Annotated in this window: 61 protein-coding genes and 1 tRNA gene (2 of these 62 cut by a window edge); 24 read left to right on the plus strand and 38 right to left on the minus strand. The window is 72.4% G+C overall.

Annotated elements, in window-relative coordinates; all coding sequences use genetic code 11:
* Together ACTMTB_RS19185 and ACTMTB_RS19190 are read left to right on the plus strand one after the other, a co-directional pair.
* On the plus strand, positions 1 to 445 hold the 3' portion of the coding sequence (locus ACTMTB_RS19185; RefSeq protein ID WP_441147391.1) for an acyl-CoA desaturase. Its footprint begins 512 nt before the window's first position; 445 of the gene's 957 nt are visible here — the last part of the coding sequence; its start codon lies off the left edge, out of view; its stop codon occupies positions 443 to 445.
* Between the two features lie 117 nt (positions 446 to 562).
* Positions 563 to 1,240, plus strand: coding sequence for a TetR family transcriptional regulator (locus ACTMTB_RS19190; protein ID WP_441147647.1), 678 nt, complete (start codon positions 563 to 565; stop codon positions 1,238 to 1,240).
* A gap of 12 nt (positions 1,241 to 1,252) precedes the next feature.
* Here the strand turns inward: ACTMTB_RS19190 and ACTMTB_RS19195 are convergent, their stop codons facing one another.
* From ACTMTB_RS19195 to ACTMTB_RS19225, 7 genes are all read right to left on the minus strand, one after another.
* Positions 1,253 to 1,729, minus strand: coding sequence for a DUF4383 domain-containing protein (locus ACTMTB_RS19195; RefSeq protein WP_357608260.1), 477 nt, complete (start codon positions 1,727 to 1,729; stop codon positions 1,253 to 1,255).
* Between the two features lie 240 nt (positions 1,730 to 1,969).
* Positions 1,970 to 2,425, minus strand: a complete 456-nt coding sequence (locus tag ACTMTB_RS19200) for a DUF4383 domain-containing protein (RefSeq protein ID WP_441147393.1) — start codon at positions 2,423 to 2,425, stop codon at positions 1,970 to 1,972.
* 115 nt (positions 2,426 to 2,540) lie between these two features.
* Positions 2,541 to 4,343, minus strand: coding sequence for an ABC-F family ATP-binding cassette domain-containing protein (locus tag ACTMTB_RS19205; RefSeq protein WP_441147395.1), 1,803 nt, complete (start codon positions 4,341 to 4,343; stop codon positions 2,541 to 2,543).
* 311 nt (positions 4,344 to 4,654) lie between these two features.
* A complete protein-coding gene (locus ACTMTB_RS19210) occupies positions 4,655 to 5,608 on the minus strand; it encodes a 4-(cytidine 5'-diphospho)-2-C-methyl-D-erythritol kinase (RefSeq protein ID WP_441147397.1) in 954 nt (317 codons plus the stop codon).
* Positions 5,605 to 5,745: a hypothetical protein gene (locus tag ACTMTB_RS19215; protein ID WP_441147399.1), complete on the minus strand. Its 141-nt coding sequence runs from the start codon at positions 5,743 to 5,745 to the stop codon at positions 5,605 to 5,607. Before ACTMTB_RS19215 ends, ACTMTB_RS19210 begins: the two co-directional genes overlap by 4 nt.
* Positions 5,746 to 5,754: 9 nt before the next feature.
* Positions 5,755 to 6,624, minus strand: coding sequence for a 16S rRNA (adenine(1518)-N(6)/adenine(1519)-N(6))-dimethyltransferase RsmA (gene rsmA / locus ACTMTB_RS19220; protein ID WP_441147401.1), 870 nt, complete (start codon positions 6,622 to 6,624; stop codon positions 5,755 to 5,757).
* 32 nt (positions 6,625 to 6,656) lie between these two features.
* A complete protein-coding gene (locus ACTMTB_RS19225) occupies positions 6,657 to 7,619 on the minus strand; it encodes a TatD family hydrolase (protein WP_441147403.1) in 963 nt (320 codons plus the stop codon).
* 82 nt (positions 7,620 to 7,701) lie between these two features.
* On the opposite strand from ACTMTB_RS19225, the gene ACTMTB_RS19230 reads away from it, so the two are divergent.
* Together ACTMTB_RS19230 and ACTMTB_RS19235 are read left to right on the plus strand one after the other, a co-directional pair.
* Positions 7,702 to 8,928 carry a hypothetical protein gene (locus ACTMTB_RS19230; protein WP_441147405.1) on the plus strand — a complete coding sequence of 409 codons (1,227 nt, stop codon included), beginning with the start codon at positions 7,702 to 7,704 and terminating at the stop codon, positions 8,926 to 8,928.
* 72 nt (positions 8,929 to 9,000) lie between these two features.
* The gene (locus ACTMTB_RS19235) at positions 9,001 to 9,852 is read left to right on the plus strand and encodes an alpha/beta fold hydrolase (RefSeq protein ID WP_441147407.1); all 852 of its coding nucleotides are present in this window, start codon (positions 9,001 to 9,003) and stop codon (positions 9,850 to 9,852) included.
* A gap of 68 nt (positions 9,853 to 9,920) precedes the next feature.
* On the opposite strand, the gene metG is transcribed toward ACTMTB_RS19235, so the two are convergent.
* Positions 9,921 to 11,723 carry a methionine--tRNA ligase gene (gene metG, locus ACTMTB_RS19240; RefSeq protein ID WP_441147409.1) on the minus strand — a complete coding sequence of 601 codons (1,803 nt, stop codon included), beginning with the start codon at positions 11,721 to 11,723 and terminating at the stop codon, positions 9,921 to 9,923.
* A gap of 161 nt (positions 11,724 to 11,884) precedes the next feature.
* Here metG and ACTMTB_RS19245 point away from each other — a divergent pair, with 161 nt between their 5' ends.
* Positions 11,885 to 12,766 carry a hypothetical protein gene (locus ACTMTB_RS19245; RefSeq protein ID WP_441147411.1) on the plus strand — a complete coding sequence of 294 codons (882 nt, stop codon included), beginning with the start codon at positions 11,885 to 11,887 and terminating at the stop codon, positions 12,764 to 12,766.
* A 13-nt stretch (positions 12,767 to 12,779) separates the two neighbouring features.
* On the opposite strand, the gene rsmI is transcribed toward ACTMTB_RS19245, so the two are convergent.
* On the minus strand, positions 12,780 to 13,619 hold the full coding sequence (gene rsmI / locus ACTMTB_RS19250) for a 16S rRNA (cytidine(1402)-2'-O)-methyltransferase (protein WP_247657197.1): 840 nt from the start codon (positions 13,617 to 13,619) through the stop codon (positions 12,780 to 12,782).
* 92 nt (positions 13,620 to 13,711) lie between these two features.
* Here rsmI and ACTMTB_RS19255 point away from each other — a divergent pair, with 92 nt between their 5' ends.
* The 3 genes from ACTMTB_RS19255 (at position 13,712) to ACTMTB_RS19265 (ending at position 17,923) form a co-directional block, all read left to right on the plus strand.
* Entirely contained in the window at positions 13,712 to 15,382 is a 1,671-nt protein-coding gene (locus tag ACTMTB_RS19255; protein ID WP_441147413.1) for a dolichyl-phosphate-mannose--protein mannosyltransferase, read from the plus strand.
* 497 nt (positions 15,383 to 15,879) lie between these two features.
* Positions 15,880 to 17,151 (plus strand): VWA domain-containing protein, encoded by a 1,272-nt coding sequence (locus ACTMTB_RS19260; protein ID WP_441147415.1) that lies wholly within the window; start codon positions 15,880 to 15,882, stop codon positions 17,149 to 17,151.
* Between the two features lies 1 nt (position 17,152).
* Positions 17,153 to 17,923: a peptidase gene (locus ACTMTB_RS19265; protein ID WP_441147417.1), complete on the plus strand. Its 771-nt coding sequence runs from the start codon at positions 17,153 to 17,155 to the stop codon at positions 17,921 to 17,923.
* 40 nt (positions 17,924 to 17,963) lie between these two features.
* Here ACTMTB_RS19265 and ACTMTB_RS19270 read toward each other — a convergent pair whose 3' ends face one another.
* Positions 17,964 to 18,182 carry a hypothetical protein gene (locus ACTMTB_RS19270; protein WP_441147419.1) on the minus strand — a complete coding sequence of 73 codons (219 nt, stop codon included), beginning with the start codon at positions 18,180 to 18,182 and terminating at the stop codon, positions 17,964 to 17,966.
* A gap of 312 nt (positions 18,183 to 18,494) precedes the next feature.
* Here ACTMTB_RS19270 and ACTMTB_RS19275 point away from each other — a divergent pair, with 312 nt between their 5' ends.
* From ACTMTB_RS19275 to ACTMTB_RS19290, 4 genes are all read left to right on the plus strand, one after another.
* Positions 18,495 to 19,148, plus strand: a complete 654-nt coding sequence (locus ACTMTB_RS19275) for a 4'-phosphopantetheinyl transferase family protein (RefSeq protein WP_441147421.1) — start codon at positions 18,495 to 18,497, stop codon at positions 19,146 to 19,148.
* Between the two features lie 115 nt (positions 19,149 to 19,263).
* Positions 19,264 to 20,289, plus strand: a complete 1,026-nt coding sequence (locus tag ACTMTB_RS19280) for a DUF4352 domain-containing protein (RefSeq protein ID WP_441147423.1) — start codon at positions 19,264 to 19,266, stop codon at positions 20,287 to 20,289.
* Positions 20,290 to 20,473: 184 nt separating this feature from the next.
* Complete coding sequence (locus ACTMTB_RS19285; protein ID WP_210775062.1) at positions 20,474 to 20,668, plus strand: general stress protein CsbD; 195 nt, start codon at positions 20,474 to 20,476, stop codon at positions 20,666 to 20,668.
* Positions 20,669 to 20,693: 25 nt separating this feature from the next.
* The gene (locus ACTMTB_RS19290; protein ID WP_441147425.1) at positions 20,694 to 21,575 is read left to right on the plus strand and encodes a redoxin; all 882 of its coding nucleotides are present in this window, start codon (positions 20,694 to 20,696) and stop codon (positions 21,573 to 21,575) included.
* Positions 21,576 to 21,588: 13 nt separating this feature from the next.
* On the opposite strand, the gene ACTMTB_RS19295 is transcribed toward ACTMTB_RS19290, so the two are convergent.
* Together ACTMTB_RS19295 and ACTMTB_RS19300 are read right to left on the minus strand one after the other, a co-directional pair.
* Complete coding sequence (locus ACTMTB_RS19295; protein ID WP_441147427.1) at positions 21,589 to 22,209, minus strand: VOC family protein; 621 nt, start codon at positions 22,207 to 22,209, stop codon at positions 21,589 to 21,591.
* 221 nt (positions 22,210 to 22,430) lie between these two features.
* Positions 22,431 to 22,775, minus strand: a complete 345-nt coding sequence (locus tag ACTMTB_RS19300; protein WP_109801669.1) for a VOC family protein — start codon at positions 22,773 to 22,775, stop codon at positions 22,431 to 22,433.
* 204 nt (positions 22,776 to 22,979) lie between these two features.
* Here ACTMTB_RS19300 and ACTMTB_RS19305 point away from each other — a divergent pair, with 204 nt between their 5' ends.
* On the plus strand, positions 22,980 to 23,588 hold the full coding sequence (locus tag ACTMTB_RS19305; protein WP_441147430.1) for a hypothetical protein: 609 nt from the start codon (positions 22,980 to 22,982) through the stop codon (positions 23,586 to 23,588).
* Between the two features lie 4 nt (positions 23,589 to 23,592).
* Here ACTMTB_RS19305 and ACTMTB_RS19310 read toward each other — a convergent pair whose 3' ends face one another.
* Positions 23,593 to 24,384: a hypothetical protein gene (locus ACTMTB_RS19310; RefSeq protein WP_441147432.1), complete on the minus strand. Its 792-nt coding sequence runs from the start codon at positions 24,382 to 24,384 to the stop codon at positions 23,593 to 23,595.
* A gap of 218 nt (positions 24,385 to 24,602) precedes the next feature.
* Between ACTMTB_RS19310 and ACTMTB_RS19315 the strand changes: the two genes are divergently transcribed.
* Positions 24,603 to 25,163 (plus strand): RNA polymerase sigma factor, encoded by a 561-nt coding sequence (locus tag ACTMTB_RS19315; protein ID WP_441147434.1) that lies wholly within the window; start codon positions 24,603 to 24,605, stop codon positions 25,161 to 25,163.
* A complete protein-coding gene (locus ACTMTB_RS19320; RefSeq protein WP_441147436.1) occupies positions 25,148 to 25,918 on the plus strand; it encodes a hypothetical protein in 771 nt (256 codons plus the stop codon). Before ACTMTB_RS19315 ends, ACTMTB_RS19320 begins: the two co-directional genes overlap by 16 nt.
* A gap of 56 nt (positions 25,919 to 25,974) precedes the next feature.
* Here ACTMTB_RS19320 and ACTMTB_RS19325 read toward each other — a convergent pair whose 3' ends face one another.
* The 3 genes from ACTMTB_RS19325 to ACTMTB_RS19335 form a co-directional block, all read right to left on the minus strand.
* Complete coding sequence (locus tag ACTMTB_RS19325) at positions 25,975 to 26,451, minus strand: DUF4279 domain-containing protein (protein WP_441147438.1); 477 nt, start codon at positions 26,449 to 26,451, stop codon at positions 25,975 to 25,977.
* 274 nt (positions 26,452 to 26,725) lie between these two features.
* The gene (locus ACTMTB_RS19330; protein ID WP_441147440.1) at positions 26,726 to 26,899 is read right to left on the minus strand and encodes a hypothetical protein; all 174 of its coding nucleotides are present in this window, start codon (positions 26,897 to 26,899) and stop codon (positions 26,726 to 26,728) included.
* Complete coding sequence (locus ACTMTB_RS19335) at positions 26,896 to 27,114, minus strand: flavin reductase (RefSeq protein ID WP_441147442.1); 219 nt, start codon at positions 27,112 to 27,114, stop codon at positions 26,896 to 26,898. The genes ACTMTB_RS19330 and ACTMTB_RS19335 overlap by 4 nt, the downstream gene beginning before the upstream one ends.
* Before the next feature lie 415 nt (positions 27,115 to 27,529).
* Here ACTMTB_RS19335 and ACTMTB_RS19340 point away from each other — a divergent pair, with 415 nt between their 5' ends.
* Positions 27,530 to 27,769: a winged helix-turn-helix domain-containing protein gene (locus tag ACTMTB_RS19340; RefSeq protein ID WP_441147443.1), complete on the plus strand. Its 240-nt coding sequence runs from the start codon at positions 27,530 to 27,532 to the stop codon at positions 27,767 to 27,769.
* Between the two features lie 189 nt (positions 27,770 to 27,958).
* Positions 27,959 to 28,279: a hypothetical protein gene (locus ACTMTB_RS19345; protein WP_441147445.1), complete on the plus strand. Its 321-nt coding sequence runs from the start codon at positions 27,959 to 27,961 to the stop codon at positions 28,277 to 28,279.
* Positions 28,280 to 28,837: 558 nt separating this feature from the next.
* Here the strand turns inward: ACTMTB_RS19345 and ACTMTB_RS19350 are convergent.
* The 3 genes from ACTMTB_RS19350 to ACTMTB_RS19360 all read right to left on the minus strand — a co-directional run bounded on the left by ACTMTB_RS19350 (position 28,838) and on the right by ACTMTB_RS19360 (position 31,362).
* The gene (locus tag ACTMTB_RS19350) at positions 28,838 to 29,206 is read right to left on the minus strand and encodes a hypothetical protein (RefSeq protein WP_441147447.1); all 369 of its coding nucleotides are present in this window, start codon (positions 29,204 to 29,206) and stop codon (positions 28,838 to 28,840) included.
* Positions 29,207 to 29,437: 231 nt separating this feature from the next.
* Positions 29,438 to 30,661 carry an exonuclease domain-containing protein gene (locus ACTMTB_RS19355; RefSeq protein ID WP_441147449.1) on the minus strand — a complete coding sequence of 408 codons (1,224 nt, stop codon included), beginning with the start codon at positions 30,659 to 30,661 and terminating at the stop codon, positions 29,438 to 29,440.
* A gap of 8 nt (positions 30,662 to 30,669) precedes the next feature.
* Positions 30,670 to 31,362 (minus strand): DUF6218 family protein, encoded by a 693-nt coding sequence (locus tag ACTMTB_RS19360; RefSeq protein WP_441147451.1) that lies wholly within the window; start codon positions 31,360 to 31,362, stop codon positions 30,670 to 30,672.
* A 725-nt stretch (positions 31,363 to 32,087) separates the two neighbouring features.
* Here ACTMTB_RS19360 and ACTMTB_RS19365 point away from each other — a divergent pair.
* On the plus strand, positions 32,088 to 33,080 hold the full coding sequence (locus ACTMTB_RS19365; RefSeq protein ID WP_441147650.1) for a DUF5131 family protein: 993 nt from the start codon (positions 32,088 to 32,090) through the stop codon (positions 33,078 to 33,080).
* 1 nt (position 33,081) lies between these two features.
* On the opposite strand, the gene tcmP is transcribed toward ACTMTB_RS19365, so the two are convergent.
* From tcmP to ACTMTB_RS19400, 7 genes are all read right to left on the minus strand, one after another.
* Entirely contained in the window at positions 33,082 to 34,059 is a 978-nt protein-coding gene (gene tcmP, locus ACTMTB_RS19370; protein ID WP_441147453.1) for a three-Cys-motif partner protein TcmP, read from the minus strand.
* 172 nt (positions 34,060 to 34,231) lie between these two features.
* Positions 34,232 to 34,305, minus strand: a tRNA-Ala gene (locus ACTMTB_RS19375).
* Between the two features lie 222 nt (positions 34,306 to 34,527).
* Positions 34,528 to 35,328, minus strand: a complete 801-nt coding sequence (gene sepX, locus ACTMTB_RS19380; RefSeq protein WP_441147454.1) for a divisome protein SepX/GlpR — start codon at positions 35,326 to 35,328, stop codon at positions 34,528 to 34,530.
* 177 nt (positions 35,329 to 35,505) lie between these two features.
* The gene (locus ACTMTB_RS19385) at positions 35,506 to 36,156 is read right to left on the minus strand and encodes a GNAT family N-acetyltransferase (RefSeq protein ID WP_441147456.1); all 651 of its coding nucleotides are present in this window, start codon (positions 36,154 to 36,156) and stop codon (positions 35,506 to 35,508) included.
* Positions 36,153 to 37,448 (minus strand): molybdopterin molybdotransferase MoeA, encoded by a 1,296-nt coding sequence (locus tag ACTMTB_RS19390; protein WP_154939801.1) that lies wholly within the window; start codon positions 37,446 to 37,448, stop codon positions 36,153 to 36,155. The genes ACTMTB_RS19385 and ACTMTB_RS19390 overlap by 4 nt, the downstream gene beginning before the upstream one ends.
* A complete protein-coding gene (locus ACTMTB_RS19395) occupies positions 37,445 to 38,398 on the minus strand; it encodes a UTP--glucose-1-phosphate uridylyltransferase (RefSeq protein WP_179802988.1) in 954 nt (317 codons plus the stop codon). The genes ACTMTB_RS19390 and ACTMTB_RS19395 overlap by 4 nt, the downstream gene beginning before the upstream one ends.
* A gap of 9 nt (positions 38,399 to 38,407) precedes the next feature.
* The gene (locus ACTMTB_RS19400; protein WP_441147459.1) at positions 38,408 to 40,597 is read right to left on the minus strand and encodes a diguanylate cyclase; all 2,190 of its coding nucleotides are present in this window, start codon (positions 40,595 to 40,597) and stop codon (positions 38,408 to 38,410) included.
* 84 nt (positions 40,598 to 40,681) lie between these two features.
* Here ACTMTB_RS19400 and ACTMTB_RS19405 point away from each other — a divergent pair, with 84 nt between their 5' ends.
* The 3 genes from ACTMTB_RS19405 (at position 40,682) to ACTMTB_RS19415 (ending at position 42,986) form a co-directional block, all read left to right on the plus strand.
* Positions 40,682 to 41,338 (plus strand): 5-formyltetrahydrofolate cyclo-ligase, encoded by a 657-nt coding sequence (locus tag ACTMTB_RS19405; protein ID WP_441147461.1) that lies wholly within the window; start codon positions 40,682 to 40,684, stop codon positions 41,336 to 41,338.
* Between the two features lie 61 nt (positions 41,339 to 41,399).
* Complete coding sequence (locus ACTMTB_RS19410; RefSeq protein WP_441147466.1) at positions 41,400 to 41,756, plus strand: FmdB family zinc ribbon protein; 357 nt, start codon at positions 41,400 to 41,402, stop codon at positions 41,754 to 41,756.
* A gap of 966 nt (positions 41,757 to 42,722) precedes the next feature.
* The gene (locus ACTMTB_RS19415; protein WP_441147468.1) at positions 42,723 to 42,986 is read left to right on the plus strand and encodes a hypothetical protein; all 264 of its coding nucleotides are present in this window, start codon (positions 42,723 to 42,725) and stop codon (positions 42,984 to 42,986) included.
* An 80-nt stretch (positions 42,987 to 43,066) separates the two neighbouring features.
* On the opposite strand, the gene ACTMTB_RS19420 is transcribed toward ACTMTB_RS19415, so the two are convergent.
* Positions 43,067 to 43,246: a hypothetical protein gene (locus ACTMTB_RS19420; RefSeq protein WP_247657189.1), complete on the minus strand. Its 180-nt coding sequence runs from the start codon at positions 43,244 to 43,246 to the stop codon at positions 43,067 to 43,069.
* A 228-nt stretch (positions 43,247 to 43,474) separates the two neighbouring features.
* Between ACTMTB_RS19420 and ACTMTB_RS19425 the strand changes: the two genes are divergently transcribed.
* Positions 43,475 to 44,026, plus strand: a complete 552-nt coding sequence (locus tag ACTMTB_RS19425) for a hypothetical protein (protein WP_441147470.1) — start codon at positions 43,475 to 43,477, stop codon at positions 44,024 to 44,026.
* Positions 44,027 to 44,039: 13 nt separating this feature from the next.
* Here the strand turns inward: ACTMTB_RS19425 and ACTMTB_RS19430 are convergent, their stop codons facing one another.
* Positions 44,040 to 44,522, minus strand: coding sequence for a DUF2231 domain-containing protein (locus ACTMTB_RS19430; protein WP_441147472.1), 483 nt, complete (start codon positions 44,520 to 44,522; stop codon positions 44,040 to 44,042).
* Between the two features lie 195 nt (positions 44,523 to 44,717).
* On the opposite strand from ACTMTB_RS19430, the gene ACTMTB_RS19435 reads away from it, so the two are divergent.
* Positions 44,718 to 45,146 (plus strand): Fur family transcriptional regulator, encoded by a 429-nt coding sequence (locus ACTMTB_RS19435; RefSeq protein ID WP_210775045.1) that lies wholly within the window; start codon positions 44,718 to 44,720, stop codon positions 45,144 to 45,146.
* A gap of 100 nt (positions 45,147 to 45,246) precedes the next feature.
* The gene (locus ACTMTB_RS19440) at positions 45,247 to 46,104 is read left to right on the plus strand and encodes an oxygenase MpaB family protein (RefSeq protein WP_441147474.1); all 858 of its coding nucleotides are present in this window, start codon (positions 45,247 to 45,249) and stop codon (positions 46,102 to 46,104) included.
* 13 nt (positions 46,105 to 46,117) lie between these two features.
* On the opposite strand, the gene ACTMTB_RS19445 is transcribed toward ACTMTB_RS19440, so the two are convergent.
* From ACTMTB_RS19445 to ACTMTB_RS19490, 10 genes are all read right to left on the minus strand, one after another.
* On the minus strand, positions 46,118 to 46,981 hold the full coding sequence (locus ACTMTB_RS19445; RefSeq protein ID WP_441147652.1) for a RecB family exonuclease: 864 nt from the start codon (positions 46,979 to 46,981) through the stop codon (positions 46,118 to 46,120).
* 148 nt (positions 46,982 to 47,129) lie between these two features.
* On the minus strand, positions 47,130 to 47,744 hold the full coding sequence (locus ACTMTB_RS19450) for a MarC family protein (protein ID WP_441147476.1): 615 nt from the start codon (positions 47,742 to 47,744) through the stop codon (positions 47,130 to 47,132).
* Between the two features lie 40 nt (positions 47,745 to 47,784).
* Positions 47,785 to 48,648 (minus strand): PHP domain-containing protein, encoded by an 864-nt coding sequence (locus tag ACTMTB_RS19455; RefSeq protein ID WP_441147654.1) that lies wholly within the window; start codon positions 48,646 to 48,648, stop codon positions 47,785 to 47,787.
* 26 nt (positions 48,649 to 48,674) lie between these two features.
* Positions 48,675 to 49,877, minus strand: coding sequence for a hypothetical protein (locus ACTMTB_RS19460; RefSeq protein ID WP_441147478.1), 1,203 nt, complete (start codon positions 49,875 to 49,877; stop codon positions 48,675 to 48,677).
* 50 nt (positions 49,878 to 49,927) lie between these two features.
* On the minus strand, positions 49,928 to 50,701 hold the full coding sequence (locus tag ACTMTB_RS19465; RefSeq protein ID WP_441147480.1) for a SigE family RNA polymerase sigma factor: 774 nt from the start codon (positions 50,699 to 50,701) through the stop codon (positions 49,928 to 49,930).
* 103 nt (positions 50,702 to 50,804) lie between these two features.
* Complete coding sequence (locus ACTMTB_RS19470) at positions 50,805 to 51,686, minus strand: PH domain-containing protein (RefSeq protein ID WP_280839223.1); 882 nt, start codon at positions 51,684 to 51,686, stop codon at positions 50,805 to 50,807.
* A 6-nt stretch (positions 51,687 to 51,692) separates the two neighbouring features.
* Entirely contained in the window at positions 51,693 to 51,851 is a 159-nt protein-coding gene (locus ACTMTB_RS19475; protein ID WP_170285364.1) for a hypothetical protein, read from the minus strand.
* 117 nt (positions 51,852 to 51,968) lie between these two features.
* Complete coding sequence (locus tag ACTMTB_RS19480; protein ID WP_441147483.1) at positions 51,969 to 52,670, minus strand: DUF6758 family protein; 702 nt, start codon at positions 52,668 to 52,670, stop codon at positions 51,969 to 51,971.
* A 74-nt stretch (positions 52,671 to 52,744) separates the two neighbouring features.
* Positions 52,745 to 53,368, minus strand: coding sequence for a TrmH family RNA methyltransferase (locus tag ACTMTB_RS19485; RefSeq protein ID WP_280839222.1), 624 nt, complete (start codon positions 53,366 to 53,368; stop codon positions 52,745 to 52,747).
* 49 nt (positions 53,369 to 53,417) lie between these two features.
* Positions 53,418 to 53,828 carry the 3' portion of a hypothetical protein gene (locus tag ACTMTB_RS19490; protein WP_441147485.1) on the minus strand. Its footprint extends 78 nt past the window's final position, so 411 of the gene's 489 nt are visible here — the last part of the coding sequence; its start codon lies off the right edge, out of view — the gene reads right to left on this strand; the stop codon is at positions 53,418 to 53,420.

Genomic DNA, 53,828 nt, shown 5'->3' on the forward strand with positions numbered 1-53,828 from the left:
CCGGCGGGTGGACCGGCTCTTCCCGCTGCTGGTGGTGGTCTCGGTGCTGGGGCCGGCGGTGATGGGCGGCCTGGCCACCTGGTCCTGGTCCGGGGCGTGGACGGCGCTCTTCTGGGGCGGTCTGGTCCGCATCGCGTTGCTGCACCACGTGACCTGGTCGATCAACTCGGTCTGCCACGTCTACGGCGAGCGGCCGTTCGCCGTGCGGCAGGGCGACCGGGCATCGAACTTCTGGCCGCTGGCGCTGCTGTCGTTCGGCGAGAGCTGGCACAACCTGCACCACGCCGACCCGACGAGCGCGCGGCACGGCGTGCTGCGCGGCCAGGTGGACATCTCCGCCCGGGTGATCTGGCTGTTGGAGAAGGCCGGCGCGGCGCAGGACGTCCGCTGGCCGAAACCGGAGCGGATCGCCGCCAAGCTGGTGAAGCCGGCCGCACGGCGCTGAAACCGGGCGATGCCCGCGGAGGTTACCTGGCAGTATGGCCGGGTGACCGAGGTAGACGGGCACGGCGGCAGGAACATCCCACGACAGGGCGTCACCGAGCGCCGGCGAGGTGACGAGATGGCGGACGAGGCCACCGACGGACGGCGGCGGGCGGCGGGCGCGCCGGCCGCGAAGCCCACCTCCCGGGTACGCATGTCCGCGGCGCAGCGGCGGGAGCAACTGATCTCGATCGGCCGGCAGATCTTCGCCGAGCGCGGTTTCGACGCCACCTCCATCGAGGAGGTGGCGTCGCGGGCCAAGGTGTCCAAGCCGGTGATCTACGAGCACTTCGGCGGCAAGGAGGGCCTCTACGCGGTGGTGGTCGACCGCGAGGTGCGGGCCCTGCTGGACCGGATCGCCACGGCGTTGACCGCCGGGCACCCGCGCGAGCTGCTGGAGCAGGCGGCGCTGGCGCTGCTCACCTACATCGAGGAGGAGACCAGCGGGTTCCGGGTGCTGGTCCGGGAGTCGCCGCTGATGGCGGCGACGGGGAACTTCAGCAGCGTGATGAACGACGTCGGGCACCAGGTGGAGCACATCCTGGCGGCCGAGTTCTCCACCCGGGGGTACGACCCGAAGCTGGCCGAGCTCTACTCGCAGGCCCTGGTCGGGATGGTGGCGTTGACGGGCCGCTGGTGGCTGGAGGTGCGCAAGCCGCGCAAGGAGACGGTGGCGGCGCACCTGGTGAACCTGTCCTGGAACGGGCTGTCCCACCTGGAGGCGAAGCCGGGTCTGATCACCCGCAAGCGGGCCTGACCGCCGGCCGGTTCAGCGGGCGCCGGCCTCGGAGATCGGGTGTTGCCGGCGGCGGCGTTCCTCTTCGGCGTGCTCGTCCGTGCCGACCTTGTCGTAGAGGCCGGTGGCGAGCAGCAGCAGGCCGAAGAGCATCGACACGATCACCGTGGACATGGAGAAGTTCAGGAAGTTCGCGGTGGTCTGCAGGACGGACATCATGGCGAGACTGGTGACCATGAAGACCGCGCCGGCGGTCAGGTTCATGTAGTGCCCGAGGTTGCTGCGCCGGGACGCCCCGATCATCAGCACGATCCCGAAGACCACGGAGACCAGCGAGAACGCCAGGTTGGTACGAAGCCCGAGCGCCCAGTTGGGGCCCCGGTCGAAGAGCGGCTGCCCCCAGGTCTCGAAGACGCCCCAGACGCCGAAGACCAGGATGTAGAGCCCGACCAGCCCGGCGAAGACCCGGTACAGCGGGCGAGCCGGATGGTTCACCGGAAAGTGCGCCATTGACCCCTCCGTCCGAGAAGACCTCTTTCCGGAGAATTGTCCCTCAGGTCGGACTCCGCCGTCCGGCGAACAGCCGGCCGGGCACCGGGCCAACGAAAGATCCCGCCCCGCCCGGGAGCAAGCCACGGACGAAGCGGGACCACGGACGGTTGTCGCCGGAGCCCGACCCGCGCAGGGATCAAGCCTGACCGCCCGGAGCGGGTCGGGCTCCGGCGACAACCCGAAGCGCAACCACCAGGATCAGAGGACGAGCCGGGCCTTCTCGAAGGCTTCCTTCTCCTCGTCGGTGCCGACCTTGCCGTACATGCCGGCCATCAGCAGGACCAGGCTGAGCGTCAGCACCACGATCACGGTGAGAATGCTGAAGTTGCCGATGTTGGCGTCGGTCTGCAGGAACGCCAGCTCGGCCAGGCCGAGCACCATCAGGCCGTAGGCCAGGAACTGGTTGATCGCCACGTCGAGGTTGCGGCCGATCACGGTGCCGGCCAGCACGAGGATCCCGAGCAGGATGCTCAGCAGCGAGAATCCGAGGTTCGTCCCCTGACCCAGGACCTTGGTGTCATCCTGGGCGAAGAGGTCGTTGCCGGCGCTCGCGATGACGCCGAGCACACCGAAGACCACCAGGTACAGACCAACGAGCCCGCCGATCGCCCGGTAGATCGGCCGCGCGGGGTGGTTGACGGGGGTATGGGCCATGTCTGAGTCTCCAACGCCGTGGGGATGAGAGAGGTCGACGACGATTGTCCCGCACGCCGGGATGTGACGCCGCACACGGCCCCCGTCTCCTGGCGGGACGGACGCGCGGCGGCGGTCAGACCGGCGGGATCTCGTCGGCCAGGGTGAGCCAGGTCTCCTCGGTCCGCTCCCGCTCGGCGCGCACCTCCTTGAGCTGCGCGTCGAGTTCGGCGACCTTGGCGTAGTCGGTGGCGTGCGCGGCGAGCTGGTCGAGCAGCCCGGTCTCCTTCTGATCCAGCTTGGCGATCTGCCGTTCCAGCCGGCTCAACTCCTTGCGGGCCTGCCGGGCCTCGGCGGCGGACATGCCGGTCGGGGCCGCGGCGCCCGGGGCGGCCGTGGGAGCCGCCGGGAGCCGCGCCGGCTCGGCACCGCCGGCCCGCGACAGGTACTCGTCGACCCCGCCGGGCAGGTGCACCAGCCGGCCGTCGCCGAACATCCCGTACGCGACGTCGGTGACCCGCTCGATCAGGTAGCGGTCGTGGCTGGCCACGATGATCGTCCCGGGCCAGGAGTCGAGCAGGTCCTCCAGCGCGGCCAGGGTGTCGGTGTCCAGGTCGTTGGTGGGCTCGTCGAACAGGAGCACGTTGGGCTCGCCGGCGAGCAGCCGGAGCATCTGCAACCGGCGGCGCTCCCCGCCGGAGAGGTCGCTGACCGGCGTCCAGAGCCGCCGGTCGTCGAAGCCGAAGATCTCGGCGAGCTGGGCGGCCGAGATCTCCCGGTCGCCGAACTGCACCCGGCGGGCGATCTCCTCGACGGCTTCCAGGACGCGCAGGTGGCCCGGGAGTTCGGCCAGTTCCTGGGACAGGAACGCGGGCCGGACGGTGGAGCCGGTGTGGAACCGGCCGCCGTCGGGCCGGGTGAGGCCGGCGAGCAGCCGCAGCAGGGTGGTCTTGCCGGCGCCGTTGCGGCCGAGGATGGCGATCCGGTCACCGGGGCCGACCTGCCAGGTGGTGTCGTGCAGGATCTCCTTCGGGCCGGCGTTCAGGCGGACGTGTTCCAGGTCGTACACCTGCTTGCCGAGCCGGGCGGTGGCGAGCCGTTGCAGCGACATGGTGTCGCGCGGCGGCGGGACGTCGGCGATGAGCGCGTTGGCCGCGTCGATCCGGAACCGCGGCTTGGAGGTACGGGCGGGCGGGCCGCGGCGCAGCCAGGCGATCTCCTTGCGGAGCAGGTTCTGCCGGCGGGCCTCGGTGGCCGCGGCGACCCGCTCCCGCTCGACGCGGGCGAGGGTCCAGGCGGCGAAGCCGCCCTCGTAGGCGCGGACGGCCTGGTCGCCGACCTCCCAGGTCGTGGTGCAGACCGCGTCCAGGAACCACCGGTCGTGGGTGACCACGACCAGCGCGCCCTTGCGGCCGACCAGGTACTTCGCCAACCAGTCGACCCCGCCGACGTCGAGGTGGTTGGTGGGCTCGTCGAGGATCAGCAGGTCCGATTCGCGGACCAGCAGCGCGGCCAGCGCGACCCGGCGCCGCTCGCCGCCGGACATCGGGCCGACGGGCTGGTCGAGGCCGAGGTGCGGCATGCCGAGGCCGTCGAGGATGGCCCGGACGCCGGCGTCGCCGGCCCACTCGTGCTCGGCGCCCATGCTCTGGCCGAGCCAGGCGGTGCCGAGCACCACGTCCCGGACGGTGGCCTCGGGGGCGAGGGTGAGGCTCTGCGGCAGCCAGAGGACCCGCAGGTCGCGGCGGTGGGTGACCCGGCCGTCGTCCGGTTCCTCCTGCTTGGTGAGCAGCCGCAGCAGGGTGGACTTGCCGGCGCCGTTGAGGCCGACCACGCCGATCCGGTCGGCGTCGTCGAGGCCGAGCGAGACGTCGGTGAGCAGCGGCCCGGCAGCGCCGTACCCCTTGGACACCCGGTCCAGGTTGACGATGTTGGCCACGACCTCACCTCCCATGATCAAGGCGTCCCGGTGCCGGCTGGCACCTGGGGACGCCTGACCTCCAAGGGTACGCGGACCGCCCGGCCGCCCGCCCCGCGCGGCTCGGGCCGGCACGCTGCCCTGCACAGGGGTCCCCTCGGCCGCCCCGGCCCGGCGCCCACGATCAACTCCGGGTCGCCGGAACGGGGGTGTCCCCGTCACCCGGACACCCCCGTGTTGCCGACCTGGAGTCGATCTTGCGTGCGCAACGCGCCGTGGCGCTCGCCGGGCGAGGCCGGCGCCCGAGGCGTCGGGGGCGCGGGGCGCGCCGGTCAGGTGATGCGGGCTCCGGCGACCGGCCCGTGGGCGACCCGGGCCTCCCGGCACACCTCGGCCGCCTCCAGATCGCCGGCGATCCGCTCGGCGTGGGCGGCGTCGGTGGCGAGGAAGACGCAGGTGGGGCCGGAGCCGGAGACGATGCCGGCCAGCGCGCCGGCCGCCTCGCCGGCCTTGAGGGTGTCGGCCAGCGACGGGCGCATCGCCAGCGCGGCGTCCTGGAGGTCGTTGCCGAGGGTGGCGGCGAGCACCCGGGGGTCGCGCTGGCGCAGCGCGGCGAGCAGCGCGTCGGTGCTGCCCAGCGGCTCACCGGCGCTGCCGGCGTCGCGGAGCCGGTCCAGCTCCCGGTAGGCCGCCGGGGTGGACAGGCCGCCGTCGGCGATGGCGACCACCCAGTGCCAGGAGGTGGGGCGGGCCAGCACCGGGCTGACCGCCTCGCCCCGGCCGGTGCCCAGCGCGGTGCCGCCGTGGATCAGGAAGGGCACGTCCGAACCGAGGTCGACGGCGATGCCGGCCAGCTCGTCGCGGGACAGCCCGGTGCCCCAGAGCGCGTCGCAGGCGACCAGCGCCGCGGCCGCGTCGGCGCTGCCGCCGGCCAGGCCACCGGCGAGCGGGATCTGCTTGCGCAGGTGCAGCCGGGCGTGCGGCATCACCCCGGCGTACCCGGCGAGGGCGTGGGCGGCCCGGATCACCAGGTTGGTGTCGTCCAGGGCCAGCTCGCCGGCGCCCTCGCCCTCCATGGTCAGGGTGAGCGTGTCGCCCCGGCGGGCGGTGAGCTCGTCGTGGATGGAGATGGCGTGGTAGACGGTGTTCAGCTCGTGGTAGCCGTCGCGGCGCAACGGCCCCACCCCGAGGTGCAGGTTGACCTTCGCCGGCACCCGGACGCGGACCGGTCCGCTGGCGCCGCGCCGCTGCTGCTCGTCGTCGTCCGGTCGCCAGGCCTCGGTCACGGGGCGAGTTCCCGCCGGCGCGGGCGGATGTCGAACGGCTTCTCCACGATCAGCTCCTCGGCGGAGTCGGCGGCCGGCTCGCGGCGGCCGTCAACCAGGTCGTACGCGTACACGTGCGGCGTGCCCCCGGCGGACACGGCGCCAGCCTACTGCGCGGCGGGCGCGGCGGCCGGAGCCGACGCGGCGATGGCGGCGAACTGCTCCACGGTGAGTGACTCCCCGCGCGCGCCGGGGTCGACGCCGGCCGCCGTGAGCGCCGCGGCGGCCCGGTCGGCGCCGCCGGCCCAGCCGGCCAGCGCGGCGCGCAGAGTCTTGCGGCGCTGCGCGAACGCGGCGTCCACCACGGCGAAGACGCGTTCCCGGGGGACGTCGGCGCGGGGCGGTTCGCGGCGGGTGAAGGCGACCAGGCCGGAGTCGACGTTGGGCACCGGCCAGAACACGTTCGGTGGCACCTTGCCGGCGGCGCGGGCCCGGGAGTACCAGGCCAGCTTCACCGACGGGATGCCATACACCTTGGAGCCGGGACCGGCGACTAGCCGGTCGGCGACCTCCTTCTGCACCATCACCAGGCCCTGCCGCAGGGTGGGCAGCTCGGCCAGCAGGTGCAGCACCACCGGCACCGCGACGTTGTAGGGCAGGTTCGCCACCAGCGCGGTCGGGGCCGGCTCGGCCAGGTCGGCGGCGCGGACCCGCAGCGCGTCGGCGTGGTGCACGGTGAGCCGGGCGGCGTCCGGGCCGGCGTGCCGGGCGGCGGTCTCCGGCAGCGCGCCGGCCAGCGTCCGGTCGATCTCCACGGCGTGCACGTGGGCGGCGACCGGCAGCAGGGCCAGGGTGAGCGAGCCGAGCCCCGGCCCGACCTCCAGCGCCACGTCGTCCGGGGCCAGCCCGGCGGCGGTGACGATCCGGCGGACCGTGTTCGGGTCGTGCACGAAGTTCTGGCCGAGCTTCTTGGTGGGGGCGACGCCCAGCCGGGCGGCCAGTTCCCGGATCTCCGCCGGGCCGAGGAGTCCGGTCACGCCCCGTAGCGTATCGGCGGGACCGGGCCCGCTCACCACGGGCCGAAGACCCGGTCGCCGGTGGCGGAGATGGCGGCGCAGAGTTCGTCGAGGTCCGCGCCGGTGGTATCGGCCAGGAACCGGACCGTCAGCGGAATCAGGTACGACGCGTTCGGCCGCCCCCGGTGCGGCATCGGGGTCAGGTACGGCGCGTCGGTCTCCACCAGGAGCTGGTCGAGCGGGGTGAGCGCGGCGGCCTCGCGCAGCGTACCGGCGCTGCCGAAGGTGACGGTGCCGGCGAAGCTGAGCAGGTAGCCCCGGCGGACGCACTCGGCGGCGAACTCGGCGTCGCCGGAGAAGCAGTGCAGCACCACGGTGTCCGGCGCGCCCTCGTCGTCGAGGACGCGCAGCACGTCGGCGTGCGCGTCCCGGTCGTGGATCACCAGGGCCTTGCCGTACCGCTTGGCGATGGCGATGTGCGCCCGGAAGCTCCCCTCCTGCGCGGCCCGCCCCTCGTCGCCGGTACGGAAGAAGTCCAGCCCGGTCTCGCCGACGCCCCGGACCCGGTCCCGGGCGGCGAGCGCCTCGATCTCGCGCAGCGCCTCGTCGAGGTCGGCCAGCCGGGGCGCCTCGTTCGGGTGCAGCGCGACGGTGGCGAGCACCGCCGGGTACTTCTCGGCGACGCCGGCGCCCCAGCGCGAGGAGTCCACGTCGACGCCGACCTGGACCAGCCGGTCCACGCCGACGGCGGCGGCCACCTCGATCGCGGCGGCGACCGGGTCGTCGGCGGGACCGCCGCCGCCGTCCTCGTCGTGCTCGCGACTGCGGGGCTCGCAACCCCGGCTCACTCCTCGCGCTCGCGGAGGCACCCCCGCCTCGCTGACCGTGATGTCCAGGTGGGTGTGGCTGTCGAGCACGGGGCGGGGCAACGCCTCCGGCGCGGGCGGGAACTCCCCGGCCCGGCGGGCGGCCCGCTGCTTGCGGGTTTCGGTCGGCTCACTCATCGCGGCCAGCATCACACACCGCCACCGGGCCATGTCTCCGGGACGCCATAGACTGTTCACCGGCCTGGCATCAACCGCGATTACCGTCTGCAGGATGACCGTCACCCGTCAGGCCAGCGACACCGGGTTGCGTGTCGTCCACGAAGGCACGACGTACCCGGCGGAGGAGATCGCCCGGGGCGCGGCGTACGAGCTGTTCCGCGCCGACGAGGCACCCGGTTTCGAGTGGGCGCCCCGGCCCGGCTCGGCGCTGCCGTGGCGCAGGTTCGTCCACGTGACCGAGATCGGTGCGGTGCAGGGGGCGGCGGAGCCGGCCGAGGAGCCGGAGGCGCCGCTGCTGGTGCCGCTGCACCGGGAGCGCGGCTGGGCGTATGTGCACCAGCTCAGCCAGCAGCCGACGGCGGCCGGGGACCCGACGCTCACCACCGTCCGCGCCTCGGCGGTGGTGCGGCGCGGCACCCGGATGGTGAAGGTGCTCTCCGCCCAGCAGCTCGCCGGCTACGTGCGGGGTTGGCTGCCGCACGGCTTCTGCTACCGGGAGCACGACGTGGCGCACCTGCGTACGCCGGCGGCGCTGGCGGTGCTGCGCGGCGATGGCGCGGGCGGCGGCGACGACGTGGCGTACGTGCTGCGCTGGCGGGCGGCCGACCCGGTCGACTACGACGTGCCGGTCGGCCCGGCGCACCGGGGGCTGCTGGCGCTGCCGCCCCGGGACCGGCTCGGCCCGCCGGTGCTGGGCACCGGCTTCGTGCCGAGCAACGCGCAGCTGATCCCGGAGTTCGTCACCCGGGACTGCGCCGACCTGCCGCTGCCGGCGAACGCCACCCTGCTCGCGTACACCGCGGAGGGGGTGGAGGTGGTGCTCTACAGCTACCAGGCGGAGCAGCGCGCCTGGCTGCGGATGGTCGGCCCGCAGTGGCGGCACCTGCTCGCCGCGGTGCCGGAGCTCCCCCCCGACCAGGAGTACCTGCCCACCGGCGACGCACCCCGCTCCACGCAACTGGTCGGCGGCCACGGCGGCACCGAGTACGAGGCGGTGGCCGACCTGCCCGGCGGCTTCCGGGTACTGGCGATGACCCGGGCCGCCCGTTACCCGGTGGAGTGGGTGGCCCGGCGGCTGCGGTACGCGCGCTGGCGGGACGTGCCGTGCCTGGTGTTGCGGGAGGAGGCGGGGTGGCTGCGGTTGCGGCTGTGCCGCCCGGACCCGGACTCGGTGGTCGGCACCGGGTCGCAGTGCCACGAACGGGGCGTCTACGAGACGTGGGCGCCGGGGGCTGAGGTCACCGACGACCAGGTGGTGGACCAGCCGTACGTGCTGTAGAGCCGGGAGCGCATAACGGGCAGCGGGTCGGGAAAGCGCGGGCGTCCGACTTCCACGGATCAGGAGACCCGCATGCCTTTCATCACCGTCGGGGCGGAGAACGCCGCCCCCATCGACCTGTACTACGAGGATCACGGCTCGGGCCAGCCGGTGGTGCTGATCCACGGGTTCCCGTTCAACGGCGCGACCTGGGAGAAGGTCTCCATCCCGCTGCTGAACGCCGGCTACCGGGTGATCACGTACGACCGGCGGGGCTTCGGCGCGTCCGGCCAGCCGGCGACGGGGTACGACTACGACACCTTCAGCGCGGACCTCGACGTGCTGATGACCCAGCTGGACCTGCGGGACGTGCTGCTGGTGGGGCACTCGATGGGCACCGGTGAGGTGACCCGCTACCTGGGCACGTACGGGTCGAGCCGGGTGAGCAAGGCGGTGCTGCTGGCGCCGCTGGCGCCGTTCCTGCTGAAGACGGCCGACAACCCGGAGGGCGTCGACAAGCAGCTCTTCGACGGCTTCCAGCAGGCCATCCTGGCCGACCGGTTCGCCTACCTGACGTCCTTCTGCGACGCCTTCTTCAACTACTCGGAGAACAAGGGCAGGTGGGTCAGCGAGGAGGCGTACCGGGCGCACTGGAACATCGGCACGATGGCCTCGGCGAAAGGCACCCACGACAGCGTGGACGCCTGGCAGACCGACTTCCGGGGCGACCTGCCCAGGATCGACGTGCCGGTGCTGATCGTGCAGGGCGACAAGGACAACGTGCTGCCGTACCCGGCGACCGGGCAGCGGCTCCAGCCGATGCTGCCGGGCAGCCAGCTGATCACGTTGAAGGGCGCCCCGCACGGCACACCCTGGACGCACGCCGACGAGGTCACCAAGGCGATCCTGGACTTCGTCAGCCAGCCCAGCATGGCCCGCGCCTGACGGCGGAGGCGGAAAGATCGGCGGCGCGGCCCCGGGGGAAACCCGTGGGCCGCGCCGCCACGTGCGGCTCAGCCGGCCAGGCGGGCCAGCTCCTCCTCGACGATGGAGGGGTCGAGCTTGCGGAAGACCGGCTTCGGCGCCGCCAGCGGCCGGCCGGCCGCCACCGGTACCGACTCCCAGCGCGCCCCGACGGTGTAGTCGCCGGTGAGCACCGGGTACGCCGGGCCGCCGTCGAGGTCGTCGACCTCCTCGATCACCGGCATCGGCGCGTGCACGCCGGTGCCGCCGAGCAGCTCGTGGATCTTCTGGGCGGAGTGCGGCAGGAACGGGGTGAGCAGCGTGTTGGCGTCGCTGACCACCTGGAGCGCGACGTGCAGGATGGTGCCCATCCGGGGCTTGTCCGCCTCGTCCTTGAGCTTCCACGGGGCCTGCTCGGAGAGGTACCTGTTGGCCTCGGCGACCACCTTCATCGCCTCGCCGATGGCCTGCTTCTGCCGGTGCTTGGCGATCAGGTCACCGACGACGGCGAAGCCGGCCCGGGCGGTGGCGAGCAGCGCCTCGTCGGCCTCGGTGAGCCCGGCCGGGTCGACCGGCGGGATGGCGCCGAAGTTCTTCGCCGCCATCGAGACGGACCGGTTGACCAGGTTGCCCCAGCCGGCGACCAGCTCATCGTTGTTGCGGCGGAGGAACTCCGCCCAGGTGAAGTCGGTGTCGTTGCTCTCCGGGCCGGCGACGGCGATGAAGTACCGCAGCGCGTCGGCGTCGTAGCGCTCCAGGAAGTCCCGGACGTAGATGACCACCTTGCGGGACGAGGAGAACTTGCGCCCCTCCATGGTCAGGTACTCGCTGGAGACCACCTCGGTGGGGAGGTTGAGCCGGCCCAGCTCGCCCGGCTCGCCGTCGTTGCTGCCCTCGCCGGAGTAGCCGGAGAGCAGCGCCGGCCAGATCACCGAGTGGAAGACGATGTTGTCCTTGCCCATGAAGTAGTAGCCGCGGGCGTCCTTACCCTCGCCGTCGGCCGACCACCACTTCCGCCAGGCTTCCGGGTCGCCGGTGCGGCGGGCCCACTCGATGGAGGCCGACAGGTAGCCGATCACCGCGTCGAACCAGACGTAGATCCGCTTGTCGCCGCGGTCGCGCCAACCGTCGAGCGGGATCGGCACGCCCCACTCCAGGTCCCGGGTGATGGCCCGGGGCTGGAGGTCGTCGAGCAGGTTCTTCGAGAAGCGCAGCACGTTGGGCCGCCAGCCCTCCCGGGTGTCCAGCCACTGCCGCAGCACGTCGGCCAGGGCGGGCAGGTCCAGGAAGAAGTGCTCGGTCTCGACGAACTTCGGCGTCTCGCCGTTGATCTTCGACTTGGGGTCGATCAGGTCGACCGGGTCGAGCTGGTTGCCGCAGTTGTCGCACTGGTCGCCGCGGGCGCTGTCGTAGCCGCAGATCGGGCAGGTGCCCTCGATGTAGCGGTCCGGCAGGGTCCGGCCGGTGGACGGGGAGATCGCACCGGTGGTGACCTTGGGCACGATGTACCCGTTGCGGTGCAGCCCCTGGAACAGTGCCTGCACCACCGCGTAGTGGTTGCGGGTGGTGGTGCGGGTGAACAGGTCGTAGGAGAGCCCCAGCGCCCGCAGGTCCTCGGCGATCACCCGGTTGTACCGGTCGGCCAGCTCGCGGGGGGTGACCCCCTCGGCGTCGGCCTGCACCTGGATCGGGGTGCCGTGCTCGTCGGTGCCGGAGACCATGAGCACGTCGTGGCCGGCCATCCGCATGTACCGGGCGAAGACGTCGGAGGGAACGCCGAAACCGGAGACGTGGCCGATGTGGCGCGGGCCGTTGGCGTACGGCCAGGCGACCGCCGCGAGAACGTGACTCATGACCAGCAAGCCTAGTGACCGCGCCCCGGTGGCCGCGAACCAATAGGCCTCCCCGTGTCGGGGCCGACACCGCCGGCGGTCGATCCACCCCCGGCCGTTCGTCCGATTTGTCCCCGACACGCGGCCTGAGCTGCCCGGCCCCTCCCCCGACGCGGTGTCCAATGAACGCCGTGACTGGCAGACGAGCGGCACCCGGGCGTGGCGAGAAGTCCCCGGGCACCAGGACGGACCCGCCGGCCGCGCCGCCGCGGGGTGGCGCGGTCGCGCCCCAGCCGCGGGTGGTGCCGGGACCGGACGAGACGCCGGTCGAGGTCGAGCCGACCACCGGCGCGCCGGTCGACGCGGTGCCGCGCCGGGTCCCGGTCCGTCAGCCGGCGCGCGGCCCGCGCGCCGATCGCGCCACCGACACGGGTACGGCGGAGGGGGACGCCGCCTTCTGGGCGCCGATCGAGGAGGTGCACTGGGACGGTACGCCGCTGCGCGAGGAGCCGAAGCGCGGCGAGCGCCCGCTCGCCGGACCCGCCCGAGCGCGCCCGTCGCGCGCCGCGCACCCGCCCGACCCGGTGCGGGGGCTGGCGGTGCTGGTGACGCTGAGCCTGGTCGCCGCGTTCTTCGCCTGGGTGAGCGCCGGGCCGTTCTGGCTCGCGGTCGGGCACGCCAGCACCGGCACGGTGGTGATCACGGACTGCACCGGGAACGCGCTGACCCAGCGCTGCCGGGGCGTCTTCTTCGCCGACCGGGGCCGGTTCCTCGCCCACGGGGTCCGGGTCAGCGGGGTGCCGGGCGAGCGCCGGGCCACCGGTACGGCGCTGCCGGCGCGGATGACCGGGGCGGGCGACGACACCGCGTACGTCGGCACCGGTTTCGGCCGGCACCTGAGCTGGCTGCTCGGGTTGCTGGTGGTCGTCGGCTGCGGGGCCGGCATCGCCCGCGGGACCGGGGCGACCCTGCTGGCCGACGCGCGGCAGCGCCGCTGGGCCACGGCCGGCGCGTACGGCGGGCCGGTGCTGATCACCCTGGGCATGCTGATCGCCGCCTGGTGAGGCCGACCGCGCGTCAGGCGTGCACCACGGTGTAGACGTCGCGGCGGCGCAGCCCGTACCCGGCGGCGACCTCGCTGATCGCGTCGCGCCGGGACAGCCCGGCGGCCTCCCGTTCGGCCACCGCGGCGCGCAGCACGTCGTCGTCGGGGCGTTCCGCCGGCCGCTCCGGAGCCCCGGCGACCACCAGGGTGATCTCCCCGCGCGGCTCGCCCTCGGCCGCCCAGTCCGCCAGCTCGCCGAGGGGCCGGCGGACGATCTCCTCGTACGTCTTGGTCAGCTCGCGGCAGAGCGCGGCCGGGCGGTCGGCGCCGAAGGTGGCGGCCAGGTCGGCCAGCGCGCCGGCGATCCGGTGCGGGGCCTCGAAGAAGACCAGGGTCCGTTCCTCGGCCGCCAGGGCGCGCAGCCGGGACCGTCGGCCGCCGGGCGAGCGGGGCAGGAAGCCCTCGAAGCAGAACCGGTCGCAGGGCAGGCCGGACAGCGCCAGGGCGGTGGTCACCGCGCTCGGGCCGGGGGCGGCGGTGACCGGCACGCCGGCGTCCAGCGCGCCCCGCACCAGCCGGTAGCCCGGGTCCGAGACGCTCGGCATGCCGCCGTCGGTGACCAGCGCGACCAGGTATCCGGCGGTCAGCACCTCGACCAGTTCCGGGGTACGCCGCTCCTCGTTGCCCTCGAAGTAGGAGACGATCCGGCCGCCCACGGTGACGTCGAGGTCCCGAGCCAGCCGGGTGAGGCGGCGGGTGTCCTCGGCGGCCACCACGTCGGCGGTGGCGAGCACCTCGCGGAACCGCGCGGAGGCGTCGGCCGGGTTGCCCAGCGGCGCGCCGAGCAGGACCAGGCGCCCGGGCTCGGACATTTCACCCACGAGTAGCGCTCCTTCATCGATCGGCGTGCCGATGTCGGGGACGATGGGCGCCACCGGGCACCTCCAGAGCCTACGATCGCCGGGTGACGAGTGCGTCGACAGCGCAGAGCGCGAACGCGACCGGACCCGACCAGGGCATTCCGCCCACCGATGGTGGCGGCGTCCCGGCCGTCGTGCGTCGCCGGCTCGCCACCGTCGAAGCCCGGCTGGACGTGAACTCCTGGATCGCCACCGCCGTGGTGGTGGTGATCGCCGCGATCCTGCGCCTGCTCGGCCTGAGCAGCCCCAAGGGCAAGATCTTCGACGAGATCTACTACGCCCGGGACGGCTACGGCCTGATCGACAAGGGCGTCGAGTGGAACTACAAGGACAACGGCCCGTCGTACGTGGTGCACCCGCCGCTGGGCAAGTGGCTGATCGGGTTCGGCGAGTGGGCCTTCGGCTACGCCGACCAGGAGCACAACATCTCGGTGCCGGGGCACCTGTTCACCACCGCCCCGGAGTTCGGCTGGCGGTTCTCGGCGGCGCTGGCCGGCATCCTGTCGGTGCTGATGCTGACCCGGATCGCCCGCCGGATGTTCCGCTCCACCACGCTCGGCTGCGCGGCCGGCCTGCTGCTCGCGCTGGACGGCTTCCACCTGGTGCTCTCCCGCACCGCGCTGCTCGACATCTTCCTGCTGCTGTTCGTGCTGGCCGCGTTCGGCGCCCTGGTACTCGACCGGGACGCCCGGCGGCGACGCTGGGCCCGGGCGTTGGACGACGGGCTCGACCCGGCCGCGCCGGGGCGGGCGGGGCGGCCGGCCGGCGGCTGGCGCACCTGGCCGTGGTGGCGGCTGGCCGCCGGGGTGCTGCTCGGCTGCGCCTGCGCGGTCAAGTGGAGCGCGCTGTACTTCGTGCCGGTGTTCGCGCTGCTGGCGCTGCTGTGGGAGGTCGGCGTCCGGCGCTCCGCCGGGGTACGCCGCCCGTGGCGCGACGCGCTCCTCGACGAGCTGCCCTGGCTGGTGCTCGCCGGGCTGCTGCTGGTCGTGACGTACGTGGCCACCTGGTCGGGCTGGCTGCTCGGCGACGACGGCTACTACCGGCTGGCCGACCGTTACCCCAACACCCCGGGGCTGAGCGACACCCCGATCCTCGGCGCGCTGAACAACCTGTACCAGTACCACCGGGCGGCGTTCGAGTTCCACACCGGGCTGGAGACCCCGCACAAGTACCAGTCGTGGCCGTGGCAGTGGCTGCTGCTCGGCCGGCCGGTGGCCTTCTACTGGTCGGGTGACGGGGCGTGCGGGGCGCCGAGCTGCGCCTCGGAGATCCTGCTGCTGGGCACGCCGCTGCTCTGGTGGTCGTTCCTGCCGGCGCTGGCCGCGACCGCCTGGCTGGGCCTGGCCCGGCGGGACTGGCGGGCCGGAGCGATCCTGCTCAGCCTCGCCGGCGGCCTGCTGCCCTGGTTCTGGTTCGCCCTCGACGGCCGGACGATGTTCTCCTTCTACGCCGCTCCGGCGCTGCCGTTCCTGGTCCTCGCCGTGGTCTACGTGCTGGGCGCGATCGTCACCCCGACCGGTCCCGAGGGCGGCGCGGCGACCGACGCCGACCTGGCGCGCGGCGACGACCGCCGGCTGATCGGCGGGGTGATCGTCGGCGCGTACGTGCTGCTGGTGGCGCTCTGCTTCGCGTACTTCTACCCGATCTTCGTGGGCAACCTGCTGCCGTACGACGACTGGTCGGCGCGGATGTGGCTGGACGGCCGCTGGATCTGACCCCGCAGGGGGCGGCGCGCGGCGGGCCGGGCGGGAGACGCCGGTGGCACGGGGCGGCGCGCACACGATAAAGCGCGCCCCGATCGCCTGCCACGGGGGAAGCGGGCGATTGGGGCGCGCAAGACAAAGCTTAACCACCCTTCGGCACCGGCACAACGGGGCGACTTGGGTCAGATTCCCGACCGATGTCAAGGCGCGAGAGAGGTTTACCTCCGGCAATTGACGGATGGTCACCATTCTGTCGACGGTCTGCCGCAAAGCCCGTGTAGGCCGTACCGTTTCCTGCTCGAACACGAGGATCACTGCCGGACGGACGGTGGAGGGTCCGGCACCGGGACGGCGCACGAGAAGCACACGGACGCCTCACCCGATCCACCCGGACGTGACGGGCCGCCCCGCCGAAGTCGCGCGCCGGACACCCGGGGCGGAAGGCGACAGGAAGGGCGCCCAGCCGCCCCAAGTGATCATCCAGAGTGGACGGCACTACACTCCGCCCGATGATCAACAAGAGACGACCGACGGCCGTCCTGATCGGACTGCTGGCGGCCACCGTGCTGACCGGTCCGGCGCCGGCCCTGGCGGACGAGGAGCCGCCCACCGAGCCACCGAAGGTCGAGCTGGTGCTCGACGTCAGCGGCTCGATGCGCGCCCGGGACATCGACGGCCGCAGCCGGATCTCCGTCGCCCAACAGGCGTTCAACGAGGTGGTCGACGCGCTGCCCGAGGAGACCCAGCTCGGCATCCGGGTGCTCGGCGCCACCTACCGGGGCAAGGACAAGAAGCAGGGCTGCCTGGACACCCAACAGATCGTGCCGGTCGGTCCGGTCGACCGGGTGCAGGCGAAGGCGGCGGTGGCCACCCTGCGGCCGACCGGCTTCACGCCGGTCGGGCTGGCCCTGCGCTCCGCCGCCCAGGACCTCGGCACCGGCGCCACCGCCCGGCGGATCGTGCTGATCACCGACGGCGAGGACACCTGCGCTCCGCCGGACCCCTGCGAGGTGGCCCGTGAGCTGGCCGCCCAGGGCACGAAGCTGGTGGTCGACACCCTCGGCCTGGCCCCGGACGAGAAGGTACGCCGGCAGTTGCTCTGCATCGCCGGCGCGACCGGCGGCACGTACACGGCGGCGCAGAGCGCCGACGAGCTGAGCGGCCGGATCAAGCAGTTGGTGGACCGGGCGAACGAGACGTACACCGCCGCGCCCACCGTGGTCGGCGGCACGGCGGAGTGCGCGAACGCGCCGCTGCTCGCCCCGGGCGTCTACAGCGACCGGGAGGCGTTCTCCGAGCACCGCTGGTACCGGGTGCCGGTGCGGCCGGGGCAGGAGCTGCGCGCCTCGGTCAGCCTGGCACTGGACCGCCCGGTGAACCCGGACCACGGGGTGCTGCTGCGGGCCACCGCCGCCGACGGCCGGGAACTGGTACGCGGGGTGGACGCCGGCAGTGGGCGTACCGACGTGGTCTCGGCGGGCCTGCGCTGGTCGGCGACGGAGGACGGCGCCACGCCGACGCCCGGTGCCACGCCCGTTCCCGCCACGACGGTCTGCCTGGTGGTGAGCAACTCCTTCGCGCCCCGGCCGGGCACCCGGGCCACGCCGGGGATGCCGGTCGAGCTGACCGTCGACGTGGTCGCCTCGTCCCCCGCCCCGGCCGCGCCCGACCTGGGCCGGGGCTGGGTGCTGCTCGCCCTGCTCACCCTGGCCGGCCTGCTCACCGGCCTGGTCGCCGGGCTGCTCACCCGCTGGTGGGTCGCCACCTGGAGGGAGAACTGAGATGCGTACCCCGATGATGCTGGCGGGGGCGGCGCTCGCCGCCGGGCTGGCCCTGCCGGCCGTTCCCGCCGCGGCGGCCGCCCCCACTCCCTCGCCCGGCGCCACCCCGGTCACCCGGGCCGGCACGTCCTTCCTCACCGCCACCGGCATCGCCGCCGGTCAGCCGGTACGGGTGGGCGCCTCCACCGGCGACCACCTCTACTGGTCGTTCCCGGCCTCGGCCGGGCAGCGGCACGAGATCACCGCGACGGTGTCGTTGCCGAAGGCCCGCACCGGGGCGTCCACCTGGACCGTCGAGGTCTTCGACGGGCTGCGCCGCCGGCAGTCCTGCACCGCCGGGGCGCAGACCCCGACGGTCGACGCCGCGACCCGCAGCGTGTCGCTCGGCTGCACCCTGCGCCAGGTGCGCTCGTGGGCCGAGCCCTGGTCGGCGGACCCGCTGCCCGGCACCTACTACCTCCGGCTGTCGGTGACCGAGCTGCCCGAGGCCGACCTCGGACTCCCGGTCGACGTCGACCTGCTGGTCAGCGCGGACGGCGACGGCTCGCGCGACGACGGCGAGCTGAAGGCGCCCCTGGTGCCGACCACCAAGGCGGGCACGGTGCTGACCGCGGAACCGACGGCAGCCCCGGCCGAGCAGGCGGACGGCGGGTTCGGCGACCTGCTGCCCGACCTCGGCTCCCGATGGATCTGGAGCACGGTCGGCGGGGTGCTGGCCGCGGTGGCCGGCGTGGTCGGCTTCGCGCTGACCCGCCGTCCCCGCCGGCCCTGACCGGAGACGGTGGCCGCCCGACCGGGGCGGCCACCGCCGCTCAGGTCGTGATCGGCCCCCGGGGGACCCAGCCGATGAACCGGTCCTGAAGGGACGTCATCGGCGCGGCACGCAGGTCGGCGGTGGCGGCCGCCAGACAGGAGCCCAGGTAGACGCTGAGCGAGGCGCGGTCCACCTGGTACTCGCTGAGCAGCCGGGCGCGCTTGGTCGGACACGGCCACTCCTCGTCGCAGGAGTCGCAGGTCCACGCCGGTGTCACCGGAACGTGCTCGTCGGGGTGAGAACCCGAGGGTGCCGGGGCACCGGTCATCGTCACTTCCTCTCGGATGGTCGTACCTGGCACCGGCCCGCCGCGTCGACGACGCGCGGACGCCGGCAAGATCCCCGCGACGCCCTAACAGCGCTACGGGACGCTCCGGCGTTACACGGTTGCGGTACGTTCACCGTCGATGGCCGCCAGGAACCTCTCCGCCGAGCGAGGTGACGCTCTGGCCCGGGTCGCCGCCCGTGCCGGCCGACCGGCTCGACGCCGAACGGGCCAGACTGTCGTCGTACCTGAAGGGGGTGGGTGATGCGTGACCTGCTGCCGCCGACCGTCTCGGTCGTGGTGGCCGGGCCGACGGACTGGGCGGGCGAGCTGCTCCCCGGCGAGCAGAGCGGTCTCGGGGCGCGCGCGGTCGAGAGCCGGCGGCGCGACTACACCGCCGGGCGGGTCTGCGCCCGGCGGGCGATGGCCGAGCTGGGGCTGCCCGAGCTGCCGGTCCCGGCTGCGGCCGATCGCTCCCCCGCCTGGCCGGCCGGGCTGGTCGGCACCATCACCCACACCCGCGGCTACTGCGCCGCCGCGGTCGCCCGGGCGACCGACATCCGGTCCGTCGGGATGGACGCCGAGCGGCACCGCGAGCTCAACGAGGGGGTACGCCGGCTGATCTGCCGCCCTGAGGAGGAGGAGCGGTGCGCCCGGCTGCCGGCCGGCACGTCCTGGCCGTTGGTGCTGTTCAGCGCGAAGGAGACCGTCTACAAGGTCTGGCACCCGGTGGTCGGGTCCTGGTTGGACTTCCAGGACGCCACGGTCGAGCTGGACCCGGACGCCGGGACGTTCACCGCGCGGATCGACCCGGTGCGGGTGGCGGCGGCGACCGTGGCCGATCCGCCGTCGGTCGTCATCGGACGCTTCGTCGTCGAGGGTGACCTCGTGCGCACCGCGGCCGTGCTGACGCATTGACCGTTCGGCCCGGTCCGGATCCACGAACGGCGGGTCGGACCCGAGACAATTCCGCGTTGCCCGCACCGACTAGCGTCGAAGAGTTCCCGATGCAGCCGAAGTGCCGAGGAGTACGGTGAGCCAGCCCCAGCCCCCTTACGGGCCGCAGGACCCCAACCAGCCGCCCGTCGATCCGTTCCCCACGGCGCCGGTGCCGCACCAGCAGTACCCCGCGGACCCGACCGCGCCGCTGCCGCCGGTCTCCGGTGCGCCGCAGTACCCGAGCGCCCCCCAGCCCCCGTACGCGCCGATGGACCCGACCGCCGTGCAGCCGCCGACCTCCGGCGCGCCGTACCCGCCGGTGTCGGGCGCCCCGCAGCCGCCCGTCTCCGGCAGCCCGTACCCGCAGTACGACCCGAACGCGTCGATGCCGCCGGTCTCCGGCGCGCCGTATCCGCCGGTCTCCGGCGGCGGCTACCCGCCGGTGTCCGGTCCCGGCTACCCGCCGGCTCCCGGCCAGCCGCTCGGCCCGCCCATGCAGTCCGGCGCGAAGAAGAAGCCGTGGGTCATCATCGGCATCATCGTCGCCGTGCTGTTCCTGCTCTGCTGCGGCGGAGGCATCGCCGCCCTGGTCGCCGGCGGCAAGAAGGCCGCCGACAAGGCGGAGGAGATCGAGCGCTCCCTGCCCACCCCGCGCACCACCGCCGCGCCGGCCTTCCCCGGCACGAAGCCCTCCGCGTCCGCCTCGGCCGCCGACGGCGAGACCTTCAACATGGAGCCCGGCGACACCCTGGTGATCGAGGACGACGAGGGCACCATCGAGATCACCATCCGCAAGTTCTCCACCTCCACCAAGGGTTGCCGCTCCTACGCCCCCGCCCCGGACAAGGGCCTCTACCTGATCGCCGACGTCACCGCGACGGTCACCAAGGGCAAGGCGTCGATCAACCCGTTCTACTTCCAGTGGGTGGCCGAGAACGGCACCACCGTCAACGGGCTGGCCGGCGCGCTTTCCGGCTGCGGCGGCGACATGCTGGACTCCGGCAGCGGCATCCGCGCCGGCAACAAGCGTTCGGGCGCGGTGGTCTTCGACGTCAAGGACAAGAAGGGCGTCGTGGAATACCAGCACAAGTTCGAGGCCGCCGGCTCCTGGAAGCCGTGACCTCCCCGGTCCACTGGCGGGCCGGGCTCCCCATCGTGGGGGCCGGCCCGCCCCCTTTTCCGGGTCGACCAGGTCGTCGGCAGCCTTCTCGGCGGTCGCCGGGGGTTTCCCGCCACGGCGGGCGGGGACGCGGGGCGGGAGGCGCGGACAGCGCGACTGGTCCACGAACCGACGAGGGGGCGGCATGAGTTCCACCGAACGGGCGAAGGACAGCGTCGAGCAGGTGGCCGGCCCTGCCCGGGCCCAGCTGGGCGACATGAACCAGGACGAGCGGTCGCAGGCGGAACGGGTGGCCAAGCGCGACGAGATCCGGGGCCGGGAACCCGGCGAACACGTCCAGGAGGACGCTCGGGACGTCAGGGGCGATTTCACCAGCTGACGACTCCGGTTGAGGAGAGCTGACCATGCGAATCCCTCACCTGATGGCCGAGCGGTGGGTGAACTCGCCGCCGCTGGCTCCCGACGCGCTGCACGGTCAGGTGGTCCTGCTCGACATCTGGGAGTACACCTGCATCAACTGGATCCGTACGTCGCCCTACGTCAAGGCGTGGCACCGCGACTATTCCGACCTGGGCCTGGTCGTCATCGGCGTACACGCGCCGGAGTTCGAGTTCGGCAGGCACGCCGAGAACATCGACCGGGGGATCCGCGACCACAGGCTCGCCTATCCCATCGCGATCGACAACGACTTCAAGATCTGGCGGGCCCTCGGCAACAACGCCTGGCCGGCGAAGTACCTCTTCGACGCGGACGGACTACTGGTCGACCAGTGGGTCGGCGAGGGCAGCTACGAGCGCGTGGAGTCGGAGATCCGGCGGCTGATCGAGGTCAGGGCGCCCGGCACCAAGCTGCCGCCGGTCAGCCCCGAGGCGATGGCGTTCGCGACGACCGGGGAGCCCTCGTACCTCGGCGTCACGCCCGAGACGTACGTCGGCGCGCACCGCGCCGAGCCGGGCACCTTCGCCCTGACCGGCGACTGGGAGACCAGCGGCGAGTACATCGAGCTCGCCGGCGGCACCGGCGAGCTCGCCCTGCCCTTCAACGCCGGCGAGGTGAACCTCGTCGTGGACCCCGGTCCGTCCGGACAGGCGGCGATCGACGTGCTGCTGGACGGGAACCCGATCGGCGACGAGCGCGGCGACGACGTCGACCCGGACGCGGTGGCCCGCGTCGACCGGGCGGGGATGATCCGGCTCGTCGCCGGGGCGTCGCGGGACGATCACCTGCTGACCCTCGGCACCAGCCAGCCCGGTCTCCGCGCGTTCGTGTTCACCTTCGGCCCGTGAGCGTTGCTGCTGCTTACTTGGGCAGTTCCGCGCCCGACTGCTCGTTCACCATGTACTCCGCGTACCAGTCGGGCCAGTCCGGGTCCACCTGGCCGGTGCGCTTCTCGTGCTCGCCGTGGGCGGCCGCCGCCCGGCGGAGCGCGCTAGCCAGGTCGCTCACGGAGGCGAAGGACGTCGCGGCAGCCTCGATCCGCCCGGGCAGCCGGGTCGTGACCTCCTGAACCAGCCAGTTGTTGCCGTCGGGATCGTTGAACGAGGTGCGCGAGAAGTAGCTGCGACGCTCGGGATCCAGACCGTTCACCGGCCCCTCGGGGCCCATGTGGACGACCTCGCCCGCCTCGACACCAGCCGCTACCAGCGCGTTCCGGGCCGCCTCGACGTCGGAGACGACCAGGTACGCCTTGGCCGAACCGGGGGCGGCCGACATGAGGTTCGGCCCGAACTGCACGGAGCAGTCGGAGCCCTGCGGCGTGAACTGGACGATGCCGGGCGGGGTTTTGTCGAGCCGCCACCCGAGGCGCCCGTAGAACTCCTTCGCGCGGTCGACGTCCGAGACCGGGATGACAACGACCTCGAGCTTCAGGTCGACGTCCCGGATGTTCGGGGTCCCGCTGGCGTCGGTTCTCGGGCTCATCGCGGCCTCCCTGGGCTGAGTCAGGACGTCATGCGTCTCCCGGCGTCGCGCGACTTCCCCGATTTCTGGCCTGCGTGCTGCGCCAAATGGCCGGGCGCGCGCCGTCTGACGGGCTGCCGCGTGGGCGGAGGCCGCCGGTGGGGCAGGGTCTCGGTGACGACGCTACTGCTTCGGTACGTGCGGGGTGTCCGATTCGCGGCATCACGTCCTCTGCCGGCCCGTCAGATTGCGACCGGGTGGCGCGGTTCGTAGAGACCGAGTTCGCCGCCGCCGGGCAGGCGTAGCGCGGTGCGCAGCCCCCACCGCTCCTCGGTGACCGGGATCGTGAACTCGACGCCCTTCGCGGCCAGGTCGGCCATGGTCGCCGCAACGTCGTCGCACATGAGGAAGAGTTCGTGGGCCGGTTCGCCCTCGGTCGGGTGCATGGCGAGCTCGGCCGGTGGGAGCTTGAAGATGAGCCAGCCATGACCGGCGTCGACGTGGTGGTAGCCGAGCGTGTCCCGGAAGAAGGCACGGTCCGCCTCTGGGTCGCGGCTGTAGATGATCACATGAGCACCATTGATCACTCACCGACCATAATGCTGAGGTCCGAGGTGGCAACGCCAATCTCGCCAGAAGATGCCAGGTACCGCCTGACTCCCGAGGTCAACTGACCCGACCCGCGCATGACGAGGCTGGCCTGGGGTCCTCCGACAAGCCGCGTGACCGAGCGGGAGCCTGCCGAGTTGAGCCACGGATGACCCCTGGTCAACCCACGGACGGTGAGGTGCATGGACGACGGAGAACGCGAGCAGGCGCTGCTCACCGCCCTGACCACCGAGCATTTCGTGCTTCAGACCTCGCGCAGCGCGACCGTCACCGAGTCGGTGGGTCGGGCGACCGTCTTCCTGTCCATGCTCTCTGCCGCGCTGATCGGGTTCGGTTTCGTCGCCAGCAACGCCGCGCTCGTCCGGCCGTACCTCGGGGCGGTGCTGCCGACGCTGGTGATCACCGGACTGCTCACATTCCTGCGGCTGGTGCAGAACATGGTGGAGAACGAGCTGGATCTCGCGCGGATCCAGCGCATCCGGGCGTACTACCATCGCCGGCTGGCCGGCGAGCACGACTTCTTCGCCGACGCGGTGCAGGGCGAGGGCATCATGCGGGCGACCTGGGCGGCGGTCGGTAACGCGCCCCGGCGGGCGCAGCTGTTGCTGACCACGGCGGCGATGGTGGGCGCGGTGAACGCGCTGCTGGTGGGGCTCGCGGTCACGCTGCTGACCGGGCTCGCGGGGCTGTCGCCCGGGTTCGCGGTCGGCGTCGGCACGGTGTTGGCTCTGCTGGCCTTCGCCGCGCAGGTCGCCTACATCAACCGCGAGTCGATCTCCCAGCCCGGGTAGGGGATCAACCCTCGACGCTCGGACGAGCACGCACTGCCCGTCCTTTGATCACGGCGAATACGACGAGACCGAGGCCGAGAAGGGCGACGACGGCCACCCATAGCAGGCGCAGACCCAGCATCAGCGGCACGAGCCCAAGCATCGACGGGATCGCCAGCAGGCACGCGATCCCCATCAGCGGATTCAACGCCATCAGTCCCACCTTTTCGCCCCGGACCGACCACCAACCGTCTGCACTACCGCGCTTGAGCCGCGCAGCCTCGAACAGCATGGGCAGACCGGAGGCGGCAAACATCCCCAGGAACAGGGTCTGCAACCAGCCGCGGTGGCCCCAGGCCTCGGTTTCGACCCGATCGCCGGCCGGCAGTTCGATCGCTACGGGGGTGCCCTCCCACAGCAACGCCTCTGCCTCTGCCTCATCCCTGAGCCTGCGGCTGCCCGAGGTCGGGACCTCGGTCTCGGCAAACAGCACGTACTCAGCGTCCTGCTCCACCATCAGGTGCCAGTCACTGCCGGGGCCACGACTGTGCCAGGGGCCGGACAAGGTGACCGGGATCCGCTCGAGACAGCCCTTCGGCGGATCGGCATCCGGCTCTACCCGCATGGTCCCCGCAGGGCACTCCACGGCTCGCCGCATCGCGACCGCTTCGCGGATGCCGTCCGGGACGCCGGCCAGCGCCAACAGTCCGAGCACGCCCGCCAGCAAGCCGTAGAGCACGAGGAGCGCCGGCCGCGTCCAGAACGCTCGGCGCCAGAACTGCCAGCCGCGAGGGGGTGCCTTCGTTCGCCTGGACACAGCAACCACCTCCCTCCCGATTGTGGCGTGCCGTTGCCCAGATTCGAGGGCGTCGCATCGACCTGGTCTGACCAGGAAAGACTCACCAAACAGACATCGCGAGGGGTGTGGCGGGGTGGACAGCTCGCCCTCCACACCCAGCTCGACGGTGAACCGGCGTGTGACAGTTGCCGCTGAGCCGGACAGGTAGGGGACATGGACAACCAAGAAGAACCCAGATGAGCCGCGCTGGTGCCCGGGAGGAGCGCTTCCGTTCTCTGCACAGGGAGACATATGCCGACCTGCTGCGCTTCGTCGAGCGGAGGGTCCCGGTCACCGAGGCTGAGGACATCGTCTCGACGGTCTTCCTGACGGCCTGGCGGCGATTCGACGAGCTGCCGGACGATGCTCGACCGTGGCTGTTCGCGGTGGCCCGCAAGACCATGGCCAACCAGTCGCGCGGCTGGTTGAGGCGCCAGGCCCTGGACGTCCGGCTGGTGTCGCTGGAGGCACGCGAGCTGTCCGACGACGCCGTGAGTGCCGCGACGCGAATCGACCTGGAACGCGCCTGGCGCGTTCTACGCCCCGCAGACCGCGAGGTTCTCGCCCTGGTCGCGTTCGACGGATTGACGGCTGAGCAGGCGGCCACCGTGCTCGGCTGTCGCCGGTCGACCTTCGCCATGCGGCTCGGCAGGGCCCGGCAACGGCTGCGGGCCGCTCTGGAACCGGCCGAATCCGTCGCCCCTTCGTCTTTCCGCCCTCACGATTTCAAGGAGCAGCAGGCATGGACTCAAGCATGAAGGACCTGCAGCAGCTGGCCGTGCTCGACCCGGCGCGTGGGCGCGAGCCCACCGCGCTGGAACGGACCCGTTCGGAGGCGTTCGTCGAGCGGGTGATGGCCGGTCAGACCACGGGGGCATCCGCTCGCCGGCCGGCGCGGCGCCGGCTGGTGATGGGCCTCGCCGCGGTCGCCGCGGGTGCCACCGGAGTCGTGGCCGTGCCCGCGCTGCTGCCGGGAACGGCGGAGGAAGCGGTCGCGGCCTGGACGCCCACGCCCGGTTCGCTCACCGGTGCGCAGGTGTTGCCGCAGGCCCGGATCTGCGCGGGGAACGAGGTGGGAGGCAGCTCGTCGGCGGTCGACCCGGCGGACGTGCTCCTCGCCGAGCAGCGCGGGCTCGCGACGCTGCTCATCATGAAGAAGGGCAGCGGCGTCATTGTCGAGTGCCTGAGCGCGGGAGACGACGACCAGCTCGCCTCGATGGGCCTGGCCGACGGCCCGCTGCCGGCCCTGCCCGCCGGCACGGTGGACCTGCAGACGATGAGTTCCATGGGCAGTGGCGACGCCATGTGGTCGAACATCGTGGGCCTGGTCGGCCCGGGGGTCACCGGGGTGGACGTTCGCCTCGACAACGGGAAGGTTTTCCAGGCCAGCGTGAAGTCCGGCTGGTGGGCGGCCTGGTGGCCCGGTCCTGAGGGCGGCGAGGTGGACCGCCTCACGGTGACCGTGCACACCGCCAAGGGGACGACCAGCTACCGCCCTTCCGAGCTGCCCTGACGTGACCCGGCTGCGGCGGCCCGCTGGCCGCCGCAGCCGGGTCGCCGTGACCAGCCTCACCCGTAGCCATACTCGTCCACGTCGAGCTCTGCTCTCGTCAGTCGAAGAAACTCCAACACCCGAGCATCGATGTGCCAGCCCAGCAACTGGTGCTGACCAGGGAGCTTCTGCAGGCCTTCGACGGGGCTGGTCAGGTCCTCTTCCTCGCCATCCGGATGCTCGAACACCCGGACGACTTGCAGCATGCTCGCGCCCGGCGCTCCATCGCTGTTGTCCAGCTCGACGGCCAGTTCACCGATGCGCTCCGCGTGACCGAAGAGCCGATCCACGATCCGGTTGATCTGTTCGTCGACCGTCAACCCAGGCTTGCGACACGTGATCTTCCACCGGTGGCTGGCGGGCCGCACCGGGCTGGCCAGGCGGCTGCCACGAACGACAATCTCGTCCGGTTCGATGCCGAGCCTCGCGGTGATCTCGGCGGCGGAAACCCGGTTCGAACTCAGCGCGAAGTACGCGTACTGAGAGATGATCACCGGCGGACCATACCCACGCAGGTACCGGCGGCGCTGCCTGTTTCTTGCTGCACTTCGCTGCGGTACGAGGTCGAAAAAGGCCCGTCTCCCACCACGGGAAACGGCCTTTGAACTGGGTGGAGCTGAGGCAATTTTGAACCTCTGACAGTGATGATGCGAACTGGCTGCATCGTGGTTCGGTCCGGCTGTTTTCGAGGTCACGGGCCCTGCTGGCGCTCTGTTCGACCTGGTTCGGCTGGCATGGTTGCTGTACTTCGCTGCTGTACCGCTGGCATCAGACGAGGCGCTGCATGCGGACCTTCGGGCGCTCGTTTCTCAGGTGGCCTAGCTTGTGCTGGCGGACCTGCTCGTCCCAGACCTCCTGGTCGTAGTCCGGGTCCGGTGGGACCCACCTGTGGGAGCCGTCGCTGTAGTGGAACTTCTCGTCTCCGGGTCGCAGGATGCTCATCGGGTCCAGCCGAGAAATCGGTAGTGCAGGTGGCCGGCCGGGACGTGGGCCAGGTCCTGGGCGGCGTCGACGAGCTGGGCGGCCAGGTAAAGGGCTAGCGATACCGGGGCGTGGTCGTACTCGGCTCGCAGCTCCCGGCGCCGGGTTTGGCAGGGCCATTCCCACGCGCAGCCGCCACAGGACCAGGCCGGCTTGATCGGGTGGTGAGTGGTCATCGCGGGCCGTCCTGGCTGGGCCAGTGGCCGCGGTTGATCGGGATTCGGTGACGGCTTCGGCACGGCAGGGTCGCGCCGCAGCGGCAGATATACCGCCGGTGCCGCCACGACCACACGGGCCGATGGCGACGGGCGAGGGTGAGGGCTGCCGCCAGGACGTACTCGTCGTAGGTGATGCGCTTCATCGGCCCGCCACAGTCAAGGCCACCAGCCGCCGAGTTGGGAACTTGGAAGGGAGCACTGCCGCCTCCTCGTGCCGCAGGTGTCCGAAGGCGTGGATGCCCGATCACGGGGGATGCGCCGGGCATCCACGCCGGCGAGGACGGCCCACAGTGCCAACCGGGGGAATCGACCTCCTCGGCAACCTCCCACAGGTACCGTTGGGTAGTCAAGGGCTGACGTAGGTGGTCTACTCGTGTTGCCAACCGAGGGGAACACCTTGCCACCGCGTTACCGCTATGAGCAGATCGCCGACGACCTCGCCGAACGCATTGCGTCCGGCGAGTTCCCGCCGGGATCCAAGCTGCCGAGCCGGCGCGAGTTGATTGAGCACTACGGAGTCACCGAGCCCGTGATCGACCGCGCTATGCAGGTGCTACGGATCAAGGGCATGACCGAGACGCTGCCGGGTGTAGGCGTCTTCGTCGCCGAATAGGTTCCTCCGGCGCGGCCAGACGCCCTCGCGACCGCGACCCCTCGCTTGTAAGTTCTGGCGCTTCGTCCGGCGGGGTCCGTCCGCATCCGCGACCTCGGGCGACTGCCCGTGCGAGTACCCCGACCGCTGTCCTCATCCCGGCTCATTGCTGTCACCGTTGCTGTCGGCAGCCACTACATAATAGCTGACGTGCTCAACTACGTCCGTTGGTACTGCCTGGAAGCGGATCGCTGGAACTACGACGAGCTGGACGCCGACGGATGGGCGGTACGACACGTCGAGGTGCGCGCCGCGGGCGAAGTCATCCTGGCAGCGGCGTCACTCGCCGAGGTCCTCGCAGCGCGAGACTCCGGCGGCGCAGAGGCGGTGAGGCATTACGAGAGGCAGTACGGAGTCGTGCCCGAGGCACCGCTCCCGCAGCCCGGCACTGGCGTCGAGCCGCCGGTTGAGGAGATCGCGGCCGAGGATTTCGAGAAGCTATGGCGGGTCGCGCGCCGGCATCTCGACTAACTGCGGGCCAAGCGACCTCTTCGGTGTGAACGCGGGTTGGGGACGTCGTTTGATGTCCTCTGATGCCGTTCTGCCCTGCACAGTGGGGCTTCCTTGCCCACCTGTGTCGTCTGGTGCCGGTCATTGCTGTTGCTCTCGCTGCCTCCTAGCTGCCTCTTTCGGCACATGGCATTGGGGCTGAAATTTCAGTAACTGGATGGATTCCGCCCTGCCGCCGAGCCATGCGCGTCGACGGCGTCAATCTGACCCGTGGAAGTCCTCATGAGATTCGTAAATATTGTCTCTTGAGATGCTGTTCTTGTGACCGCAACCTTCGCACTTCCATGTATACCGATGATCATCAAAACCAGCCTGACCGTTTAGACACGCCCCACACCTGTCGCAATACCAATCAACGCCTGGAAATCTTGCACTCACCGCGATACCTCTCTTCAAGTAAGGAATGATTTCAGATCATCAACCGTTCAGGAAATTGCGACGCGCGCCACTAGGAGGCAGCGCAAGTCCAATCATCGGTCAACGTTGCTGTCGGCGTAGCCACGAGGGCCTAGCCGAAGATCAAAACTTCCAGACAAGGCGATTGCCTTCTGCGTTGTACCCAATGCCGTAGGGCTTCTTTCCGGGGATCGATGCGTAGTTGACCCAGCCTCGGGCGCATTTGCCCGAGGTGAGCGTCTTGGGATCAAACGAAGACGGGTAGGCGGGCGCGGGGAGACCGCCGCCTGAGATATCGATGTCGTGCTCGGATTCGCCGTCGTCGTAAAGCAGCACCCAGGGCTGACGGGACACGCTGAAGGTGACGCCGCCTACGTTGCACAGCCGGACATCGACAGCCTCCGCATCATCGGCTCTCCTATACAGGAGCACCTGAAGGGTGAGCTTTTCGTTGTCGGTGGCCGTGTACTCGAACTTGGTGCCAAGTTTCATGTCGGCCGGAGGCGTGAACCCAGTACCGGTGGGCGTCGGAGAGACAGGTGTGGGCTCCGTCGTAGCTGGCGCACTGGATGGAGGGGATGCTGTCGTAGGAGCGGTTATCGGGGTCGCGGGCTGGTTGCCATTGCAGGCGGTCAGGAACAGCCCGGCCATAAGGAGTGGGACGACAGTGGCCGGTTTCAAGTTTTTCCTTCGACAAGCGGGTGATGGCCCCGGTTGGTGACCCTAGAAGACGGCAGCCGTGAGTCCGGCCAGGAGCTTCTGGTACGCCGTGGGATGGACGATCGGGATGGCGTACTGGTGGGCCTTCTTGGCTTTGCCTGACATGGTGTCCGGGTCTGCGGCGACTAGGAGCCGCGTCTTCTTGGTGACGGTGTTGCCCACCTGGAGGCCTGCAGCTCTTGCTTCCTCCTCCCACTCCCACCGGGGAGGTTCCATGGCGCCGGTAAAAACGACGATGTCACCGGGCTGAAGTCGCCACGCGTCGGGCCGACGCTGCCGTGGCATGTCCGCAGCTGCGGCGGACAAAGCTTGGTCGACGTCGGACCGTTGGAGGCCGAGCAACCGGGCCACCTGGTCCAGGTCGTGGCGTTCCTCTGGAGTCAGGACGCCGTCTTCAAGCGCGATCCCAGCCAGGCTCGCTAGGTAGGTCCGGTGCAGGTGCTCGACGTCGACGCGGGCGAGCCCGACCGATTCCGCCATGGCGACGAGCGCGTCGGCCTCCGTGGCCGAGATGTGCCGGTCAAGGAGCGCATGGTCGAGCAGGTCCATGTAGGCGTCACCCTGCGGCTCATGCAGTCGAGGCAGCCGGTCGACCAGTCGGGCCAGGAAGTGCTCTTCGCGCTGGCCTGCGACCCGCCGTTGAACGGCCACCACGGGGTGAGTCGCAATCGATGGCCAGGTGAGCCCCGCAGCCGCCATTACGGCAGCTGCCCACGGGGGCGGACTGCCGGCTGCTGTGAGGTAGTAAGTCAGGAGTTGGGCGCCGGCGCGGGCATCATGTAGCGCTGAGTGCGCCTGGTGCAGCGGGAGTCCAGCCACACGACAGCAGTCCTGCAGGCTACGACCGGCCGAGGGCAGGAAATGAGAGGCAAGCCGCATCGTGCAGAGGCCATCGGTGTGGTCTATCGGTGCGTGGAAACCCACTCGTTGGTACTCGGCGTGTAGGAACTGGGCGTCGAAGGTCAGGTTATGGGCGACTAGGACGCGGCCGCGCAGCATGCCAGCGAGGTGGCCAGCTAGGTGGTCGAAGCTGGGTGCCCGCCGCGCCTCGGCGGCAGAGATGCCGTGGATGAGCTGTGGCCCGAGGTCGCGATCCGGGTTGACCAGGCTGCACCACTCGTCGGTAATCCGACCGTTCTCGTCAACGTGCACAACCGCCACCTCGACGATTCGGTCGTGCCAGCTGGTGCGAAGACCGGTGGTTTCAAGGTCGATGACTGCGTACACGTCGCTCCTTACGCCGAGACCAAGGAGGTACTGGCAACGGCCTCGCGCAGCCACGCCAACCAGCGCGGCGGCAGCGGCTGCGGGTCACCCAGCGATCGCAGGTAAACACGGCGGTACCGCGCCTGCTCGGTGTCCTGCCAAAGCTGGGCGGCGCTGGCCACAGCGGCGGTCAGCGCCAGCGCCGTCGCCGCGACCGGTGAGGCAGCCGTGGAGTTGGCCCGAGCGGTCCACGTCATGAGAGCCTGCTGATCTGGCATCTCGGTAGGCCACGCCAACGGAGCGATCTTCGACCTGGTGCCCGCCCTGTGCTGCTCTACCGCGGCCGTGTAGATGGACCGATGTTCGGTAGTCTCTGCCAGCAGCTCGGGAATCGTAAGGATGTTGCCCCGGAGAGCGGTGAGCAGTTCGGCCGGCAGGAACTCGGAGATCCTGGCCAGGGCGTCGTTAGGCTTCGCCTCGTCCCAGTCGACCAGGCATCGGTCTTGCAACATCGACATGATCCGACGAAGCTGCTCGGGCTCCCGTTCGACTTCGTCGAACCGGACGACCCACGCTCCACCCGCGCGACCGGTCGGGCTGAGGCGCCACACGGCCAGGGCGTCGCCGCCGCTGCTATCGGGCCCGACCGCCAAAACTCCGTGGCCGCGCGCGCCGGGCACATAGTCAACTGGTACCGACAGCTCGTTCTCAGGTTCCTCCACGCCAAGCTCCTTGCGGTCCCTCAATAGTTGACGGCGGGAAGATCACCGTAACGGCCCGCAGTGGCATCCAGGGTCGGTCAACTGGGCTGTCTTCTTGCCCCAACCGCATTCTGGGTTCGCACTGGCGTCCACTCTCTACTCCGCTTGCCGTCGGGACGCTCGGTATCGGGCTACGTGACCAGCGGCGTGGCGTTGCCAACGGGCCGCTCGTCAAGGGCCACTTGTCGTGCCGCCAACCGCCGGGCGAGCGCCTTGGCCTAGCCACAAGTCAAACTCACGACGGAAGACCGCTCGCTTGTAAGTTCTGGGCGCTTCGTCCGGCAGAATCCGTTCCCGTACGCGACCTCGGGAGACCGTCCACGCCCGACCGCCGGCGGCGTCGTTCCGGCTGGTTGCTGTCACCGTTGCTGTCGACAACCACCACTGGCCGCCCGGGCACACCGCGCCTCTCGCCATCCAACGAACTCCTACGCCTACAGAGGAGACGCGATCAGGAGGAAGCTGCCGCCGCAGCGAGGAGCCAGGGCAGAGTCCGGTCCCACTCTGCCGCTCAGCGACCGGGTCACACAATGGCAATGGGCTCCAGGAGCGCGGGAGCACAGCACCCGACCGCAGACCGGCGGCAAGGGTGTCCCCGCCTCGGTCGGCCGGCACGCGGTCGTCTTCGCCACCTTCACCGCCCCGTCCTTCGGCCCGGTCCACCACCGGTCCACCCCCGGGTGACCATGCAGATCCTCCGGCACAGCCAGATCGCCGTGACCATGAACATCTACAGCGAGGTCTCCTCGGAGGCCACCGAAACGGCACTCAAGCGCCTCGGCGAGCAGCTTTGGATGAAGACAACCGCGTCCAAGGATCGCAGCGCGTGGTTGAAGAGTTGCGGGGAGGACTTCCCATGCCGTACGTACGTTCGACATGATGGCGAGATCGTCGGGGAAGGGATCGCCGTGGCAGACCGCAGTGCAATCGAGTGGACGGAGGCCACCTGGAATCCCACCACCGGGTGCGACCGGATTTCGCGAGGGTGCGACAACTGCTACGCCCTGACCCTTGCCAAGCGCCTGAAAGCGATGGGCTCGCCGAAGTACCAGACGGACGGCGACCCTCGGACGTCTGGACCTGGCTTCGGGGTAGCGGTTCACGAAGACGCCCTCGACACGCCGCTTCGGTGGCGGGAACCACGGACAGTCTTCGTGAACTCGATGAGTGACTTGTTCCACGCGCGGGTACCTGCGGCCTTTGTAGAGCGGGTGTTTGCAGTCATGGCCGCGACACCACGACACACCTATCAGGTACTCACGAAGCGGGCCACCCGGCTCGCGCGGCTCGCTCCCACCCTTCCATGGGCGCCCAACATCTGGATGGGAGTCAGTGTCGAGGACGAGTCCCAGGTGGATCGCATCGAGCAGCTTAGGAAGGTTCCTTCTGCAGTGCGCTTCGTCTCGGCTGAACCTCTCCTTGGCCCGCTCGACCAGGTCGATCTCGCGGGAGTCGACTGGGTCATCGGCGGGGGCGAATCCGGACCTCACGCCCGCCCGATGGACCCAGCATGGATTCGTGGCCTACGTGACGCATGCCTCGACGCAGATGTTGCCTTCTTCTTCAAGCAGTGGGGTGGGCGCAGCCCTAAAGCAGGCGGGCGCTTGCTCGATGGCCGGACGTGGGATGAGATGCCAACAGGGGCGGAGCGGAGCCGCCCGCTGGTGGCTGCGAACTGACTCAGCGACTCTGGTAGGGAGGCCGTGGGGGCTCTGGGTCATAGACCTGCGCATCATCCAGCTTCCCGGCCGCAACCATCTCCGGTGCGATGTCGAACAACCCCGCTTCGCCCTTGTCCTGCGCGCGCTTGTCGCGGCGCAGTGCTAGGGCATGCTGCCGCATAGCTTGGTGCTCGCCCAACGCCTTGCCATAGAGATGCCGCATGATCCGGTCACCAGCGTCATGGTCTGTCACGAAGATCATGTCGTAGATGTCCTGGCCCCCGGTGTTCTTCATTGTGAAGCCATAGGACTTGCGATAGCCCAGCTCACGCTCCAAGCGCCACCGGACCAGGTTCACCCACTCGTCCCGCGCTTGTGCTGGGCTCAGACGACCGCTGCGACGCGCCTGGGCGATGGGGATCCACTCCTCGCTACCCAACATCTCGGTCAGCGTGTCGCCGTAGCTGGCATTCATCGCTTGTCCGTGCAGGTTCAGGCCGCGCGGATACATGCCAGTCGCAAACAAGATCCACATCTCGGCCTTCGTCTTGCCCCGCCTGAACCGGGCGATCTGCTCCAAGGTCGACCACTTCACCTCGGAATCAAATTGATCAACAAAGGCGAAGGTAGGAGCCCAGTTGACCGACCGAAGGTCCTGGAGTGCTCGCGCGACAGTCACGTTGCAGTCGTCGTCATAGACCCGGATTCCCGGCCTGCCAGGGTAGGCGTCGCGGATGGCCTTCTCCAGCCGCCGAGCTTTCTCGCCGAGCTCAAACAAGCACACGCGGGTGAAGGGCGGCTCCACTGACAGCGCCCTCCGAGCCGAACCCAGAATTAGTGCATCGGTCTCCCGCGCGACGTTCTCCGGCCAGCCCGCGAACAGGTCCAGGTAGATCCGCTCCGTCACACCCTTCGACGCCCTGGCGAAACTGGCTAGGTAGTCCTCCAAGATCTGCAGCTTGTGTCTGGTCCACCAACCCCACTTCTTTGCCGCCATCCGCGACTCCCCGTGCGCCAGACGTGACTGCTTGTGCAGAGGAGACTAGGGCTCGCTCACGCGAGGGTAAAGAGGCGAACACGCAGAGGCAACAGGGGTAGCTGCTGTACTTCGCTGCTGTACAAGATCGAAAAGGCCGTCTCCCACGACGGGAAACGGCCTTTGAACTGGGTGGAGTTGAGGGGATTCGAACCCCTGACCCCCTCGATGCGAACGAGGTGCGCTACCGGACTGCGCCACAACCCCTCCGCCGGCGAACCGGCTTCGGTCCCACCTGGCTTTCACCAGGCGGGCCGGCGACAAGGCTAACAGGTCCACCCTCCTAGCCGCGAATCCACCCCCGGCGTGCCGACGGGCGCCACCCGAAGATCGACTCGGGATCCGGCATGTCGCGGTGTCCGAGCCACCGAACACCGCGACACGCCGCAAACGGCGCCAAGGAGCAACGGGCGCGAGGAACAGCGCCGGTCAGGCGGGGTGGGAGGAGCCGCGGCCGGACTGGTACGGCCGACCCCGCAGGCCACCGGCGCGGCGGTAGGAGACGGAGCCGCCCCCGCTGGCCGCGGCCGGCAGGTCACCCGACCGGTCCAGGCCCATCGCGGTCCGGCGTACCGCCTCGCGCTGGGCCGCCAGGCGGCGCTGCGCCTCCCGGCGGGCCGCCGCCCGGCGGGCCTGTTCCCGCCGCACCTCGGCCTGCCGGGCGGCCAGCCACGCCGCCTCGCGGGCCTGGATCCGCCGCCGCCGGCGCTCCGCCACCGCCCGCTTGCGCAGGTGTACGACGTACGCCACCAGCAGCGTCCCGGTGACCGAGATGCTGATCCAGAAACCGGGGCTGACCACGATCACGCCGACCAGCTCGACGAAGTTGAGCAGCAGCAGCGCGGCGAGCACTCGGCGACGCCGGTAGACGGCCGGGGTGTGGCGGCGCCGGGGCGGGGGGCGGCGACGGGCCCTGCGCGGGGCGGGCGGCACGGCGCGCAGCCGGCCCGAGCGGCGGCCCGCCGCCGGGGGCGCGGAGACCGGGGCGCTCAGACCGCCCGTGTTCGCATTTTCGCTGAGCGTGACGAAAAGGGCGCGGGACGGGTTGACCGGCCGCCGTCCCGGGACAGTACGGCGTCGCCGACGGCGCTGGAGCACCCGCGCCGTCGACTGCGCCCGCTCCGCCACCAGCCGCTCGGTGGCGTCGTACCGGCGGACCAGCGCCGGCGCGAGGGCGAGCAGGCCGGCAGCGGCGAGGACGGCGAGGAGCACCGAGGTCGGCACCCTCACCCCTCCCGTCACCGAATTCGGGGCAATCGCCGGGCCACCGCAGGATCTTCCCCGGATGGTCGTCCACGGCGCAGATCGTACGGGTGGGCAGCGCTTGCCACAGCTTGCAGTTACTTGAGGTTACGGGCGTTCGACCCTGATGCCGGCGCGCCGCGCCGATCCCGTCCGTGGGACGGCTCACCCCGCGCGATCACGGATCCGGTGCCAGCGGGCCAGCAGACCGCCTTCGGCGGCGACCTCCTCGCTGGTCATCGCGTATCCGATGTGGTCGCGCCACGCCCCGTCGATGTGCATGTAGCGTACGTGGTACGCCTCTTCGCGGAAGCCCAGCTTCTCCACCACCCGGCGGGACGGCCGGTTCTCCGGTCGGATGTTCACCTCGACCCGGTGCAACCCGCCCGGCCCGAAGGCGTGGTCCACGGCGAGCGCCATCGCGGTCGGGATCACCCCGCGACCGGCCACTGCGGAGTCCACCCAGTATCCGACGTACCCGGAGCAGAACGCCCGCCGGACGATGCTGCCCACGTTGAGGTGCCCGACCAGCCGGTCCCGGCCGTCCTGGCGGAGGCAGACCGCGAACGGCATCCCCTCACCGGTCCGCGCCGAGCGTCGCTGGTCCTTGTGGACGTAGCGAAACGCGGTCGGCGAGTTGGTCTCGTCCCAGGTGCCCGGCAGGTGCGACTCCCACGGCGCCAGCCAGGCCCGGTTGGCGCGGCGCACCGCCGACCAGGCGGCCGCGTCCGAACGCCGGTACGGCCGCAGGACCACCGGCCCGTCGGTCAACACCACCGGCCAACCCGGCGCCCGCCCGAAGCCGAACAGACTCACCGGCGCCGGTCCAGCAGGAGTACGTCCACGGTGGAGCCGGCGGCGGCGGTGGTCACCCGCTCGCCGAGCACCATCAGCCCGTTCGCCTCGGCCAGCCCGGACAGGGTGAACGGCCCACCCGGCAGCGGCTGGACCGTGTATCCCCCGCCGCGCCGCTCGGCGACGTGCGCGGGGCGGAACTCGCGCAGACCGCCCGGGGAGGTGATGGTCTCCAGCAGGTGCGCGCGGACGCTCGGCCGGAACACCGGCTCCGCCCCGGCCAGCAGGTTGATGGCCGGGCGGGCCAGCACCTCGAAGCCGATCAGCGCCGAGCCGGGCTCACCGGGAAGACACACCACCGGCACCTCCTCGGCGCCGACGGTGCCGAATCCGAGCGCGGTGCCGGGATAGAGCGCCACCTCGGTGAAGGTGACCGGGCCGGCCCGGCCACCCTCCCTCCTGGACAGGATGCGCCGGACCATGTCGCCCGGGCCGGTGCCGGTGCCGCCGGTGGTGATGATCAGATCGGCCCGCAGGGTCTGGTCCTCCAGCAGGCCGCGCAGCCCCTCCGGGTCGTCATCGCAGATGCCGACCCGGTACGCCAGCGCGCCCACCTCGGCGGCGGCAGCGGTCAGCGCGTGCGAGTTGGCGTCCACCACCTGGCCGGGCTGGCTGCCCCGGCCGACGTCGACGAGTTCGTCGCCGGTGGCCACGATGACCACCCGCGGGCTGGGCCGGACCACCACGTGCCCGATCCCGGTGGCGGCGAGGACGGCGACCAGCGCCGGCGAGACGTACGTGCCGGCGCGGGCGAGCAGGGTGCCGGCGGGTAGTTCCTCACCGGCGCGGCGGACGCCGTACCCGCGCTTGGGGGTCCGGAAGATCTCCACCGCGGCCATGCCCTGGTCGGTCCACTCGACGGGGACGACCACGTCCGCGGCCACCGGCAGCGGCGCCCCGGCGGCGACCGAGAAGCACGAGCCCGGGGTGAGCCGGACCGGTCGCCAGCTCGCCGCGCCCAGGTCGCCGACCACGTTCAACCGCACGGTACGGCCGCCCGACCCCCCGGAGGGGGCCGGGCCGTAGCCGACGAGGTCCTCCCAGCGGGCCGCGTACCCGTCCACCGCCGCCTGGTCGAAGGCGGGGAACGAGTGCGGCGCGACGACGTCCTCGGCGAGGACGTTGCCGTACGCCTGGGTGAGGTCGAGGTCGAGCGGAGGCAGCGCGCGCAACCTGCGCAGCACACTGCCCAGGTAGTCGGCGAGCGGCGTCAACTCGTTCGCGGCCGCCTCGGCGTCGGCCGTCGCTGTCATGTATTAGGACCGCCCGACGCGTCGGAGTTGACGAACTCGGCCAGCCACTTGCGGAACTCACCGCCAATGTCGTCGCGCTCGACGGCGATCTGCACCACCGTCTGGAGGTAGCCCAGCGGCATGCCGGTGTCATAGCGGGTGCCCCGGTAGACGATGGCGTGCACCGGCACGCCCTCGTTGCGCAGCAGTTCCATCGCGTCGGTCAGCTGGATCTCGCCGCCGCTGCCCGGCTCGGTGCGCCGGATCGCGTCGAAGATCCGGCCCGGCAGCACGTACCGGCCGAGGACGGCGAGGTTGCTCGGCGCGTCCTCCGGCTTCGGCTTCTCCACCATGCCGGTCACCTTGACGACCTCGCCGATGTCGGTCAGCTCCGACTCGGCCGGCTCGACCGAGGCGATGCCGTACCGGCTGGTCTCGGCCGGGTCCACCTCGAAGAAGGCCAGCACCACACCGCCGGTGCGCGCCTGGAGTTCCAGCATGGCCGGCAGCAGCGGCTGGTCGAGCTTGACGAACTCGTCGCCGAGCAGCACCGCGAAGGGCTCGTCGCCGACGTGCGACGCGGCGTACCCGACGGCGTGGCCGAGACCGAGCTGCTCCGGCTGGCGGCGGGTGTGGATCTCGGCCAGCTCGGTGGTGCGCTGTACGGCGGCCAGCAGCTCCGGCTTCTTCGCGAGCCGTTCCTCCAGGTCGGGCCGGCGGTCGAAGTGGTCCACCATGGCCGTCTTGTTGCGCCCGGTGATCAGCAGTACGTCGGTGAGCCCGGCCTGGGCTGCCTCCTCGACGATGTACTGCAGGACCGGACGGTCGACGACCGGCAGCAGTTCCTTGGGCACCGCCTTCGTCGCCGGCAGGAACCGGGTGGCCAGGCCGGCGGCCGGGATGACGGCCTTGACCGCACGGGGACGACCGGTCGCGGCGGCCGTCGAGGGGTTCGCTGAGTGCTCCGACATGTCGCGAGACTATCGGCCACGGCTCTGCCGCGGCGGGTGAGGACCGGAAGACGCGCCGCCCGTAGCCGGCTGTGTCACACCCGGAGTGGGTGCCGGGACTGCGGCGGCCGGCCGGCTCGAACCCTCCGCCGCCCTGGTGGCCGCCGGCCCGGCGCGCGGCAGCTCGTCGTCCGGGCTGACCGCGCCGGCCGGCACCGGGATCTCCTCGGTCACCGCGTCGGGGCGCAGCCCGGTCACCCGGTAACCGTCCCGCCCGGCGGCCTTGGCCGCGTACAACGCCTCGTCGGCGGCGTCGAGCACCTGCTGTCCGGTGCTGGCGTGGTCGGGGTAGACGGCGATGCCGATGGAGACGGTCACCGTGATCGCCACGTGCTCGTCCACCACGATCGGGGTGTCCCGCACGGCCGCGCCCAACCGCTCGGCGACGATCGCCGCGCCCCGGGCGTCGGTCTCCGGCAGCAGCACCACGAACTCCTCGCCGCCCTGCCGGAACGCCAGGTCGACCTCGCGGATCTCGCCGCGTACCCGGCGGGCGAACTCGGCCAGCACGACGTCGCCGGCGGTGTGCCCGTACGTGTCGTTGACCCGCTTGAACCGGTCCACGTCCAAGGCGAGGATGCTGAGCATCCGTCCGAACCGGCTGGCCCGCTCCACCTCGCGGCGCAGCGACTCGCGCAGGTAGCGGTAGTTCCAGAGCCCGGTCAGCGGGTCGGTCAGCGAGAGCCGTTGCGCCTCCTCGTGCACCCGGACGTTCTCCACCGCGACCGCCGCGTGGCCGGCGAAGGTGCGCAGGGTGGCCAGGTCGTCGTCGTCGAACTCTTCGCCGCCCAGCCGGTCGTAGAGGGCCAGCACCCCGACCGCCGGCTCCCGGCCCGCCGGTTCGGCGCCGCCGGGCGCGGCGAAGGGCACCGCCACGTACGTCTCGCAGCGCGGCTCCCCCGCCGGCGCCTCGGCCGGCTCGACCCGGCCGCGCTGCGGCTCCCCGGTGGCGGCGACCGCGCCGATCACCCCCGCCCCGATCGGCACCCGCAGCGGCTCGGCGTCCGGCACCCGGCCGTCCAGCCCTTCGGCGCACTGCCCCACCAGCACGCCGTCCGGGTCGAGCAGCAGCACCGCCCCGGCCCGCGCCCCGGTCGCCCCGAGCGCGCTGTGCAGGATCACCCGCAGAATGCGTTGCAGGTCGTGGGTGCTGGCCAGGGTGTCGCCGAGCACCGCCAGGTGCCCCCGCAACTGGTCCCGACTGCTGGTCAGCGCCGCCACGTAACTGGCCGTCTCCCGGGTCATCCGGTTGAACGCCCCGGCCAGCCGGCCGATCTCGTCCCGACTGCGCACCGGCACCCGCGCGGTCAGGTCGCCGCGGGCCACCCGGTCCACCGCGCCGGCCAGCTCGACCAGCGGCCGGGTGGTCACCCGGGCCAGCCGCCAAGCGGCCAGCACCGCCAGCACGGCGGCGAGGAGCACCGCGCCGACCAGCACGGCGGGCAGCCCGGCCGGCTGCTCGCCCGGGACGGAGAGGACCAGCGGCAGCGGCTGCCCCGGGCTCGGGCCGAGGCGGCGCACGTACCTGCCGTCGGCGGTCTCGGTGACCCGGTCGCCGTCGACGGTGCTCGCGGCGGCGAGCACCGCCTCGCGTACCCGGTTGGACTCGGTGGTGTGGGTGACCCGGTCGGGGGCGGCGGGGCCGTCGAGCAGGGTGACCGCGACGCCGGTGGCGGCGGCCAGCCGGGCGACGAACGCCGGGTCGACCACCTGGGCGGCGGCGACGGTGCCGAGCGCGATGCCGGCCGGGTCGCGCAGGTCCACCCGGGCGCTGAGCGCCCGCACCGGCCCGGCAGCGGTCCGGTCGCCGGAGCAGTCCTGCCAGGGCGTCGGGGGCGCGCCCGGGGTGGCGTAGGTCGTGGTGCCGGCCACGTCGGTGACCAGGACCGCGCCGGCCAGGCCCCGGCTGACCACCTGGGTGGCGGCGCCGGCGCGGGCGGCGGGATCGGTACGCAGCGCCACCGCGTCGGCGGCGGCCCGGAGTTGCTGGCAGAGGGCGTCCACCGAGGTGCGCACGGTCGAGGCGGCGAGCCCGAGGCGTTCGGTGGAGCGGCTGCGGTCGACGGCCGCGAGGGTGGTGCCGACGAAGACCGCTCCGAGCAGCACCGGGCCGAGCACCACCGCGAGGAAGGCCGCCGTCAACCGCCCGCGTAGCGTCAAGCTTCCCCCCGGAAGTTCCGCGCCCGTTCCTGCGATGCTGACACAGAGCAACCGAAAGACGCGGTTTGCGCAAGGGAGTGTTGCGTGCCCGAATTTCCTGATGGAGCGCATGAGGCCAAACGCGAGACGCGGGTCGCGCTGCTCGCCCACCGCCGGGCGCTGACCGCGCCGCAGCGGGCCGAAGCCGCGGCGCGCGTCCGGGCCGAGCTGGTGGATCTGGTACGCCGGCTACGCCCACGCCGGATGACCGGGTACGTCCCGGTGGGCTCCGAGCCGGGCGGCCCGGAGCTGCCGGAGGCCCTGCGCGCGGCGCTGCCCGGCCAGGCGGAGCTGCTGCTGCCGGTGCTCCGTGCCGACCTGGACCTCGACTGGGCGGCGTACGACGGGCCCGACTCGCTGGTGGCGGCCGGGCGCGGCATGCGGGAGCCGGCCGGCCCCCGGCTGGGCCGCGCGGCGATCGGCGAGGCGGAGCTGGTGGTGGTGCCGGCGCTGGCGGTGGACCACCGTGGCCTGCGCCTGGGGCGCGGCGGCGGCTCGTACGACCGGGCGCTGGCCCGGGTGCCGGGAAGAGTGCTGACGGTGGCGCTGTTGCACGACGGTGAGCTGGTCGAGGCACTGCCCGCCCAGCCGCACGACCGCCCGGTGCACGCCGTAATCACCCCGTCGGGCGGTCTGCGTACGCTGACCGACGCGCCCGGTGTCGATCCCCCCACGTCCGCTGGACGAACCCGGGCCGGATGACGCACCATTGGCACTCGAAACCGTCGAGTGCCAACCGGCCGTACCAGATCCGGAGGAGAACGTGCCCACGTACCAGTACGCCTGCACCACGTGCGGCCACCAGCTCGAGGCGGTGCAGTCCTTCTCTGACGAGCCGCTGACCGAGTGCCCCGCGTGCGAGGGGCGGCTGCGCAAGGTCTTCAACTCGGTTGGTGTCGTGTTCAAGGGCTCCGGCTTCTACCGCACCGACTCCCGCTCCTCCGGCTCGGAGAGCAAGACCGGCAGCACCACCCCGAAGCCGGCGAAGTCGGACAGCGGCTCCTCGTCGGATAGCGGGTCGTCGGCCGCCTCGTCCAACGGCGGCAGCTCGTCGGGCTCGTCGGGCTCGTCCAACGGCGGGTCGGCCAAGACCGCGGCCAGCACCTCCGCCTCCTCCTGATCTCGAACGCCACCGCCCCCGCCGCCCTACCGGCCGCGGGGGCTTTCGGCGTCCGCGCTCCCTTCGCCCCGCCTGCGGTCCTCGCTTGATCAGGCGCCGGCCCGTGGCCGAGGCGAAGGGCCAGATTCGCCTCTCCTGGGTTGCGCGGTCCCCCAGGACGCGGGAAGCTGGCCGGCTTGCCGACCCGGCTGCTCGCCGTAGTCGGTGCCGCCGCCGGGCAGGTGCCGGCAACCGACCCGGTGTGCGGCGCTGTGGACCTGATGACGCGAACGACTCAGCCTCGGACCGTCAGCCTCGACGACCCAGCCGACGGGCGTTTCGCTCGGTCGGTCCGGTTGCCCGACCACACCGACTCGGTAGCAGGTCGAGCGCCGCTTCGGGGCGTTGTCCACAGCCCTACCGGTTGTCCACAGGCCGGTGCACACGGCACTGCTGCGTCCGCTCCTGCCCGTAGCGTGCTGTCCGAGCGCCGCGACGGCGGCCGGACAGCGAGGCGAGGGCCGGCGGTCGACCCTCGGGATGCGGGGCGGCCCGACCGCGAGGCACGCGCTGCGTTCCGGGGGCGGGTCGACGGCGAGGTGGAAGGTGAGCGGCATGGTGGGTGGTGGCCCGGACGGGAGGGACTCCCTGCGCCCGGTGCGTGGGCTCCGCCGACCAGGCGGCAGCACGCTGCTGCGCCTCGGGCTGGTCGCTGCCCTGCTCGGCCTGGCGGTGGTCGTCCTCGACTCGTCCGGCGGCTGTCCCGCCCCGGCTCTTTCACCGGGCTCCTCGGCTGACGGCGCAACCGCCGGAGGCACACCGGCCGAATCAGCGGGCGGGACCGGATCAGCCGGGGACCTGTCGGGCGGGGAGCCGTCCCACCCAGGCGGGCCGGGGACGGGGCCGTCGACCGAGGGTGGCGGGCCGGGGACGGGGCCGTCGACCGGAGGTGGTCGGCCGGGCGCACTGGCGCTGCCGAGCGGGTCGGTGGGCGTACCGGTGCGGCTGGCCGAACCCGCCGCGCTCGCCGTGCTGCGGCCGGGAGCCCGGGTCGACCTGCTGGTCGTACCGGCCGGCCGGACGCCGGTGGAGGCCGCACTGGTGGCCTCGGGAGCGCTGGTGCTCGACGTGCTGGGCGGCGACGCCGCCGACGGATCCTCGGCCCTCTACCTGGCGCTCCGCCCGGATCAGGCACAACGTGCCGTCGGCCAGCCGGAGGGCAGCCGCTTCGCCGTCGTGGTACGCGGCTGACCCAGCCCGTCCCCCGCAATTGCTACCTGATCATGGGGACGCTGCCGGAGAGCCCGCCGGCCAGACGGAAGAAGGGTGGGTCAGCCCCAGTGCGGCGGGCGCTCGGCGAGCAGCCAGTCGTCGTTGCCGCCGATGCGCTCACCCCAGCCGTGGTCGGTGTCGTCCACGGTCTGCTCGGGCAGCACCACGAAATCCTCGCTGAGATCGACGGCGCGGTCGTCGTCGCGCACGTCCGGATCCTCGATGCTCACGAGCGGCAACACTATCCCAGTCCGGCCCGATCCTGACGGCCACACGTAGACCAGGACGGCGAGCGGGCAGCCCCTCGGCCTCATCGACCAGACGAGCCTCACCCGGGACTACGCCTCCCCGCAGCTCGGCTGCGCGCCACACCAGTCCGGTCGCCGCCACCTCGCCGTTGTCACCGGCACCGACCCGTCGCCGCGTCGGGCGGCCGAGCGATCCCCGCGTTGGTAGCGTCGGACGGCGTGACGACGCCCAGCGGTGCCAGCTCCGAGGACGAGTTCTGGCGACGGCCGCCCGAGCAGGCCCAGCCGACGGCACCGGACACCGGCCGGACGACTCCCGACACCGGCCGGACCACCCCGGGCACCGACGGTGCGACGCTCGGCGAGCCCACCTTCGGCCTCAACCCGGCAGCGGGGTCGCCGCCCTCCGGGCCGGCGACCGGCACCACGACGACCAACGGCGTGGCGGCTGCCGGCACGCCCGGGGCGCCGACCTCGCCGCCACCGTGGGCCGCCCCGACGGACGTACCCCCGCCGCCGGTCCCGGGGCAGGCGGCTGCGCGGCCCGTGGGTGGCTACGCCGGTCCGCCGCCGACCACCCCGCCGCCACCCGGTTGGCGACCGCCGGTGCACCTCCAGGCCACGCCGCCGCGTGCGCTGCCGCCGCAGGACATGGAGGCCATGGACGCGGCGGAGCAGCGCGCGCAGCGGGTCACCTACGCCGTCGGCGGGGTGGCCGGGGCGGTGTTGCTGGTCCTGCTCTGTCTGCTCTGCTCCCGGGCGCTCTTCTGAGGCGGACGACCGGTCAGAGGGTGTTGCCCCACACCGACTGCGCGCCTGTGTCGCCGGTCAGCACGACGTAGATCAGCGCGAACACCCCCAGCACCACGATGACGCCGCTGAGCAGCCAGCTGACCCAGGACGGCAGGCGCGGGGTACGGACCCGGTCGCTGGTCAGCGCCAGCAGCACCAGGGCCGCCACGGCGAGCCCCACGGTGAGCCAGAACGTCGTGTCGCCGTACTCGGAATGCTCCTCGATCTTGGCCAGCAACTGGGGCGGGTAGTTCTTGCCCTTCAGGAACTCCTCGAACGCCTCGCCGGACTCGGTGGCCACCCAGGTGATCACCGGCGTCACCACGGAGAGAATCGCCACCGCCCAGGCGAGCCGGGGGCGCCAGCGGGGCACCAGCCCGTACGCGGAGGCGAGCAGTGCCAGCAGCGGGACGAACACCACCGCCGCGTGGATCACCAGGATGTGGCCCGGCAGGCCGTTGATCTCCTTGAACACCGACACCTCCGACGATGGCTGCGGTTGGCCGCGAAAGCGTACGACGATCCATCCGTCGCAGCACGCCCCCGATCGGACACACGCGGTGCCAGCCGATCCGGTTCACCGGCCACGAAAAGGCTGTTGAGCTGTGGCCGGGACCACGTGCCGCCGGGTTCACTTGTCGACCCGGTGACCCCGTGCTGTCATTGCCTCATGTCCAGTGGTGAGGAGCTGCTCCGGTCGAGGGGCCTGCGGGTCACCCGGCCGCGCCTCGCCGTCCTGGACGTGCTGGCCGCCGGCGGCCACCTGGAGGTCGACGAGATCACCCGCCGGGTACGCGAACGCCTCGACTCGGTCTCCACCCAGGCGGTGTACGACGTCCTCGGCGCGCTCTCCCGCGCCGGCCTGTCCCGCCGGATCGAGCCGGCCGGCAGTCCCGCCCGTTACGAGGCCCGGGTGGGCGACAACCACCACCACGTGGTGTGCCGGGGCTGCGGCGAGATCGCCGACGTCGACTGTGCCGTCGGTGGCGCCCCCTGCCTCGACCCAAGCACCGCGAACGGCTTCGAGGTCGACGAGGCGGAAGTCACCTTCTGGGGGCTCTGCCCTACCTGCCAGGCCCGCCGCTCCGCCGACGCCTGACCCGGGGTCAGCACCCCCGCTCGCCGTCGACGGTCACCGCCGTGGACCGGGTGCCCCGAGGAGCGAGTCCCACCCAGGCGTCCCGTGGCACTCTTGGGCGGTGGACTCCGACGACATCGGCCTCTTCGGTCCGGGATCGGTCACCTGGAAGGTGCACGACGAGCCGGTGCTGATCGTCGCCGGCCTGCGCTCCCTCTACCTCCAGGCGCTGCATCCGCAGGCGATGGCCGGCGTGGCGCAGAACAGCAACTACCGCACCGACGCGTGGGGCCGGCTGATCCGGACCGCCACGTACGTCGGCACCGTCATCTATGGCACCACCGCCGAGGCGGAGGCGGCCGGTCGGCGGCTGCGCGGCCTGCACGCCCGGATGCGCGCGACCGACCCGTTGACCGGCGAGGAGTTCCGGATCGACGACCCGGCGCTGCTGCGCTGGGTGCACGTCACCGAGGTCGAGTCGTTCGTCAGCACCGCCCGCCGGGCCGGGCTGTCGCTGACCGACGCCGAGGTGGACGGCTACTACGCCGAGCAGCGGCGCGCCGCCGCGCTGGTCGGGCTCGACCCGGCCGAGGTGCCCGGCAGCGCCGCCGAGGTCGCCGACTACTACCGATCGGTACGGCCCGAGCTGCGGATGACCAGGGAGGCGGCCGAGACCGCCCTGTTCCTGACCGCGCCGCCGATCCCGTGGAAGCTGAGCCTGCCGGCCCGGCTGGGCCTGAGCCTCGGGCCACCCCGCTGGGCGTACCTGGGGATCGCCGGCACCGCGCTCGGCCTGCTGCCGCCCTGGGCGCTGCGGTTGTACGGCGGCCTGGGGCTGCCCACCACCGCGCTCTCGGCCGACCTGGGCGTCCGCGCGCTGCGCCTCGCCCTGGCCGCGCTGCCCCGCGACTGGCGCGAGGGCCCGATGCAGCAGGCGGCCAAGGAACGGGCCGCCCGGCTCGCCGCCACGGCCGCCTGATCGCCTTCCCGCCTCAGCTCCCGCCGCCTCCGACGGTGGAGGCGTCGGCGCCGGGTGCGGCCGGGCGGTCCATCGCCGCCCACGGCTCGCGACCGGGCACCTGCGCCCCCACCGGGCAGCCGCGGCGATAGTCGCACCAGCCGCAGCGCGGCCCGGCCACCGGCGGAAACGCCTCGTCGGGGTCGGCCCCGTCGGCGACCGCCCGCTCGGCGGCCATGATGTCGCGCGCGGTGTCCTCGGCGCGGGTGAGCTGCCGGGCCAGCGACTCGGTGGTGTGGTCGTGCGCGGCGACCGTCCCGGTGGGCAGGTGGTGCAGCTCCACCCGGCGGCACGGCCGGCGGAAGGTCCGCTCGGCGGCGTACGCGTACAGCGCCAGCGCCTGCGAGCCCCGCGCGTCGTCGGTGTCCAGCCCGGTGCGGCCGGTCTTGTAGTCGACGATGACCAGCTCGGGCCCGTCCGGCCCGGGTCGGGAGTCGATCCGGTCGGCGCGGCCGTTGAAGGCCAGCACCGCCGTGCGGACCGCGACCACCCGCTCCACGCCGAGCGGGTCGGCGCCCGGCTCCAGCGTCTCGACGTACGCCTCCAGCCAGCCGAGCGCCCGCCGGTAGGCCTGCCGCTCCTGCTCGTCGTCGCGGTAGCCCTCGCGCACCCAGGTGCCCTTGAGCAGCCCGGCCAGCGCCTCCGGCCGGCGTCGCTCCGGGGTGAGCGCGTACCAGTTCTTCAGGGCGGTGTGCACGCTGGCGCCGAGCGAGTTGTGCGCCCACGGCGGCCCCTTGGGCGGGGCGGGCCGGTCGACGTAGGAGTAGCGGTAGCGGCGGGGGCAGTCCTCGTACGCGCCGAGCTTGCTGGGGGTGCAGACGAAGAGCCGCTCCGGCATGCCCTCGAAGCCCAACTGCTCGGCCTGCTCGGCACGGGGTCGGGGGGCGCCCGCGGATCGTCCGGCGGAGGAGGCTCGTCGCACGGGTCCGATCCTGCCACCCGGGTCCGACACCGCCACGCCCGCACCGCCGCGGGGCCGGGCCCGGTCAGGTCATGTTCACGTACTGGGTGACGAACGCGGCGACCGCGTCGGCGATGAGCTGCACGGCGATGGCGGCCAGCAGCAGGCCGGCGATCCGGGTCAGCACCTCGATGCCACCGGGGCGCAGGATCTTGACGATGCCGCCGGAGAAGCGCAGCACGATCCAGACCGCGATCATCACGGCGACGATCGCGGCGGCGATCGCAAAGTGGTCGTCGACACCGTCGGCCTGCTGCACGAAGAGCATGGTCGCCACGATGGCGCCCGGACCGGCCAGCAGCGGGGTCCCCAGCGGCACCAGCGCGATGTTGGAGGTGACCTGCTGGCTGGGGTCGTCGGCCTTGCCGGTCAGCAGTTCCAGCGCGACCAGCACCAGCAGCAGGCCGCCGGCCGCCTGCAACGCGGGCAGGTCCACGTGCAGGTAGTCGAGGAGCGTCTGACCGGCCACCGCGAAGATCACGATCACGCCGAGCGCCAACGCGACCGCCTGCCAGGCGGCCCGGTGGCGGTCGCGCGCGGTCAGTGGCCCGGTCAGGGCGAGGAAGATGGGCATCATGCCCGGCGGGTCGACGATCACCAGCAGGGTCACGAAGACCTCACCGAAGAGCTTGAGATCCACCGGCTAACCGTAGTCGGGCCGCTGTGGACGGAAACGCGGATCAGCCGGAAGCGACCTCGGTCACCCCGGAGGCCGCCGCGACGATCCGCTCGTACGCCTCCGGCGCGGTGGTGTGCGCGCCCAGCCGGACGGTCTTGTGCGTGCCGTGGAAGTCCGACGAGCCGGTCACCAGCAGGCCCAGCTCGGCAGCGAGCGCGCGCACGTGCGCGGCCTCGGCCGGGGAGTGGTCCTCGTGGTCGGCCTCCAGGCCGGCGAGCCCGGCCGCGGCCAGCTCGACGATCAGCTCGTCCGGCACGATCCGGCCCCGCCGGGTCGCCCGGGGGTGGGCGAAGACCGGTACGCCCCCGGCGGCCCGGATCAGCTCGACCGCCCGGAACACGTCCACGTCCTCCTTCGGCAGCCGGTAGCGCTCGCCCAGCCAGTCCGCCCCGAACGCCTCGGTGGTGGTGGCGACCAGGCCGGCCCGGATGAGCGCCGCGGCGATGTGCGGCCGGCCGACCGTCCCGCCGCCGGCCGCGGCCATGATCTCCGGCCAGCTGATGTCGACCCCGTCGGCGCGCAGCAGCTCGACGATCCGCTCGCCGCGCACCTCGCGGGCGAGCCGCACCCGGGCCAGCTCGGCGACGAGCTCCGGGTGGTCCGGGTCGAAAAGGTACGCGAGCAGGTGCAGCGGGACGGCCGGCTCGATCCCGTGCCACCGGCAGGAGATCTCCGCGCCGCGGATCAGGGTGAGGCCGGGCGGCAGCGCCCGCACGGCGGCGTCCCAGCCGGCGGTGGTGTCGTGGTCGGTGATGGCGACGACGTCCAGCCCGGCGTCGGCGGCGGCGCGGACCAGCTCGGCCGGGCTCAGCGTGCCGTCGCTGGCGGTGGAGTGGGTGTGCAGGTCGATCGCCGGACGCGAGATCACGCTCCGACGCTACCGCCCGACCGTCAGGAGGCGCCGGCCACCACGACCGGGCGCTCGCCGGAGGTGACCCCGCTCAGCATCGTCGTGGAGGCCCGTCCCCCGGCCAGCACCTTGTCGGGGTCGACCCGCGCCAGCGCCCCGCCCCGGTCGACGTAGGCGGCCATCATGGCGCCGTTCCAGGCCACCTCGCCGCTGATCGTCGGGCCGGCGGCCCGGGCGGCGTGGCCCGGTTCCGGGCCGGTGAGGTCGACCAGGAGCGCGCCGTCGGTCCCGCCGGTACGGCCGTTGACCAGCAGCCACCGGCCGTCGGGGGAGACGGCCCCGAGGCCGTCCCCGGCCAGCGGAGCCGCGCAGCCGGTGGCGGTCGGCGCGAGATCGGCCGGGTCGAGCACCGCCAGGCAGGACCGGCCCGGGTTCCCGTCGGCGGGCACCCGCCCGACGGGCCGCCCGTCGGGCAGCGCGCCGTAGACGTCGAGGACCCGGCGGTCGCCGTCGGGCAGCGGGCCCGCCGCGGGCCGCCACAGCAGGTGGCCGCCGGTGCGGGTGCGCACCAGGACGCGGTCGCCGACGAAGCGGACCGGCGTGGCGCCGTGCCCGGCGGTCGTACCTGCGGTGGCGAGGAGCCGGTTGGCGACCAGGCCGGCCGCGAAGAGCCCGTCGCCGTCCCGCCAGGCGACCTGCCGGCCGTCCGGGCTCAGCACGACCGCCTCGGCACCGGCCAGCAGCACCTGCGGGGCCTGGCCGGACGGCACGACCCACAGGGTGCGTCCGGCCGGGGTGGGTGCCCCGACCAGCAGCCAGCCGCCGTGCTCGGGCAGCCGCTGGGCCCGGTCGACCGGGCCGATGCCCAGGTCGTACCGCTTTCCGTCCACGGTGACCAGCGCACCGCCGACGATCAGTTCGACCTCTCCCCCGGCTCGCGGGGCCGGTGGATCGGGGGCGACCGGCCAGGCGGCCGCGGTGGCCCCGCCGCGCGGGTCGCCGAGCACCACGGTGGGCGTGGTGGAGCGGCCGGGGTGGCCCCCGAGCTGCGCCATCCCGGCGGTCACCGCCGCCGTGGCGACCGCCGCCAGCGACAGCCCGGTCAGCGTCCGCCGGTGACGGATCCGCCGGGCCCGGCCGATGGCCAGCCCCGCCGGGTCGGCGGCCAACGGCGGAGGCACGGCGACCCGGCGGGAGAAGGTCTCCCGCAGCGCCCGCTCCAGGTCGTCCTGCGTCACAGCCATTGGACGCTCCGGGCCGCCGGTCTGGTTGTCCCGGGCGGCCGGGGTCGGCTTCACCGGGTCTCCGCCGGGACGGCCGCCCGGGGGCGGACGGCACCGGGCACGGGCGGTTCGGGCCGTCGACCCGTTCCGGCGGGCACGTCCCGGCCGGCACCGCGGGCCTCGGCCGGGCGGGGCGACGGGGTGGTCGCGCCACCATCGGCCGTCCGCCCCGGTCGCCCGGACTGCGGGGCCCGCCGTGGGCCGGCGGGTTCCGAGGGTACGACGGCAGCCGCCCCGGACGACGCTGGCCGCCCTCCGGTCGGGGTCGCCGTCTCCGGCAGTTCCCGTGCCGCCTCCTCGCCGAGTCGACGGCGCAGGGTGGCCAGCGCGCGGGAGGTCTGGCTCTTCACCGTGCCGGGCGAGATCTCCAGCAGCGCGGCGGTCTGCGCCTCCGACATGTCCTCGTAGAAGCGCAGGACCAGCACGGCCCGCTGCCGGGCGGGCAGCGCGGTCAGGTGCCGCCAGAGCACGTCCCGGTCGAGCTGCTGCTCGATCTCGTCGACCCCGGCCCGCTCGGGCAGCACCTCGGTGGGGCGTTCACCGTGCCAGCGCCGCCGCCACCAGCTGGTCGAGGTGTTGACCATGACCCGCCGGGCGTACGGCTCGATCGCCTCGATCCCGCCGAGCCGCTTGCAGGCCAGGTACGTCTTGGTCAGCGCGGTCTGGAGCAGGTCCTCGGCGGTGGCCCAGTCCCCCGCCAGCAGGTACGCGGTGCGCAGCAGGGCACTGGAGCGCGCCGCGACGAAGTCGCGGAACTCCTCCTCGAGCGGATCCCGCTCGGCCACGCGTCACCTCCGCACCCCGTCCCTGCAGGCAGGGTGCCATGGCCGAGGCGGCGGGGTCGACGGCGAAAGGTTCGCAGTTCCTCCGATGAACGGACGAAAAGCTTCAGGCGCCGTCGTCGGCCTTGGCCTCGTCGGCCTCCTTGCCCAGCCGCGCCTCGACCGCCTGCGGCTCGTACATCTCCTCGACCACACGCAGGTAGAGCTCGTTCGGGTTGGGCAGGTTCTTGATCTCCCGCAGCGCCTGCTCCTGGCCCGCCGACTCCAGCACGAAGGTGCCGTAGTTGAGCGCGCGGCCGGTCGGGGTCTGCTCGTACTTCATGTCGGTGACCCGGACCAGCGGCATCATGGCGACCCGGCGGGTGATGATGCCGTTGACCACCATGACCCGCTTGTTGGTGAGGATGAAGCGGTCGTACCACCAGTCGGCGACCCGCCAGGCGACCCAGCCCATCACCGCGAACCAGAGCAGCACCGCGACGGTGGTGAGAGCGCCGACGTCCTGCCCGGCGAGGAAGCCGGAGAGGTAGCCGAGGATGAAGGTCGCGGCGATGCCGACGACGATCGGGGTGGCGAGGTGGATCCAGTGCCGCTTCCACTCGCCCCGGTAGCGCTCGGTGGGGAAGAGGTAGCGGGCCACCAGCGAGCTGGGCTCGTCCTCCAGGGGCAGCACCCGCCGGGGACCCATCGGCATGCCGGAGGCGTCCACCCGCAGCCCGGCCAGCTCCTCCTCGGAGATGGTGGCCTGCTGGTAGCCGGCCTCCGGATCGCGCGCCCAGGTCCGCCCGGAGCGGCCCTCACCGGCGTATCCCGGCCCCTCGCCGTAGCCGATGTCGTCCGAAAGGGACGGACCGTCGCCCAGGCCCGGGCCGGAGCCGTAACCCGGACCGTCGTCGGGACGGAACCGCGGGATCGGCTCGGTGTCCCGCTCCCGGCGCTCCCGGTCGGGGTCGTCGGGATCGAAGGGGGGTCCGGAGGGGCTGCCCATGGGCGGTCAGGCGACGAGGCTGGTGAAGAAGTCGCCGAAGCCCTGGGCGATGTCCATGATGCCGCCGCCGAGCGACTTGAAGACGTCCGCGGCGGAGTTCGGCCGGTAGGCGACGAAGAAGATCAAGAATGCGACGCCGGCCCAGGTGAGGACCTTCTTGACCATAGCGGGCCATCCTCTCGCGCGGGGCCGGGTCCGTTTACCGCAGCGGCACCCAGAGTATCAGTATGGTGTCGTACAGTGAATATCTGCGTCCGTTCCCTGACAAGTCCGTCAGGGCGGTCAGGCCCTGCCGTGCAGGTTGGGTGACGGAGCGCCGTACACGAGCTCGGGCGGTGTCCACTCGGAAAGGTCGTGCAGGACGACGTCTTCCGCGAGGAGGTGACCCGCGCTCGCCGGCCAGGCTATCGCATGCAGCCACATTCCCCGAGCCTCGCCCGCGTACGCGCTTCGATCCGCCGCCGAATTCACCAGCCACAGTGGAGTGGGATGGCCGCCGACCTTGATCCGGGCCGGCTCGACGTGCTCCGGGTGGCCGAGTCCGGGGCCGGGGCCGGTGAGCGCCTCCGCGAGTTCGGGCCCCGGGTCCGGTCCGGACACCCCGGCGAAGCGGGCGCCCAGCCCGACGCCCGGCTCCTCGGCCACCAGCAGGAGTTCGGCCGGTCCCCCGCCCAGCGGCGCCGGACCGGCGCAGGCCACCGCCGTGGCCCGTACGCCGGAGGGGTCGTCCCCGGCCCAGCCGACCCCGGTGACCGTCCAGCCCTGCGGCAGCGGCCACGGACACCAGAGCGGCACCCGGGGTCGCTCGGCCTTCTCGTCGGCGACGACGCGGTCCACCACGCTCGCCATGATCTCGGCTCCGATGTTCTCCGGGACGTGCAGCGGCGCGACCGGGCCGCACCGCGCGCACCGCGACTCGGGGTGCATCAGGTCGGGGAGCCGGACCTGACCGGCGCACCTCGGACAACTCACCACGACACTCACATCCCCACCGTGGCCCCCCGCCACCGGCCCGTCAAGCGGAGCGGCCGTTTCCCTTCGGCGAGGCTCGGGCGACCTCAGCCGGGCGGCGGGCCGGCGTGGGCGCGGATCCAGGCGTGCATGGCGATGCCGCTGGCCACACCGGCGTTGATCGACCGGGTCGAGCCGTACTGGGCGATGGAGAAGAGCTGGTCACAGGCGGCGCGAGCCGGGTCGGACAGGCCCGGTCCCTCCTGGCCGAAGAGGAGCACGCAGCGGCGGGGCAGGGTGGTGGTCTCGAGCGGCCGGGAGCCGGGCAGGTTGTCTATGCCCACCACCGGCAGGTCCCGCCCGGCGGCCCAGGCGACGAACTCCTCGATCGTCGGGTGGTGCCGGACGTGCTGGTAGCGATCGGTCACCATGGCGCCGCGCCGGTTCCACCGGCGCAGTCCGACGATGTGCACCTCGGCGGCGAGGAAGGCGTTGGCGTTGCGGACCACCGTGCCGATGTTGAAGTCGTGCTGCCAGTTCTCGATCGCCACGTGGAAGTCGTGCCGGCGCTCGTCCAGGTCGGCGACGACGGCCTCGCGCCGCCAGTACCGGTAGCGGTCGACAACGTTGCGCCGGTCGCCGGCGGCGAGCAGCTCCGGGTCGTAGCGCGGGTCGTCCGGCGGGTCGCCGGGCCACGGTCCGACACCCACGTCGAGCTGGTCCTCGGTCACGGTCACAAGAGGGTACGGCCGGCCGGGGCACCGCCGGACGCCACCCCGGTCACCGCAGCCCCAGGGCACCACCGAGCCGGTCCAGCAACCGTCGGTCGGCGGGACCGGGCGGATCGCCGGCCCGGCAGACCCGGGCGGCCACCGACTCCACCCACTGCCGGTACGCGGCCGAGTCGGCCGGGTCTGCCCGCCGACCGAGTACGCGTACCGCGGCCCGGCAGGCGGCGAGGAGGTCGACCAGGTCGGTGAGCCGGTCGGCCTGGGCCGGCGCCCCGTCGTGGCGGGCGTAGATGGCGGTGACGACGGCGCGTACCAGGTCGCTGTCGGAGGCCCGGCCGGCGGCCACGGCGTCGAGCCCGGCGAGCCCGGCGGCGACGCCACGGGGCGGGCGGCCAGGGGTGGGGGAGGCGGCGGCCACGAGTACCCGGCCGGGCAGGGTGGTGAGCAGGTCCCACTCGGC

The sequence above is a fragment of the Micromonospora sp. L32 genome, assembly GCF_052068055.1.
Taxonomy (GTDB): domain Bacteria; phylum Actinomycetota; class Actinomycetes; order Mycobacteriales; family Micromonosporaceae; genus Micromonospora; species Micromonospora purpureochromogenes.

What these genes read in the sequence shown, in the direction of transcription:
- ACTMTB_RS19190 (WP_441147647.1), top strand. Translation starts at nt 563, where the DNA reads ATGGCGGACGAGGCCACCGACGGACGGCGGCGGGCGGCGGGCGCGCCG.
- ACTMTB_RS19195 (WP_357608260.1), bottom strand. Translation starts at nt 1,729, where the DNA reads ATGGCGCACTTTCCGGTGAACCATCCGGCTCGCCCGCTGTACCGGGTC.
- ACTMTB_RS19200 (WP_441147393.1), bottom strand. Translation starts at nt 2,425, where the DNA reads ATGGCCCATACCCCCGTCAACCACCCCGCGCGGCCGATCTACCGGGCG.
- ACTMTB_RS19225 (WP_441147403.1), bottom strand. Translation starts at nt 7,619, where the DNA reads ATGCTGGCCGCGATGAGTGAGCCGACCGAAACCCGCAAGCAGCGGGCC.
- ACTMTB_RS19230 (WP_441147405.1), top strand. Translation starts at nt 7,702, where the DNA reads ATGACCGTCACCCGTCAGGCCAGCGACACCGGGTTGCGTGTCGTCCAC.
- ACTMTB_RS19235 (WP_441147407.1), top strand. Translation starts at nt 9,001, where the DNA reads ATGCCTTTCATCACCGTCGGGGCGGAGAACGCCGCCCCCATCGACCTG.
- metG (WP_441147409.1), bottom strand. Translation starts at nt 11,723, where the DNA reads ATGAGTCACGTTCTCGCGGCGGTCGCCTGGCCGTACGCCAACGGCCCG.
- ACTMTB_RS19245 (WP_441147411.1), top strand. Translation starts at nt 11,885, where the DNA reads ATGAACGCCGTGACTGGCAGACGAGCGGCACCCGGGCGTGGCGAGAAG.
- rsmI (WP_247657197.1), bottom strand. Translation starts at nt 13,619, where the DNA reads ATGTCCGAGCCCGGGCGCCTGGTCCTGCTCGGCGCGCCGCTGGGCAAC.
- ACTMTB_RS19260 (WP_441147415.1), top strand. Translation starts at nt 15,880, where the DNA reads ATGATCAACAAGAGACGACCGACGGCCGTCCTGATCGGACTGCTGGCG.
- ACTMTB_RS19265 (WP_441147417.1), top strand. Translation starts at nt 17,153, where the DNA reads ATGCGTACCCCGATGATGCTGGCGGGGGCGGCGCTCGCCGCCGGGCTG.
- ACTMTB_RS19275 (WP_441147421.1), top strand. Translation starts at nt 18,495, where the DNA reads ATGCGTGACCTGCTGCCGCCGACCGTCTCGGTCGTGGTGGCCGGGCCG.
- ACTMTB_RS19285 (WP_210775062.1), top strand. Translation starts at nt 20,474, where the DNA reads ATGAGTTCCACCGAACGGGCGAAGGACAGCGTCGAGCAGGTGGCCGGC.
- ACTMTB_RS19290 (WP_441147425.1), top strand. Translation starts at nt 20,694, where the DNA reads ATGCGAATCCCTCACCTGATGGCCGAGCGGTGGGTGAACTCGCCGCCG.
- ACTMTB_RS19295 (WP_441147427.1), bottom strand. Translation starts at nt 22,209, where the DNA reads ATGAGCCCGAGAACCGACGCCAGCGGGACCCCGAACATCCGGGACGTC.
- ACTMTB_RS19305 (WP_441147430.1), top strand. Translation starts at nt 22,980, where the DNA reads ATGGACGACGGAGAACGCGAGCAGGCGCTGCTCACCGCCCTGACCACC.
- ACTMTB_RS19315 (WP_441147434.1), top strand. Translation starts at nt 24,603, where the DNA reads ATGAGCCGCGCTGGTGCCCGGGAGGAGCGCTTCCGTTCTCTGCACAGG.
- ACTMTB_RS19320 (WP_441147436.1), top strand. Translation starts at nt 25,148, where the DNA reads ATGGACTCAAGCATGAAGGACCTGCAGCAGCTGGCCGTGCTCGACCCG.
- ACTMTB_RS19330 (WP_441147440.1), bottom strand. Translation starts at nt 26,899, where the DNA reads ATGAGCATCCTGCGACCCGGAGACGAGAAGTTCCACTACAGCGACGGC.
- ACTMTB_RS19335 (WP_441147442.1), bottom strand. Translation starts at nt 27,114, where the DNA reads ATGACCACTCACCACCCGATCAAGCCGGCCTGGTCCTGTGGCGGCTGC.
- ACTMTB_RS19350 (WP_441147447.1), bottom strand. Translation starts at nt 29,206, where the DNA reads ATGAAACTTGGCACCAAGTTCGAGTACACGGCCACCGACAACGAAAAG.
- ACTMTB_RS19365 (WP_441147650.1), top strand. Translation starts at nt 32,088, where the DNA reads ATGCAGATCCTCCGGCACAGCCAGATCGCCGTGACCATGAACATCTAC.
- tcmP (WP_441147453.1), bottom strand. Translation starts at nt 34,059, where the DNA reads ATGGCGGCAAAGAAGTGGGGTTGGTGGACCAGACACAAGCTGCAGATC.
- ACTMTB_RS19390 (WP_154939801.1), bottom strand. Translation starts at nt 37,448, where the DNA reads ATGACAGCGACGGCCGACGCCGAGGCGGCCGCGAACGAGTTGACGCCG.
- ACTMTB_RS19395 (WP_179802988.1), bottom strand. Translation starts at nt 38,398, where the DNA reads ATGTCGGAGCACTCAGCGAACCCCTCGACGGCCGCCGCGACCGGTCGT.
- ACTMTB_RS19435 (WP_210775045.1), top strand. Translation starts at nt 44,718, where the DNA reads ATGTCCAGTGGTGAGGAGCTGCTCCGGTCGAGGGGCCTGCGGGTCACC.
- ACTMTB_RS19445 (WP_441147652.1), bottom strand. Translation starts at nt 46,981, where the DNA reads ATGCCGGAGCGGCTCTTCGTCTGCACCCCCAGCAAGCTCGGCGCGTAC.
- ACTMTB_RS19460 (WP_441147478.1), bottom strand. Translation starts at nt 49,877, where the DNA reads ATGGCTGTGACGCAGGACGACCTGGAGCGGGCGCTGCGGGAGACCTTC.
- ACTMTB_RS19470 (WP_280839223.1), bottom strand. Translation starts at nt 51,686, where the DNA reads ATGGGCAGCCCCTCCGGACCCCCCTTCGATCCCGACGACCCCGACCGG.
- ACTMTB_RS19475 (WP_170285364.1), bottom strand. Translation starts at nt 51,851, where the DNA reads ATGGTCAAGAAGGTCCTCACCTGGGCCGGCGTCGCATTCTTGATCTTC.